General features: G+C 42.1%; 56 protein-coding genes (2 of these 56 cut by a window edge). 44 read left to right on the plus strand and 12 right to left on the minus strand.

Annotated features, from left to right (window positions below):
* On the plus strand, nt 1–408 hold the 3' end of the coding sequence (locus tag G596_RS0108680; protein WP_081646698.1) for a fibronectin type III domain-containing protein. It extends 1,827 nt beyond the left edge of the window; 408 of the gene's 2,235 nt are visible here — the last part of the coding sequence; the start codon falls outside the window, past its left edge; its stop codon occupies nt 406–408.
* 23 nt (nt 409–431) lie between these two features.
* Here G596_RS0108680 and G596_RS0108685 read toward each other — a convergent pair whose 3' ends face one another.
* Nucleotides 432–827 carry an RrF2 family transcriptional regulator gene (locus tag G596_RS0108685; RefSeq protein ID WP_022761451.1) on the minus strand — a complete coding sequence of 132 codons (396 nt, stop codon included), beginning with the start codon at nt 825–827 and terminating at the stop codon, nt 432–434.
* Nucleotides 828–985: 158 nt separating this feature from the next.
* Here G596_RS0108685 and G596_RS0108690 point away from each other — a divergent pair, with 158 nt between their 5' ends.
* From G596_RS0108690 to G596_RS0108720, 6 genes are all read left to right on the plus strand, one after another.
* A complete protein-coding gene (locus tag G596_RS0108690; protein ID WP_022761452.1) occupies nt 986–2,269 on the plus strand; it encodes an O-acetylhomoserine aminocarboxypropyltransferase/cysteine synthase family protein in 1,284 nt (427 codons plus the stop codon).
* A gap of 170 nt (nt 2,270–2,439) precedes the next feature.
* Nucleotides 2,440–3,363 carry a transporter substrate-binding domain-containing protein gene (locus G596_RS0108695; protein WP_022761453.1) on the plus strand — a complete coding sequence of 308 codons (924 nt, stop codon included), beginning with the start codon at nt 2,440–2,442 and terminating at the stop codon, nt 3,361–3,363.
* 1 nt (nt 3,364) lies between these two features.
* Nucleotides 3,365–4,024, plus strand: a complete 660-nt coding sequence (locus G596_RS0108700) for an amino acid ABC transporter permease (RefSeq protein WP_022761454.1) — start codon at nt 3,365–3,367, stop codon at nt 4,022–4,024.
* Nucleotides 4,005–4,679: an amino acid ABC transporter permease gene (locus G596_RS0108705; protein WP_022761455.1), complete on the plus strand. Its 675-nt coding sequence runs from the start codon at nt 4,005–4,007 to the stop codon at nt 4,677–4,679. Before G596_RS0108700 ends, G596_RS0108705 begins: the two co-directional genes overlap by 20 nt.
* Nucleotide 4,680: 1 nt before the next feature.
* Complete coding sequence (locus tag G596_RS0108710; RefSeq protein ID WP_026671259.1) at nt 4,681–5,424, plus strand: amino acid ABC transporter ATP-binding protein; 744 nt, start codon at nt 4,681–4,683, stop codon at nt 5,422–5,424.
* Between the two features lie 116 nt (nt 5,425–5,540).
* Nucleotides 5,541–6,542, plus strand: coding sequence for an asparaginase (locus G596_RS0108720; RefSeq protein WP_022761458.1), 1,002 nt, complete (start codon nt 5,541–5,543; stop codon nt 6,540–6,542).
* Nucleotides 6,543–6,550: 8 nt separating this feature from the next.
* Here the strand turns inward: G596_RS0108720 and G596_RS0108725 are convergent, their stop codons facing one another.
* Entirely contained in the window at nt 6,551–6,949 is a 399-nt protein-coding gene (locus G596_RS0108725; protein ID WP_022761459.1) for an RrF2 family transcriptional regulator, read from the minus strand.
* A 206-nt stretch (nt 6,950–7,155) separates the two neighbouring features.
* Here G596_RS0108725 and G596_RS21510 point away from each other — a divergent pair, with 206 nt between their 5' ends.
* From G596_RS21510 to G596_RS0108850, 24 genes are all read left to right on the plus strand, one after another.
* Nucleotides 7,156–7,995 (plus strand): PfkB family carbohydrate kinase, encoded by an 840-nt coding sequence (locus tag G596_RS21510; RefSeq protein ID WP_022761460.1) that lies wholly within the window; start codon nt 7,156–7,158, stop codon nt 7,993–7,995.
* Nucleotides 7,992–8,513: a TIGR04002 family protein gene (locus tag G596_RS0108735; protein WP_022761461.1), complete on the plus strand. Its 522-nt coding sequence runs from the start codon at nt 7,992–7,994 to the stop codon at nt 8,511–8,513. Before G596_RS21510 ends, G596_RS0108735 begins: the two co-directional genes overlap by 4 nt.
* A 23-nt stretch (nt 8,514–8,536) precedes the next feature.
* On the plus strand, nt 8,537–9,145 hold the full coding sequence (locus tag G596_RS0108740; RefSeq protein WP_022761462.1) for a TIGR04100 family radical SAM protein: 609 nt from the start codon (nt 8,537–8,539) through the stop codon (nt 9,143–9,145).
* Nucleotides 9,146–9,385: 240 nt separating this feature from the next.
* Entirely contained in the window at nt 9,386–10,435 is a 1,050-nt protein-coding gene (locus tag G596_RS0108750; protein WP_022761464.1) for a methionine ABC transporter ATP-binding protein, read from the plus strand.
* A complete protein-coding gene (locus G596_RS0108755) occupies nt 10,436–11,107 on the plus strand; it encodes a methionine ABC transporter permease (RefSeq protein WP_022761465.1) in 672 nt (223 codons plus the stop codon).
* Nucleotides 11,108–11,169: 62 nt separating this feature from the next.
* Nucleotides 11,170–12,024 (plus strand): MetQ/NlpA family ABC transporter substrate-binding protein, encoded by an 855-nt coding sequence (locus G596_RS0108760; protein WP_022761466.1) that lies wholly within the window; start codon nt 11,170–11,172, stop codon nt 12,022–12,024.
* Entirely contained in the window at nt 11,993–13,396 is a 1,404-nt protein-coding gene (locus G596_RS0108765; RefSeq protein WP_242829177.1) for an amidohydrolase, read from the plus strand. The genes G596_RS0108760 and G596_RS0108765 overlap by 32 nt, the downstream gene beginning before the upstream one ends.
* Nucleotides 13,397–13,543: 147 nt before the next feature.
* Nucleotides 13,544–14,479, plus strand: coding sequence for a cysteine synthase A (gene cysK, locus G596_RS0108770; protein ID WP_022761468.1), 936 nt, complete (start codon nt 13,544–13,546; stop codon nt 14,477–14,479).
* 264 nt (nt 14,480–14,743) lie between these two features.
* Complete coding sequence (locus tag G596_RS0108775) at nt 14,744–15,934, plus strand: MalY/PatB family protein (RefSeq protein WP_022761469.1); 1,191 nt, start codon at nt 14,744–14,746, stop codon at nt 15,932–15,934.
* 5 nt (nt 15,935–15,939) lie between these two features.
* The gene (locus tag G596_RS24395; protein WP_081646699.1) at nt 15,940–16,173 is read left to right on the plus strand and encodes a YezD family protein; all 234 of its coding nucleotides are present in this window, start codon (nt 15,940–15,942) and stop codon (nt 16,171–16,173) included.
* A gap of 20 nt (nt 16,174–16,193) precedes the next feature.
* Nucleotides 16,194–17,387 carry a trans-sulfuration enzyme family protein gene (locus G596_RS0108785; RefSeq protein ID WP_022761471.1) on the plus strand — a complete coding sequence of 398 codons (1,194 nt, stop codon included), beginning with the start codon at nt 16,194–16,196 and terminating at the stop codon, nt 17,385–17,387.
* A 76-nt stretch (nt 17,388–17,463) separates the two neighbouring features.
* On the plus strand, nt 17,464–20,718 hold the full coding sequence (carB, locus tag G596_RS0108790) for a carbamoyl-phosphate synthase large subunit (RefSeq protein ID WP_022761472.1): 3,255 nt from the start codon (nt 17,464–17,466) through the stop codon (nt 20,716–20,718).
* Nucleotides 20,719–21,007: 289 nt separating this feature from the next.
* Nucleotides 21,008–21,553 (plus strand): hypothetical protein, encoded by a 546-nt coding sequence (locus tag G596_RS21515; protein WP_196805209.1) that lies wholly within the window; start codon nt 21,008–21,010, stop codon nt 21,551–21,553.
* A 33-nt stretch (nt 21,554–21,586) separates the two neighbouring features.
* Entirely contained in the window at nt 21,587–22,495 is a 909-nt protein-coding gene (locus G596_RS0108800; RefSeq protein ID WP_022761474.1) for a radical SAM protein, read from the plus strand.
* A gap of 10 nt (nt 22,496–22,505) precedes the next feature.
* Nucleotides 22,506–22,868: a NifB/NifX family molybdenum-iron cluster-binding protein gene (locus tag G596_RS0108805; protein WP_022761475.1), complete on the plus strand. Its 363-nt coding sequence runs from the start codon at nt 22,506–22,508 to the stop codon at nt 22,866–22,868.
* A gap of 22 nt (nt 22,869–22,890) precedes the next feature.
* Complete coding sequence (gene nifH / locus G596_RS0108810) at nt 22,891–23,733, plus strand: nitrogenase iron protein (RefSeq protein WP_022761476.1); 843 nt, start codon at nt 22,891–22,893, stop codon at nt 23,731–23,733.
* Nucleotides 23,734–23,780: 47 nt separating this feature from the next.
* Nucleotides 23,781–24,737 carry a transporter substrate-binding domain-containing protein gene (locus tag G596_RS0108815; RefSeq protein WP_022761477.1) on the plus strand — a complete coding sequence of 319 codons (957 nt, stop codon included), beginning with the start codon at nt 23,781–23,783 and terminating at the stop codon, nt 24,735–24,737.
* A gap of 24 nt (nt 24,738–24,761) precedes the next feature.
* Complete coding sequence (locus G596_RS0108820; RefSeq protein WP_022761478.1) at nt 24,762–26,231, plus strand: nitrogenase component 1; 1,470 nt, start codon at nt 24,762–24,764, stop codon at nt 26,229–26,231.
* Between the two features lie 2 nt (nt 26,232–26,233).
* Complete coding sequence (locus G596_RS21520; protein ID WP_022761479.1) at nt 26,234–27,586, plus strand: nitrogenase component 1; 1,353 nt, start codon at nt 26,234–26,236, stop codon at nt 27,584–27,586.
* A gap of 4 nt (nt 27,587–27,590) precedes the next feature.
* Nucleotides 27,591–28,286 carry an amino acid ABC transporter permease gene (locus tag G596_RS0108830; protein WP_022761480.1) on the plus strand — a complete coding sequence of 232 codons (696 nt, stop codon included), beginning with the start codon at nt 27,591–27,593 and terminating at the stop codon, nt 28,284–28,286.
* 3 nt (nt 28,287–28,289) lie between these two features.
* Complete coding sequence (locus G596_RS0108835; RefSeq protein ID WP_022761481.1) at nt 28,290–28,991, plus strand: amino acid ABC transporter permease; 702 nt, start codon at nt 28,290–28,292, stop codon at nt 28,989–28,991.
* A 37-nt stretch (nt 28,992–29,028) separates the two neighbouring features.
* Nucleotides 29,029–29,781 carry an amino acid ABC transporter ATP-binding protein gene (locus G596_RS0108840; RefSeq protein ID WP_022761482.1) on the plus strand — a complete coding sequence of 251 codons (753 nt, stop codon included), beginning with the start codon at nt 29,029–29,031 and terminating at the stop codon, nt 29,779–29,781.
* Between the two features lie 106 nt (nt 29,782–29,887).
* Nucleotides 29,888–30,283 (plus strand): NifB/NifX family molybdenum-iron cluster-binding protein, encoded by a 396-nt coding sequence (locus G596_RS0108845; RefSeq protein ID WP_022761483.1) that lies wholly within the window; start codon nt 29,888–29,890, stop codon nt 30,281–30,283.
* Between the two features lie 193 nt (nt 30,284–30,476).
* Nucleotides 30,477–31,100 (plus strand): GDSL-type esterase/lipase family protein, encoded by a 624-nt coding sequence (locus G596_RS0108850; RefSeq protein WP_022761484.1) that lies wholly within the window; start codon nt 30,477–30,479, stop codon nt 31,098–31,100.
* A gap of 18 nt (nt 31,101–31,118) precedes the next feature.
* Here G596_RS0108850 and G596_RS21525 read toward each other — a convergent pair whose 3' ends face one another.
* Genes G596_RS21525 through G596_RS0108875 form a run of 5 tightly spaced genes read right to left on the minus strand, consistent with a single transcriptional unit; the run spans nt 31,119 to nt 36,249 of the window.
* Nucleotides 31,119–31,907, minus strand: a complete 789-nt coding sequence (locus G596_RS21525; protein ID WP_022761485.1) for an ATP-binding cassette domain-containing protein — start codon at nt 31,905–31,907, stop codon at nt 31,119–31,121.
* Nucleotides 31,908–31,914: 7 nt separating this feature from the next.
* Nucleotides 31,915–32,904 (minus strand): ABC transporter ATP-binding protein, encoded by a 990-nt coding sequence (locus tag G596_RS0108860; RefSeq protein WP_022761486.1) that lies wholly within the window; start codon nt 32,902–32,904, stop codon nt 31,915–31,917.
* On the minus strand, nt 32,897–33,724 hold the full coding sequence (locus G596_RS21530) for an ABC transporter permease (protein ID WP_022761487.1): 828 nt from the start codon (nt 33,722–33,724) through the stop codon (nt 32,897–32,899). Before G596_RS21530 ends, G596_RS0108860 begins: the two co-directional genes overlap by 8 nt.
* Nucleotides 33,721–34,638 carry an ABC transporter permease gene (locus tag G596_RS0108870; RefSeq protein ID WP_022761488.1) on the minus strand — a complete coding sequence of 306 codons (918 nt, stop codon included), beginning with the start codon at nt 34,636–34,638 and terminating at the stop codon, nt 33,721–33,723. Before G596_RS0108870 ends, G596_RS21530 begins: the two co-directional genes overlap by 4 nt.
* 15 nt (nt 34,639–34,653) lie before the next feature.
* Nucleotides 34,654–36,249: an ABC transporter substrate-binding protein gene (locus G596_RS0108875; protein WP_022761489.1), complete on the minus strand. Its 1,596-nt coding sequence runs from the start codon at nt 36,247–36,249 to the stop codon at nt 34,654–34,656.
* A 198-nt stretch (nt 36,250–36,447) separates the two neighbouring features.
* Here G596_RS0108875 and G596_RS0108880 point away from each other — a divergent pair, with 198 nt between their 5' ends.
* From G596_RS0108880 to G596_RS0108905, 6 genes are all read left to right on the plus strand, one after another.
* Nucleotides 36,448–38,214, plus strand: coding sequence for a hypothetical protein (locus G596_RS0108880; RefSeq protein WP_022761490.1), 1,767 nt, complete (start codon nt 36,448–36,450; stop codon nt 38,212–38,214).
* A 32-nt stretch (nt 38,215–38,246) separates the two neighbouring features.
* Nucleotides 38,247–39,596, plus strand: a complete 1,350-nt coding sequence (locus tag G596_RS0108885) for a hypothetical protein (protein ID WP_022761491.1) — start codon at nt 38,247–38,249, stop codon at nt 39,594–39,596.
* Nucleotides 39,589–40,806: a hypothetical protein gene (locus G596_RS0108890; protein ID WP_022761492.1), complete on the plus strand. Its 1,218-nt coding sequence runs from the start codon at nt 39,589–39,591 to the stop codon at nt 40,804–40,806. Before G596_RS0108885 ends, G596_RS0108890 begins: the two co-directional genes overlap by 8 nt.
* A gap of 37 nt (nt 40,807–40,843) precedes the next feature.
* Nucleotides 40,844–41,842 (plus strand): hypothetical protein, encoded by a 999-nt coding sequence (locus G596_RS0108895; protein ID WP_155829220.1) that lies wholly within the window; start codon nt 40,844–40,846, stop codon nt 41,840–41,842.
* A 23-nt stretch (nt 41,843–41,865) separates the two neighbouring features.
* Nucleotides 41,866–43,359, plus strand: a complete 1,494-nt coding sequence (locus G596_RS0108900; RefSeq protein ID WP_022761494.1) for a bifunctional metallophosphatase/5'-nucleotidase — start codon at nt 41,866–41,868, stop codon at nt 43,357–43,359.
* A 120-nt stretch (nt 43,360–43,479) separates the two neighbouring features.
* Nucleotides 43,480–44,973: a bifunctional metallophosphatase/5'-nucleotidase gene (locus G596_RS0108905; RefSeq protein WP_022761495.1), complete on the plus strand. Its 1,494-nt coding sequence runs from the start codon at nt 43,480–43,482 to the stop codon at nt 44,971–44,973.
* Nucleotides 44,974–45,177: 204 nt separating this feature from the next.
* On the opposite strand, the gene amrS is transcribed toward G596_RS0108905, so the two are convergent.
* Complete coding sequence (amrS, locus tag G596_RS0108910) at nt 45,178–46,017, minus strand: AmmeMemoRadiSam system radical SAM enzyme (RefSeq protein ID WP_155829224.1); 840 nt, start codon at nt 46,015–46,017, stop codon at nt 45,178–45,180.
* A gap of 4 nt (nt 46,018–46,021) precedes the next feature.
* The gene (locus tag G596_RS0108915; protein WP_022761497.1) at nt 46,022–46,921 is read right to left on the minus strand and encodes a LysR family transcriptional regulator; all 900 of its coding nucleotides are present in this window, start codon (nt 46,919–46,921) and stop codon (nt 46,022–46,024) included.
* A 150-nt stretch (nt 46,922–47,071) separates the two neighbouring features.
* On the opposite strand from G596_RS0108915, the gene G596_RS0108920 reads away from it, so the two are divergent.
* The 6 genes from G596_RS0108920 to G596_RS0108945 all read left to right on the plus strand — a co-directional run bounded on the left by G596_RS0108920 (nt 47,072) and on the right by G596_RS0108945 (nt 54,678).
* Entirely contained in the window at nt 47,072–48,745 is a 1,674-nt protein-coding gene (locus G596_RS0108920) for a potassium channel family protein (protein ID WP_022761498.1), read from the plus strand.
* A 131-nt stretch (nt 48,746–48,876) separates the two neighbouring features.
* The gene (locus tag G596_RS0108925) at nt 48,877–50,838 is read left to right on the plus strand and encodes a leucine-rich repeat protein (RefSeq protein ID WP_026671264.1); all 1,962 of its coding nucleotides are present in this window, start codon (nt 48,877–48,879) and stop codon (nt 50,836–50,838) included.
* A 202-nt stretch (nt 50,839–51,040) separates the two neighbouring features.
* Nucleotides 51,041–51,598, plus strand: coding sequence for a CAP domain-containing protein (locus tag G596_RS0108930; RefSeq protein ID WP_022761500.1), 558 nt, complete (start codon nt 51,041–51,043; stop codon nt 51,596–51,598).
* A gap of 221 nt (nt 51,599–51,819) precedes the next feature.
* Nucleotides 51,820–52,995 (plus strand): ABC transporter substrate-binding protein, encoded by a 1,176-nt coding sequence (locus G596_RS0108935; RefSeq protein WP_022761501.1) that lies wholly within the window; start codon nt 51,820–51,822, stop codon nt 52,993–52,995.
* Between the two features lie 23 nt (nt 52,996–53,018).
* Entirely contained in the window at nt 53,019–53,903 is an 885-nt protein-coding gene (locus tag G596_RS0108940) for an ABC transporter permease (protein ID WP_022761502.1), read from the plus strand.
* A gap of 1 nt (nt 53,904) precedes the next feature.
* Nucleotides 53,905–54,678, plus strand: coding sequence for an ABC transporter ATP-binding protein (locus G596_RS0108945; RefSeq protein ID WP_022761503.1), 774 nt, complete (start codon nt 53,905–53,907; stop codon nt 54,676–54,678).
* A gap of 25 nt (nt 54,679–54,703) precedes the next feature.
* Here the strand turns inward: G596_RS0108945 and G596_RS0108950 are convergent, their stop codons facing one another.
* From G596_RS0108950 to G596_RS0108960, 3 genes are all read right to left on the minus strand, one after another.
* The gene (locus G596_RS0108950; RefSeq protein WP_022761504.1) at nt 54,704–55,141 is read right to left on the minus strand and encodes an aspartate carbamoyltransferase regulatory subunit; all 438 of its coding nucleotides are present in this window, start codon (nt 55,139–55,141) and stop codon (nt 54,704–54,706) included.
* Between the two features lie 17 nt (nt 55,142–55,158).
* Nucleotides 55,159–56,115 (minus strand): aspartate carbamoyltransferase, encoded by a 957-nt coding sequence (gene pyrB / locus G596_RS0108955; RefSeq protein WP_026497733.1) that lies wholly within the window; start codon nt 56,113–56,115, stop codon nt 55,159–55,161.
* An 86-nt stretch (nt 56,116–56,201) separates the two neighbouring features.
* Entirely contained in the window at nt 56,202–57,230 is a 1,029-nt protein-coding gene (locus tag G596_RS0108960; RefSeq protein WP_022761506.1) for a DUF5050 domain-containing protein, read from the minus strand.
* A gap of 146 nt (nt 57,231–57,376) precedes the next feature.
* Here G596_RS0108960 and G596_RS0108965 point away from each other — a divergent pair, with 146 nt between their 5' ends.
* A protein-coding gene (locus tag G596_RS0108965; protein ID WP_022761507.1) for a DUF815 domain-containing protein crosses the window boundary here: on the plus strand, nt 57,377–57,671 show its 5' portion. The gene runs 1,325 nt beyond the window's last position; only the first 295 of its 1,620 coding nucleotides appear in the window; it begins with the start codon at nt 57,377–57,379; its stop codon lies off the right edge, out of view.

Genomic DNA, 57,671 nt, shown 5'->3' on the forward strand with positions numbered 1-57,671 from the left:
AGTACACCTGATCAGAATCAGCAGACTACGCCTTCTCCGGCAGTTGACCAGGTACAGAGTGAAAATACAACACCACCGGTAGTACTGGAAAAAACAGATACCGTTGATAAAAAGCTGAAAAAGACATCCCTTTCAAAGCTGAAAGCCGGAAAGAAATCCATCACGATTACCTGGAAAAAGAACGATGAAAAAGGCATAAAAGGCTACGAAATTCAGTACAGTACAGATGGGAAATTTAAGAAGGATACCAAGACAGTAACTATCAATAAAAATAAGACTACTTCGAAAACAATCAAAAAGCTTGAGCCTAAGAAAAAATACTATGTAAGAATCCGATCATTTAAGAAGTCCGATGGTGAAAAGATATACTCAAGATGGAGTAGTAAAAAGAGCATTAAGGTTAAATAAATAGCAAAAAACTAAGCGGCCTGTCACAGCAGGTCGCTTAGTTTTTTTGCATAAAAGAAATTCTTCTCCATCTTATAAAAGTCAGACCACATGGAAAGGGTTTTACACTTTTCTTTTCTGGGGCATTCCTCGGCGTTGTCCTCTAAACAGACAACAGGAGAAAAGGTTCCTTCCATAAGTTCAATGATTTCTCCTATAGAGTATTCATCAGGCTCTCTAAGTAATTTGTATCCACCATGCTTTCCGCTGGCGCCTTTAATTAGACCACCCTTTACCATTTCTTTTGCAATTATTTCAAGATACTTCTTGGAAATATCCTGTCTTTCGGCTATGTCTTTAAGAGGGATATAATCTGAACTGTTCTGCTGTGCCAGATCTATCATGACTCTAAGAGCATAGCGGCCTTTAGTTGAAAACATAAATCTCCTCCTTATAGCAGGCGAAAGCAAAACCTTATCATAAAACATATTGACACAGTAGGTAAATAGATTGTATCATCAATTTCAACAAAAGCAAACAAAAAAGCGAAAACAAAAAGCAAACCAAAATAAAAATGAAAATCAGGAGGAGAAACGGTATGAGCAATTACAGATTTGAAACACTTCAGTTACATGTAGGTCAGGAGCAGCCGGATCCGGCAACAGATTCAAGAGCGGTTCCGATTTATCAGACCACATCTTATGTCTTCAGAAATTCACAGCACGCAGCTGACAGATTCGGTCTTGCTGATGCAGGTAATATCTACGGAAGACTTACAAATTCCACTCAGGATGTTTTCGAAAAGAGAATAGCAGCACTTGAAGGCGGAAGCGCAGCACTTGCAGTTGCATCCGGTGCAGCAGCTATAACTTATACAATCGAGGCACTTGCAGCAAACGGCGGACACATCGTTGCACAGAAGACCATCTACGGCGGAAGCTACAATCTTCTGGCACACACACTTCCTCAGTACGGTATAACAACTACTTTCGTAGATGCTCATAATCTTAGCGAGGTTGAGGGAGCTATTCAGGATAACACAAGAGCGATCTACTTAGAGACACTTGGTAATCCCAATAGTGATATCCCGGACATCGATGCAATCGCAGAAATCGCTCATAAGCACGGACTTCCGCTGGTAATCGACAACACCTTCGGAACACCTTATCTCATCAGACCCATCGAGCACGGCGCTGACATTGTTGTTCATTCAGCAACAAAGTTCATCGGCGGACACGGAACAACACTTGGTGGAATCATTGTTGAGTCAGGAAAATTTGATTGGAAGAAGAGCGGCAACTATCCTCAGATCGCGGCACCCAATCCCAGCTATCACGGAGTATCATTCTATGATGCTGTAGGACCTGCTGCATTCGTTACTTATATAAGAGCAATCCTTCTTAGAGATACGGGAGCAACAATTTCACCCTTCAATGCATTCCTTCTTCTTCAGGGAACAGAGACACTTTCCCTTCGTCTTGACAGACATGCAGAGAATACAAAGAAGGTAGTTGAGTTCCTGGCGGGGCACCCTCAGGTTGAGAAGGTTAACCATCCTTCACTTGCAGACCATCCGGATCATGCACTTTATGAGAAGTACTTCTCTAATGGCGGAGCTTCAATCTTCACATTTGAAATCAAGGGCGGAAAAGAGGCTGCATGGAAATTTATTGATAATCTTGAGATCTTTTCACTTCTTGCAAATGTTGCAGATGTAAAGAGCCTTGTTATTCATACTGCAAGCACAACACATTCTCAGCTTACAGATGAGGAACTTGCCGACCAGGGAATCACACAGAGCACCATCAGACTTTCAATCGGTACAGAGCACATAGATGATATTATCGCGGACCTTGAGAAGGGCTTTGCTGCAGCAAAATAAAGCAGACCCCTCATCCGCCCCTTCGGGGCACCTTCCCCCCAAGGGGAAGGCGATAAAATCTAAGTCTTTCCCCCAAGGGGAAGGCTATAAAATCTAAGTCTTCCCCCTCCGGGGGAAGGTGGCGCGAAGCGCCGGATGAGGGGAAAAACATAAAAAGGAGAATAATTATTATGAAAAAGAACTATCTGACAAAAATCGGAACATTACTCACAGCTACAGCACTTTTAGGAGCAACTCTTGCAGGCTGCGGTGCATCTAAAACAGAAACAGCAGACCTGAATTCCACAGGAGCAGACATTGAGGAAGGTACAGAGAAGTCTGATGCCGCCGAAGCTGATACTGTATACAGAACCCTTGAGGAGATCAAGGAGAGCGGAACCATCAACATCGGTGTATTTTCAGATAAGAGTCCTTTCGGATACGTTGATGAAAACGGAGAGTATGCAGGATACGATGTATATTTTGCAGAGAAGATCGGTGAAGATCTCGGTGTAAAAATCAATTATGTTTCAACTGAAGCTGCAAACAGAATAGAGTATCTTCAGACCGGTAAGGTTGATATCATTCTTGCTAACTTCACTGTAACTGAGGAGCGAGCACAGGAGGTTGACTTCGCACTTCCTTATATGAATGTTGCTCTTGGTGTTGTATCACCTTCAGACAGCGTTGTTGAGAGCCTTGATGCGGTAGGTGCTGATGACCAGATCATTGTAATTTCAGGTACAACAGCTGAGACCTATCTTGAGAAGAACTATCCTGACATTAAGCTTCAGAAGTATGATGCATACGCAGAGGCTAAGACAGCCTTTGAAAACGGCAACGGTGTTGCATGGGCTAACGATAACACAGAGGTCATTGCATTTTCTCTTGAGAACGAGGGCTACACTGTAGGCATTCCTTCACTTGGTGATGCAGACACAATTGCACCTGCTGTAACAAAGGGCAATGATACACTTCTTACATGGCTCAACGAGGAAATCGAGACCATAGGAGAGGACAACTTCTTCCATAAGGATTATGAGGAAACACTTCTTGATACTTATGGTGCAGATTATGAAAACACTTTTGTAGTAGAGGGTGGTAAGGTTCAGTAATATGGATTTGAATGTGCTTAAATCATATATACCTCTATATAACGAAGCACTTCTCCTGACTGTTAAAATAGGTTTGCTTGGCATCCTGACAGCCTTTGTAATAGGGCTGTCGGGAGCAGCCGCAATCTATTTCAGGATTCCCGTCATAAGGAAAATATTATCAATCTACATAGAACTATTCAGAAACACTCCGCTACTGGTTCAGCTTTTCTTTATCTATTTTGCACTTCCGAAGCTGGGAATCAGGATATCAGCGGAGCTTTGTGGCGTTATGGGACTTGGACTTATTGGCGGAGCTTATATGATAGAGACAATGCGAAGCGGTCTTGAGTCTATAGCAAAGGTTCAGAGTGAGAGTGCACTTTCCCTAGGGATGACAGAGGGGCAGGTTTTCCTGAACATAATTCTTCCGCAGGCTTTTTCGGTGAGTATGCCGGGAATAATGGCTAATGTGATCTTCCTCCTAAAGGAGACATCAGTCTTTTCAACCATAAGTCTTATGGATTTAATGTTCACTGCAAAGGATCTGATAGGAATGTATGCAAAGACAATTGAATGTCTGTTTTTGCTTGTTATCTATTATCTGGTGATGCTTCTTCCCGTATCAATCCTTGGATCAATCATAGAGAGGAGAGTGCGCTATGCAGAGTTTGGGGATTGATGTGCTTTTTAAAGGCACCAATATGATAAGACTCTTAAAAGGACTCTGGGTATCGGTAGAGATAAGCCTGATATCGGTTGCGATAAGTATTGTACTCGGCCTTATCGCAGGTGTGCTTATGACCTCTAAGAGCAAATTGATACGTTTTATTTTCAGGGTATATCTTGAGATAGTCAGAATAATGCCGCAGATGGTATTACTGTTCATCGTCTATTTCGGAACAACCAGAGTGTTTGGCATGAATATCTCCGCAGAGCTTTCAGCCATAATAGTTTTTGTATTCTGGGGAACCGCGGAGATGGGAGATCTGGTAAGAGGATCCATTCAAAGTATCCCGAAAATCCAATATGATTCCGCGTATGCTTTGGGAATGGATAAATTCCAGGTGCATTTTCTGATTATATTTCCGCAGACTATTAGAAGGCTTCTGCCACTTTCAATAAATCTGGTTACGAGAATGGTTAAGACAACATCCCTCGTAATGATGATTGGAATTGTTGAAGTGTTAAAGGTTGCCCAGCAAATTATTGAGGCAAATAGAAAAGCATCGCCGAATGCAGCATTCGGAGTGTTTGCGGTTGTATTCTTCTTATATTTTATTGTCTGCTGGCCAATAAGCAGATTAGCGGTAAAACTTGAGAAAAGGTGGGCGTAAGATGAGCGAGCTCGTTAAAGTAAAAAATTTACATAAGGAATTCGGAGGAAACGTAGTCCTAAAGGATATCAATCTTTCCGTAAAAAAGGGAGAGGTAGTTGTTATAATAGGTCCCTCCGGTTGTGGAAAAAGTACTTTTCTTCGCTGCCTTAACGGACTTGAAGAAATCCAGGGAGGAGTCGTGACGGTTGACGGACTTCCGGTGGAGCCGAACAAAAAAGACATAGTGAACATCAGACAGAAGATAGGTATGGTGTTCCAATCCTACGATCTTTTCCCACACAAGACAGTACTTGAAAATACGATTCTTGCACCTATAAAGGTACAGAAGAGAATTAAGGATGATGTTATAAGAGAGGCACTGGAACTCCTTGATAAGGTCGGGCTTGCAGATAAAAAGGATTATTATCCAAGGCAGCTCTCAGGCGGACAAAAGCAGAGAGTCGCAATTGTAAGAGCACTACTTATGCATCCGGATGTCCTGCTGTTTGATGAGGTGACTGCAGCTCTTGATCCCGAGATGGTTCATGAGGTACTCCAGACAATGCTCGAGCTTGCCAAATCAGGCTCTACCATGATAATTGTCACTCACGAGATGGCCTTTGCAAAAGCGGTGGCTGATAGAATTGTTTTCTTTGACCGGGGAGAGATCGTAGAAGAGACAGGAGATGTAAAACAGTTCTTTGAGGAACCGGAGACAGAGAGGGCAAAGAAATTCCTAAAGACATTTAAATATGAGGAATAATGGTTAGGAAGGAGACAGGAATATGTCTCCTTTTTTCTTGTATAACTCACAATAAGATAATTATGGTACGATATATATGTCTCCATGAATTTTTATTCAAAGAAGAGGTGATCTGAGTGAGCAGAAAAATACTTATTATCAACACAGGCGGAACGCTTTCGGCGGTGATGAAAGGTAATGGTCTCATTCCGGGACTGTCCATTTATGATATGCAAAAAGAACTCCGTATGGTGTCCGGAGATACGGATATCGAGATAGAGGATTTTTGCTCGCTGGACAGTGCCAATATTTTTCCTGAGGACTGGGGACTGCTTGCAGAGCGAATAAGTGAATGTAGAAATCAGTATGACGGGATAGTGGTTATACATGGCACCGATACGCTGGCTTATACATCATCAATGCTTTCATTTATGCTTAGAAATATCGGAATCCCGGTTGTTATAACCGGCTCACAGTTATCCATTACAAATCCTGTTGCGGATGCCATGGAGAACTGCAGATGTGCCATACATATGGCGGCAAGTCAGATACCGGGAGTGTTTGTTGCTTTTAATCGTAAGGTCATGCTTGGCTGCAGGACATCCAAGGTACGCTCACTTAGTTTTGATGCCTTTGAGAGTATTAACTATCCCAATATTGCGACTATCAGTTCCCTGGGTATGAAAATCGATACGGCAGCTGTTCCTGAAAGAACAGGTATTTTCAAGCTCGCAAATTCTTATTCTGACAAAGTCTGTATGATAAAAATGTTTCCGGGGATACATACCGGATTTGTTGAAGCGGTAGCGGATCAGGGCTATAAAGGGCTTTATATAGAGGCATACGGAATCGGTGGTATGCCGTTTTTGAAGCATGATTTTATCGGAACGCTTGATAAGCTAATAAAGGGCGGAATGACCGTGGTTGTCGGGACACAGTGCAGATATGAGGGGACTAAGATGGATGTCTATGAAACCGGCAAGAGAGCCCTCGAAATAGGAGCCCTTGAGGCATGTGACATGACCGGTGAAGCAGCACTTACAAAGCTCATGTGGATCCTTGGAATGACAGAGGACCTGTCAGAGATACGGGACTACTATTCGATAAATGTGGCAGGAGAGATAACGCCCCACAAATAATGTGGAGATTATCTTATTAGGTCAGTCAGCTTTTTGCTATAGAAAAAGTCATGACTGATTTTGGCATATTCTTCCCACATGGGAAGAGTTTTGCAGTCACTTTTACGCGGGCAATTATCTGCATCGGGAAGGAGACAGGCTACAGGTGATATAGGCCCTTCCATGGTTTCAAGTATTTCTCCGACAGTATATTCTTCAGGTAATTTGGTCAGTCTGTACCCGCCATGCTTGCCGCTTGATCCGGAGAGCAGCTTTGAACTGACCAGTTCTTTTGCAATTATTTCAAGATATTTTTTTGATACTCCGATTCTTTCAGCAATATCTTTAAGCGGAATAGGATCATCCGATTTCTGCTGTGCAAGATCTATCATAATTCTGAGAGCATATCTTCCCTTTGTTGAAAACACAATAAAAACCTCCAATAATCGTATTACCTATTATTTTAAAGGGTAAATCAACAATTAACAATGTGCATTTCGCACAGAATCACTTTCGGATTCATTTTTTGATAATCTGGTCATATAAAAAGTATTTAAATTGACTATATTTATATAATCAGAAATGGTGTATATTGGCACATAAATAATTCAAAAAACGGAGACTTGTAGAAAACATGAAGGTTGCAGCTATTAATGATTTATCCGGCTTTGGCAAATGCTCGCTAATTGCAGATATATCAGTGCTGTCTGCGATGGGTATTGAAGTTAATCCTGTGCCTACAGCGCTGTTTACTGCTCAAACCGGTTTCCCGTCATTTTACATGCATGATACAAAGGATATGGTCAGATATTGTACTACCGAGTGGAAAAAGCTTGAGGCAGAGTTTGACGGCATACTGACAGGTTACATCCCCTACGAAAGAGAAGCGGATTATGTTCTGGAATTTGTGAATACTTTCAATAAAAAGGACACGGTACTTCTTGTAGATCCTGTAATGGGAGACGGAGGAGAGTGCTATTCAAACTATTCGGACGGATTGCTTTCCAGGATTAAAAAGATGGCTGAGATAGCAGACATCATCACTCCTAATCTTACGGAGCTCTGCATTCTTGCAGGCGTCAAGGCGGATCAGGTTGTCAGGGACACAGCTAAGGGCAATCACCTTAAGAAGATAGAGAATATTGCAAATAAAGTTAGAACCGGTGACAAGCAGAGCGTGGTGGTTACCGGGATTTTTACGGACAATGATAAGCTTTGTAACTTAGTTGTTCATGAAGGTGGAACTGAGGTTATAGAGTGCAAATATAATGGACGAAGTTATTCCGGTACGGGAGATCTTTTTGCAGCATCGCTTCTGGGAAATGTTCTTAAAGGAAAAGACATAGCGAGTGCAGTTTCGGATACTACAGAATTTATTGGAAAAGCAATATTGGCTACCACCGAAGAGGACGGAAATTATGGGGCTGATTTTGAAAAAATATTGGCAGGTGGTTTAGGAGGAGTCACATTATGAAAAGAGAAAACGTAAACTCAAAGACAAGGCTCATGGCCTTTACCGGTGTTATGGCCGCGCTTACCACAATTTTTACGGCATACATTTTTCATATACCGGTTGGTGTAAACGGCGGTTATGTTCATTTTGGCGATACGGTTATTTATCTTGCGGCAGCGATGTTACCTGCGCCTTATGCAATGGCCGTAGGTGCACTTGGAGGAGGTCTCGCAGATCTTCTTACAGCGCCCATGTGGACTATAGCTACAGTAATCATTAAGATGCTCATCGTTATTCCTTTTACAAGTCGCAGTTCATCATTACTTAATAAACGGAATATTGTAGCGCCGATTATTTCATTTTTTATTTCTGCAACAGGCTATTATATAGCAGAGATGCTTATTTTTGGAGCAAAGGTGGCTCTTATACCTGCCTTTGCAGGAAGCTTTGTTCAGTCATGCGGTAGTGCACTGTTTTTCTATATAGCAGCTGCAGCGTTTGACGGGGTTGGAGTAAAGAAGACTATTTTTGAATTTTAAATACGACAAGAGGAGTGAAAAAAGTGGCGGACATTTTATATACTTACAAGAACAGCGTGTATGCAAACATTACAAATAAATGTAATTGCAGATGCACCTTTTGCATACGTTTCCAGAAGGATGGGATAGGAAGCTCAGATACCTTATGGCATCAGCAGAATCCCACAAAGGAGGAGGTTCTCGACGCAATAAGGAATTTTGATTTTACAGGTTTTGATGAACTGGTATTTTGCGGGTACGGAGAACCAACCTGCGCACTGGATATCCTTCTTGCAGCGGCCAAGACAGCCAGGGAAGAGAAGGGACTGAAAACACGTCTTAATACAAACGGACTTGGAAACGAAGAAAACGGAAGGAATATAATTCCTGAGCTTTCCGAGGTTATCGACAGCGTATCTATAAGTCTTAATGCACCGGACAGTGCAAAGTATCAGGAAGTTACAAGACCGCAGTTTGATGACGGCTTTGAAAAGATGATAGATTTTGCAACAAAATGCAGGGACGAAATAAAGGATGTCAAATGGTCTATTGTCGATGTTCTTCCTGAGGAAGATATAGAGAAATGTAAGGAACTGTCTGAGAAGACCGGAGTTCAGCTACGAATTAGACATTTCAGCAAGAATTCACAGTAAAATATATAGTCAGATAAGTGATAAAGAGATTTCTTCATCAGTTATTCTTAGGGCAAAAGCCTGAAGGATACTGGGCGGAGAAGTCTCTTTTTTGTTTTGTGCGCATGGGTAAAAGAAAAACTTATATTCACCTATAAGATTAGTATGCTTTACGCTTCGATGGTCTGGCTGCATAATCTCCTTAACAACAAACGAACAGAAAAACAACAGAAGATAAGCAGTATCGGGAAGGAGGAGATTATGATCAAATTTGAAAACGTTGGAAAAGTATTTACTCAAAAGAAAAATAAAGTAAATGCTCTTCAGGATATAAATCTTGAAATAGAGACCGGCGATATATTCGGACTCATTGGATTTTCGGGAGCAGGAAAAAGTACACTTCTAAGAACAATAAATGCTCTTGAAAAACCGACATCCGGAAAAATAACAGTAGACGGCGATGACATCTATAGTTTAAGTCCTAAGGAACTAAGAGCAAAAAGAAAAACTATAGGGATGATTTTTCAACAGTTCAATATTCTTGAGACCAAAACAGTTTGGGAAAACATCGCACTTCCATTAAAACTCAATCACACACCGAAAAAGGAAATCGAAGAGAGAGTTGATCAGATGCTTAAGTTCGTAGAACTGGAAGATAAGAGGGATGAATATCCCGGAAAACTTTCCGGAGGACAAAAGCAGAGAATAGGAATTGCAAGAGCACTTGCAACAAGGCCAAGCATTCTTCTAAGCGATGAAGCCACAAGTGCACTTGATCCCAAAACAACAGATTCGATCCTGGCTCTTCTAAAGAAGATAAACAGAGAACTGGGTGTCACAATCGTAATTGTTACTCATGAAATGAATGTTATTTCCAGCATATGCAATCATGTGGCGGTTATGGAAGCGGGAAGAATTGTTGAACAGGGGAATGTAATAGATATTTTCAGTGAACCCAAGGCAGATATTACAAAGAACTTTGTAAAGACAGTGATCCAGGATGAGGTTCCGGAAAAGCTTCTTCAAAGTATTTATGAGGATACAAGAAATTATAAGCTCCTAAGACTTAAGTTCCAAAGCTCAGACAGTACAGAGTCAGTACTCGCACAGGTAAATAAAAAGTTTGATATCGAAACCAATATTCTATTTGCAAATATTAGCGAGATACAGGAACAGATATTAGGAATACATATAGTTCAGATTATCGGTTCGGACATTGAAATCAAAAAAGCCGAGCAATATTTCACCCTACATGGTGTAGGTTACAAAGAACTTGAAGAATACAAAGAAGAACTGAAGGAGGTGGTATAAATGGCACAAATAGAAAACTTTCTCGGAATACCGATGGAGAAAATATTCACTTCAATTGAAGAAACTCTCTATATGGTAAGCATATCACTCATAATCGGAGCTGTTTTAGCCTTCATCATCGGAATAGCACTAGTATTTACAAAGAAGGGCGGGCTGTATGAAAACAAGGTGATATACACAGTCATAAACGTGATCATCAATGTAATTCGAAGCACACCTTTCGTGGTACTCCTGATTGCAGTGATGCCGCTCACAAAAGCGATAATCGGAACAAGAATCGGACCAACTGCAGCAATAGTACCGCTTACGATTTATATTGTTCCGTTCCTGGCAAGGCTGATAGAAAATTCGCTTCTTGATACGGGAAAAGGAATTTACGAAGCGGCAAAATCGATGGGAGCTACACCGTTTCAGTTAATTTTTTACTTCATACTTCCTGAGGCAAAAGGTTCCCTCATTCTCAGTATTACAACAGGAATCGTCGGACTGATAGGATCCAGTGCTATGGCAGGATATATCGGAGGAGGCGGAATAGGAAGTCTCGTACTTAATTATGGATACAACAGATTCAATTTTGAGCTGATGTACACCCTCGTAGTATTTTTGATAATCGTAACCCAGTTTATACAGAGCCTTGGAAGCAATCTTTCAGTCAAGGCAAGAACAAATTAACAGTTGAAGCTAAGCATAAAAAAGTGTGCTTGCAATATAAATGAAAAACGGAGGAGAAAAACATGAAAAAATTAACAGTGGTAAAGAAGATTACAGCAACAGCAGTTTTAGCAGGATTACTTGCAGGTTCACTTACAGGATGCGGAACAAATGCGAAAGCAAGCGCAGCGCAGTCGGATAAAAAAGAAATTACCTATGCAAAGGGTGTAGGCCCTTATACAGAGCTTTTTGAAGAGGCGATAATTCCTATTCTGGAGAAGAAGGGGTATACCTTCAAAGTATCAGAGCTTGATCTTAATCAGGCAGACGCAGCAATCACCGCAGGTGACGTAGACGTATCAGTAGAACAGCACTCGGCATTTTTAAAAGCATACAATGAACAGTCAGGAGGAAATCTCGTAGCATTGTCAAAGATTCCAACCGTACCGGCATCTGTTTTCTCAGAAAAACATGCATCGGTCGATGAGATCGGCGAGGGTCAGGTAATCGCAATTCCACAGGATGCGGGAAACCAGGCAAGAGCATTCGTAATGCTTCAGGATCTCGGTTGGATAACACTTAAAGAAGGAACTGATTTTGCAACAGCTTCCGCAGAGGATGTTGAGGAGAACAAGTACAATCTTGAGTTCTATGAACTTCAGACAACCTACATCGCAACAAGCCTTTCGGATTTTGACTTTGGTGTTATTACAGGAAGTATTGTTTACAATGCAGGAATTGATCCTTCCACAGCACTTTTTAATGAGAATCTTTCAGAGGATTTCTGGCTCCAGGTTGTAGTAAATGCTGATAATGCAGATGCACAGTGGGCAAAAGATATTGTGGATGCATATCAGTCAGAAGAGTTCCTTACATGGATTGGTGAGAACAACGGACCTAAGTACAATGAGCTTTGGTCAATCCCTTCCTACAACTAAGATGGCGAAAATTTCAGACAGAATGGAGAGACTGGATAATATGGATGCTATAGAGAAAAAAATAATAGACATAATCGATTCGCACAGAGATGAAATAATCGAATTTGCAAGAGATATTTATGATCATGCGGAGCTTGGATACAAGGAGTTCAGGACAGCAGAAAAGTTTGCGGATTTTACAAAAAAACTTGGACTGGAGGTTACTGAGGGGCATGCAGTAACAGGTGTGAAGGCATATCTTAATCAGGACAAAAAGGACAATGTAAGCCTTGCTCTTATCGGAGAACTTGATGCTCTTAGAATTACAAATCATCCTCATTTTAACAAGGAGAGTCAGGGAGCACATTGCTGCGGACATCATGCTCAGCTTACAGGAATCCTGGGAGCGGCAATTGCTCTTTCCGACAAAGAGATAGCACAGTCGCTCGACGGACAGGTTGTATTCTTTGCGGTACCTGCGGAGGAATATGGGGAGGTAGAATTCAAGAACAAATTGAAGGATGAAGGAAAGATCAAATATGGCGGAGGAAAATGTGAACTTATTAGGATTGGTGCATTTGATGATGTCGATCTTTCGATAGCTCATCACAGCTCAAACGGAGATAAGATCAGCTTTAGCAGCAGAACCAATAATGGCTTTGTAAGTAAGGTAATAAAGGTGCATGGAAAAGCTTCTCATGCTGCCGCTGCTCCCGAGCTTGGAGTGAATGCTCTTAACGCTGCTTCACTCGGACTTGCTGCACTTGGTTATCACAGAGAGACCTTCAAGGATACAGATCATGTAAGGATACATCCGATTATGACAAAGGGTGGAGATCTCGTAAATGTAATCCCCGATGAGGTTGTTATAGAGACTCTTGTCAGAGCAGGAAACAACGAAGCCATAATTGATGCATCAAACAAAACTGACAGAGCGTTTTTTGCAGGCGGAGCGGCGCTTGGAGCAACTGTTGAGATTGAGACGATGCCGGGATACCTGCCGACGCTGCCGGTGGTTCCGGAGGAAGATCTTGTTGAGGCAGCAAAAATAGCAGCCGGCGATAAGTATAACGTGGAAGTGGCAGATGATAAAGGAGAGTTCAGCGGTGGCTCCACGGACGTTGGAGATCTTCAGCATATCCAACCGGTTTATACATTTAATACAGGTGGTATAGAAGGAAAATTCCATGGCGCTGACTTTGAAGTAGTGGACGAAGAACTGGCGTATATCGAGACAGCAAAAGTGTTTGCTCTGGGGGCATACAGGTTCCTTAGAGACAATGCCAAAACCGCGAAGAAGATAGTTGATGAATATGAGCCTAAGCTAACCAAAGAGAAATACGTAGAGCTTTTGGATTCCTTTATAAAAACTGAGATTAAGGAGTATAACTGATAGTTATCGAAGCAATAAGTAAAGTTTATTTCTACCGATAATTATTACTTCATTTTACAAAGATGAGTGCCGTGTTATTATCCTTATATCAACAAACGACACATAAAAACGAAAGAAAAAATATATTAAAAACGGAGGAGAAATATCATGGCATACATTAACCAGAGCGCACTTGATCTTATTGGGGGAACACCAATCTTACAGCTTAACGGCTACAGCAAAAAGGCAGGAGTTACAGATGCAACACTTCTTGCAAAACTTGAATATCTCAATCCTGCAGGATCCGTAAAGGACAGAGTAGCACTTAGTATGATAGAGGATGCTGAAAAGAGCGGAAAGCTTAAACCCGGAGCAACAATCATCGAGCCTACATCAGGTAACACAGGAATCGGTCTTGCAGCAGTTGCAGCAGCAAAGGGCTACAGAGCAATACTTACACTTCCTGATACCATGAGTGTTGAGAGAAGAAATCTTCTTAAGGCATACGGCGCAGAGATCGTTCTTACAGAGGGCGCCAAGGGAATGAAGGGAGCAATTGCCAAGGCAGAAGAACTTGAGAAAGAAATTGACGGAGCAATAATCCTCGGTCAGTTCGTAAATCCGGCCAACCCCGCTATCCATAAGGCTACCACAGGTCCTGAAATCTGGAAGCAGACAGACGGCAAGGTTGATATCTTTGTTGCAGGTGTAGGTACAGGCGGAACCATCACAGGTGTTGGTGAATACCTCAAGGAACAGAATCCTGATGTTAAGGTTGTTGCAGTTGAGCCCGCTACAAGTCCTGTTCTTACTAAGGGCGAAGCAGGACCTCACAAGATTCAGGGAATCGGAGCAGGCTTCGTTCCGGAAACCCTTAACACAAAGGTTTACGATGAAGTTCTTGCTATCGAGAATGAAGATGCTTTCGCAGAGGGTAAAAGATTTGCGGTTTCAGAGGGAATTCTTGTAGGTATCTCATCAGGTGCAGCACTTAAGGCAGCAACAATTCTTGCAGCAAGACCTGAGAACAAGGGTAAGAACATAGTAGTTCTTCTTCCCGATTCAGGTGACAGATACCTTTCAACACCGCTTTTTGCAGATTGATAAAAACAGAGTAGAGACAATTTATACATACCCAGCCAATATGTAGATAAGAATAGTACGTGTGAAAATCATTTGTTCACAGTACGCAAATTATGATATTCCGGTTCCAAATCTCCTTCCGGAAAAAAGAATTGCTCCGAAGCTCATCCGCTTCCGGAGCACTTTCTATATTCAATATATGTATATTAAACATAAAAGTTTATTATTCAAAAGCCTTCCCCCTTTTAGGGGGAAGGTGGCACGAAGTGCCGGATGAGGGTAAATATGACAACATACAACTTTGACAAAATAGTAGACCGCAAAAACACTTCCTCTCTCAAATACGATTTCGGTCCCGAAAGAAAAAAGAGAGACGATCTGCTTCCACTATGGGTTGCAGACATGGATTTTAAGCTTCCGGATGAAGTGATTGAGGACATAGAAGAAAGAGTAAGGCATGGTATTTTTGGCTATACAGATCCCAAAGATGATTACAAAACTGCAATAAGAAACTGGTATCTTAAGAGGCATGGTTTTGAAATAAAGGACAACTGGAATGTTATAACTCCCGGAGTCGTATATGCCATTGCAACAGCAATCAGAGCACTTACGGATAAAGGCGATGCCATCCTGATACAGCAGCCTGTCTATTATCCCTTTGCTGAGACGGTTAAACAAAACGGCAGAAAATTGGTAAACAACCAGCTTGTTTATAAGAATGGACACTACGAAATTGATTTTGATGATTTTGAAAAGAAGATAATTTCAGAGAATGTTAAGCTGTTTCTTTTTTGCAGTCCGCATAATCCGGTGGGCAGAGTATGGACCAAAGAAGAACTGACAAGAATTGCAGATATCTGTAAAAAACATGATGTATATGTTTTTGCAGATGAAATTCATTCTGATTTTGTTTACAAAGGATATAAGCATACGCCTTATATTTCACTCGGAGAGGAGTATACCGGGAAGCTTATTGTAGGAACTTCTCCTAGTAAGACCTTCAACATTGCAGGTCTTCAGATTGCCAATATTATTATCCCGAATGAGGAAACAAGAAGAGCATTTATATTTGAGAACGAGGCAGCAGGCTATAGTCAGTGCAATGCGGTTGGACTGACAGCAACCATTTCAGTATATACCAAGGGCGAGAAATGGCTTGATGAGTTAATTGAATATCTCGAGGGGAATGTTTCTTATGTCAGGGACTTTTTGAAAGAAAAGCTTCCTCAAATACATCTTATAGAACCTGAGGGGACGTATCTCATATGGCTCGATTTCAGCGAATTTACTGATAATCATAAGGAACTTGAAAAACTGATAGTTGATGAAGCACATCTGTGGCTTGATCCCGGAATCATTTTCGGAAGAGAGACAGCGCTATTTGAAAGAATAAATATTGCCTGTCCCAGGAAGATACTTGAGCAGGCGATGAATCAATTATATGAAGCAATCAGAAATCATGATAGCAGTCTATAAGCTTTATGAAATTGTGCAGGATATTATGGCAAGGTAATATCTTCTTAAATAAAAAATGTCTTGGAAAGACAGGTGAGGAGAGAATTATGGCAAAGGCGGATGTGGAAAAAGATTTGTTGGAAGACGTATGGAAAAGGATAAGGAATCAGGTTGAAAACCTGAAGTACGGAACTGTAACTATAACTGTACATGATGGCAAGATCACGCAGATAGAAACCAGTTCGAAAGAAAGATTCTGATTTTGAAGGGAGTGATTAGTATGGATTGCAGTGGGTGCAACAAGTGTACAGATGTAAATTGCAGCATAGAGACAAAGTGTCAGCAACTGGACAGAAATCTTTTGGATAAGTGGGGAGCTATCAGCTATCCAATATATCAGACAGCTACTTTTGCACACCCGGGACTTGGGGATACAACGGGCTATGATTATACCAGAATGCAGAATCCGACAAGAAAGCAATTGGAATCTATAGTTGCCTACCTTGAAAACGGGAAGGATGCTATTGCATTTGCCAGCGGAATGGCAGCAATAGCAACTGTAATGGAGCTTTTTAGCCCGGGAGATCACTTCATTATTGATGAGGATCTTTATGGTGGGAGCATCAGACTTTTTAATGAGATAAGTAAAAAGAACGGTCTTGAGTATACAGCGGTTAGTCTTAGCAGCGAGGATATAACACCTTATATAAAGGAAAATACGAAGGCTGTTTATCTTGAGACACCAACAAATCCTATGATGAATGTAACTGATATAGAAGAGCTCTCTAAAATAACTAAAGAAAAGGGACTATTACTTATAGTAGACAACACTTTTTTGTCACCTTATTTTCAGAATCCTCTTAACCTCGGAGCTGATATTGTTCTTCATTCCGGAACGAAGTTCCTTGGAGGACATCATGACACTATAGGAGGGTTCGTGGTTGTTAAGGATGAAGAGTTGGATGAGAGATTAAGATTTATCTACAAGACAACAGGTGCAGGACTTTCACCCTTTGATAGCTGGCTCATTCTTCGTGGAATCAGAACTCTTGCGGTAAGACTCGACAGAGCACAGGAAAATGCGCTGGCGCTTGCAAAATATCTAAAGACTAACAAGCACGTGACAAAGGTAATCTATCCGGGACTCACTGAACACCCGGGGTATGAGATTATGAAAAAGCAGGCCAGAGGTTTTGGTGCTATGTTGACATTTGAGGTGGACTCTGCTGAGTTTGCGCATTCGATTTTAAATAATGTACAGCTTATTTATTTTGCTGAGAGCCTTGGTGGGACAGAGACACTTATTACCTATCCGGTTACTCAGACACATGCGGATGTACCAAGGGATCTTCTTGAAAAGAATGGGATCAATGACAGAGTATTAAGGCTTTCTGTAGGAATTGAAGGCATTGCAGATCTAATCTGTGAGTTTAATCGAGTGTTTGCGATTGCAGAAAAAGAGAACCAAAAATAATTAAATTTACTACTTGTTTTATTCTTCCATGGATAATAAAATTTTTAGAGAAAAATTTTAGGAATGGGAGAGGAACATGGCACAGAGAACAGATATCCACAAGGTACTAATAATCGGCTCAGGCCCTATTGTCATCGGACAGGCTTGCGAATTTGACTATTCGGGAACTCAGGCCTGCAAGGCGCTTAGGAGTCTTGGCTACGAAATCGTCCTGGTTAATTCCAATCCGGCTACTATCATGACAGATCCGGAGATGGCTGACAGGACTTATATTGAACCCCTTAATGTAGAGCGCGTTGCCGCTGTAATTGAAAAAGAAAGACCGGATGCCCTTTTGCCCAATTTGGGAGGACAATCTGGTCTTAATTTGTGTTCGGAACTTTATAAGGCGGGTGTCCTGGAAAAATATAACGTCAAGGTTATAGGTGTTCAGGTAGATGCCATTGAGCGAGGCGAGGACAGAACAGAGTTCAAGAAGACCATGGATATGCTCGGCATCGAGATGGCCAGATCCAAGGCCTGCTACAGCATCGAAGAGGCGCTGGCTGAAGCTGATGAGCTTGGATATCCTGTTGTTTTAAGGCCTGCTTACACTATGGGCGGAGCAGGCGGCGGCCTTGTTTACAATAAAGAAGAGCTTCAGACAGTCTGTGCCAGAGGTCTTGCTGCATCAATCATTCATCAGGTTCTTGTTGAGGAGTCAATCCTTGGCTGGGAAGAGCTTGAGCTTGAGGTTGTAAGAGATAAGGACAACAACATGATCACCGTATGCTTTATTGAAAACGTTGATCCTGTCGGTGTCCATACGGGAGATTCCTTCTGTACTGCGCCTATGCTCACTATAGATGAAAAGCTTCAGGAGGAGCTGCAGCGCCAGGCCTATAAGATTGTAGAGCACATCGGAGTTATCGGTGGTACGAACGTACAGTTCGCTCACGATCCGAAGACCGGAAGAATTGTTGTAATTGAGATCAACCCCAGAACTTCAAGATCTTCTGCACTTGCAAGTAAGGCGACCGGTTTCCCGATTGCCCTTGTATCAGCAAAGCTTGCAACCGGTTTAACACTTGCTGAGCTCCCTGATTCCAAGTTCGGAACTCTCGATAAGTATGTGCCGAACGGTGACTACGTTGTTGTTAAGTTCGCGCGCTGGGCGTTTGAGAAATTCCATGGAGTAGAGGATAAGCTCGGAACACAGATGAGAGCTGTGGGCGAAGTAATGTCCATCGGTAAGAACTTCAAGGAAGCTTTCCAGAAGGCGATAAGATCCCTTGAAAAGGGCAGATACGGCCTTGGAAATGTGAAAAAGTATGAGGATATGGATAAGGAAGAGCTGTTGCATCTTCTTAAGGATGCTTCTTCTGAGAGATATTTCCTTATATACGAAGCCTTCAAGAAGGGCGTGACAGTAGATGAGATATTTGACATCACAAAGGTTAAGCACTATTTCCTTACTGAGATAAAAGAGCTTGTTGATGAAGAGAGCGCTATTGTATCCGAATTTGCAGGAAAAGTTCCTACTAAGGAAGTCCTTGTCAAAGCTAAAGAAGACGGATTTGCAGACCGCTACCTTGCAGGACTTCTTGATGTTTCTGAAGATGATATCAGAAAAAAGAGAGAGGAGTTCGGATTCCTTGAGAGCTGGGATGGCGTACATGTATACGGAACCGAAGGCGCTGCTTATTACTACTCAACTTATAAGACTGATGCGCAGCTGGAGAATCCCAAGGATATGTCATCCACCAATAAGAAGATTATGATCCTCGGTGGTGGCCCCAACAGAATCGGACAGGGTATCGAGTTTGACTACTGCTGTGTACATGCAGCACTTGCTCTTAAGAAACTCGGATTTGAGACAATCATTGTAAACTGCAATCCCGAGACGGTATCAACAGATTACGATACTTCAGACACACTTTACTTCGAGCCTCTTACACTTGAGGATGTTCTTCAGATTTATAAAAAGGAAAAGCCGGTTGGAGTCATCGCACAGTTCGGAGGCCAGACACCTCTTAACCTCGCAGCTAAGCTTAAGGAAGAGGGCGTAAATATCCTTGGAACAACTCCCGAAGTAATAGATCTTGCAGAGGATAGAGATCAGTTCCGCATGATGATGGAGAAGCTTGAGATTCCTATGGCTGAGTCAGGAATGGCATCAAATGTAGAGGAAGCAAAAGCTATAGCCGCAAGAATAGGCTATCCTGTAATGGTTCGTCCTTCTTTCGTACTTGGCGGAAGAGGAATGGAGATTGTTCGCGACGAAGAGAGCATGGAAGGTTACATGAGAGCAGCTGTCGGCGTCACACCTGACAGACCGATTCTTATAGACAGATTCCTTCATAATGCACTGGAGTGTGAAGCTGATGCGATAAGTGACGGAGAGAGAGCGTTTGTTCCCGCAGTTATGGAGCACATAGAGCTTGCAGGTATTCACTCAGGAGACTCTGCCTGCATCGTTCCTTCAAAGCATATTTCTGAAAAGCATCTTAAGACAATCGAGGAGTACACCAGAAAGATTGCTGTAGAGATGAACGTCGTTGGTCTTATGAATATGCAGTATGCGATTGAGGACGACACTGTTTATGTACTTGAAGCAAATCCTCGTGCATCCCGTACTGTGCCGCTGGTATCCAAGGTCTGTGGTATCAGAATGGTTCCCGTTGCTACAGATATTATTACTTCTCAGCTCACAGGAAGACCTTCGCCGGTGCAGGGACTTATAGAAGCAAAGAAGAATACAGAACCCGAATATTATGGCGTAAAAGAGGCTGTATTCCCCTTCAATATGTTCCCGGAGGTTGATCCGGTACTTGGACCTGAAATGCGTTCAACAGGTGAGGTACTTGGACTTGCAAAAACTCCCGGAGAAGCCTTCTTTAAGGCAGAAGAGGCAGCCGGTGCGGTTCTTCCTCTCGAGGGTGCGGTTCTCATATCACTGAATGAGGAGGACAAGCCCGAAGCAGCAGAAATCGCCAAAGGCTTTGCTGATGATGGCTTCAGGATTTATGCAACAGGCAAGACCTATGAGACCATCGTAGAAGCAGGCATAGATGCCACAAGAATTATGAAAAACTACGAGGGCGGCAGACCCAACGTAGAGGACATAATTAAAAATGGCGAGGTTCAGCTTGTAATTAACACACCTATCGGAAAGGGTGCAAAATACGATGACGCATATCTTCGCCGCGCAGCCATAAAGGCACGTCTTCCCTACATCACCACAGTTGCTGCAGCCAAAGCCGCAGTACAGGGAATAAAGGAAGTTAAGAAGGGCGGATGCGGAAACATCAAGTCCCTTCAGGAGTACCATAATACGGACAGTAATAAATGATTAAAAATGCAGGGTAAAAGATTTTATTATACCCAGCCATAAGTAATACTTGATTTTCCCCGGTCGGTTACTATGTTAGAATTCATCTAACCTTAAAGATAACCGACCGGACAACCGGAGGTTTACAATCACTTCATTTCATTTGTGAAGCGTGTTGTAAACCTCCTTTTTTATTTCATGGGTCATGTCCTGTGAAATAAAAATGAATCCGCAGGTTTATGGAAGGAAAGGAAAAATGACAATCTCGGCAAGTTTTTTTAAAGGTTATGAAAATACAAATGATCCGAAAATGGATTTTAGAAGACGAGAAAGAGAAAAGGTGCGCTTCTATAAATCAGGGAAAATCAGGGCGGTGTATTTAAACGGACAGACTGATATAGAAACTGATTACGGGATGATACCTGCAGAGCTCATAACCTTTTACGAGAATGGAAGCATAAAAAGAATTTTTCCCAGGTATGGAAGAATAGGAGCCTATTGGTCGGAGAAAAACGAAGCCGAGATTACCGCGTATTTAGACTTGAAGGTGGGGAAAACGATCTACAGATCAAGACCACAGTGTCTGTACTTTTTCCCTGATGGAAAGCTTAAAAGTATAACCATTTACAACAGCGACACACTGATAATCAGAACAAAGTACGGAGACATCAAAACAAACATAGGAATTTCCTTTTACAGATCGGGAAAGATTAGAAGCATCGAACCGGCATTTAAGACAGAGATTGAATATAAAGGGAAAAAGATTAGACCTTTCAATTTTTTTGCAGACGGAATGCACGCCGATGACAATTCGCTGGTCTTTGATGAGGAGGGATACATCCTAAGCTACATCTGACAACCGGAGTTTAGACAGACAGGAGTAACACAAATGAACAATAGCACTAATACATTACTTGAACTAAATGATCCGCTGGAGCACATTTCAAACCAGCATCCCTGCTTTGGAAAGGGGCCCAATCTTAATAAAGGAAGAATTCATCTTCCGGTAAGTCCTTCCTGCAACATACAGTGTGCTTTCTGCAACAGGACAAGAAATAAGGATGAGAAAAGACCGGGAGTTACTTCAGAAATACTTACGCCCAATGAGGCGGCGGAAATACTTGATAAAGCCTTGGAGCTTTGCCCACAGATAACAGTGGCAGGTATCGCAGGACCGGGAGATACACTCGCATCCGATTATGCGATAGAGACTTTTAAGCTTATAAAGGAAAAGCATCCGGAACTTATAAACTGCCTTAGCACAAACGGATTACTTCTTGAAGAAAGGGCACAGGAACTCATAGATGCAGGAGTAAAAACAGTAACAGTAACCGTCAATGCAGTTGATCCCAAGGTACTGAAACATATATGCCTCTGGATTGTAAAAGACGGAGTTACCTATGTCGGGGAAGAGGGTGCAAGAATTCTCATAGATGCACAGCTTCGAGGAATCAAGAAGATAAAGAAGCTTGGAGCTATGGTAAAGGTCAATACAGTTCTTTGCCCGGGAATAAATGATGAACATGTCGAAGAAGTCGCCAAAACCGTGGCAGGACTCGGTGCAGACTTTATGAATATCATACCGCTTATTCCGACGCATAAGCTCTCACATTTAAAAGAACCAGATTGCATGATGCTTCATGAGGCAAGAACAAAAGCTGAAAAATATATAAGAGTTTTCAGGCATTGCCAGAGATGTAGGGCGGACGCAGCAGGTATTCCCGGAAAGCTCGAAATATCGGATCAGTTGTATGACATAAAGAAACTTAATGCGAAAAATACATTTTCACACGGATAAGGAGGCTGGCATGAAATATCAGGTGGCGTTGGCGTCCTATAGCGGAGAGAATATAGATCTTCATTTCGGAAGATGCGTAAAGTTTCTTATCGCAGAAATAACAGATAACACTAATTGGGAATATGTGGATGAAATAGATACCGGGCTTGCTTGTAACGGAGGATGTGACCATGAAAACATCGAGGCGGTTGCAGAGAAAATTAGTCATTGCAAATATGCACTTTCAGCGAGGATAGGCCCCGGTGCAGCAAGGATTCTTTTGAGCAAAGGCATAAAAGCTCTTGAGATAGAAAATGAAATAGATCAGGCCATAGAAAAGCTGATGATTTATGACAGAGCTCACAGTGATAAAGCTCTGGTAAAACACACATAAGAATGGAGGAGAGTTTGAAAAAATGGCAGAGTTAAGACAAATCGCAATTTACGGAAAGGGTGGAATCGGAAAGTCCACTACAACACAGAACCTGACAGCAGGACTTGTTGAAAAGGGACAGAAGGTCATGGTAGTAGGCTGTGATCCTAAGGCAGACTCGACACGACTTCTGCTTGGCGGACTTGCACAGAGAACAGTTTTGGACACCCTTAGAGAAGAGGGAGACGATGTTGATATCGACAGCATCTTAAAGGAAGGCTTTGGAGGAACAAGATGTGTTGAGTCAGGCGGACCTGAGCCCGGTGTTGGATGTGCAGGACGCGGAATCATTACTTCAATAGGTCTTCTTGAACAGCTTGGAGCGTATACAGAGGATCTTGATTATGTATTTTATGACGTACTCGGCGATGTAGTTTGTGGTGGTTTTGCAATGCCTATCCGTGAAGGAAAAGCTCAGGAAATCTATATTGTAGCAAGTGGTGAGATGATGGCTCTCTATGCAGCCAACAACATCTCCAAAGGTATCGCAAGATATGCTAAGACAGGCGGTGTAAGACTTGGCGGTATCATCTGCAACAGCAGAAATGTTGACAGAGAGCTGGATCTGCTTCGCGCGTTTTCTAAGGAGCTTGGTACCAAGCTTATCTACTTTGTTCCCCGTGACAACGTAGTACAGCATGCAGAGATTAACAAGAAGACAGTCATAGAGTATAAGCCGGAATCAAATCAGGCTCAGGAATACAGGAATCTTGCGGAGGCGGTAATGAACAATAAAGACCTTGTAATTCCCACACCCATGACACAGGAAAAGCTTGAGGAAATCCTTTCGGAGTTCGGTCTTATGGCTGATGATTATCAGATTTAAGTGAGGCAATAAAAACCTATATATTACAAACAATCAGGAGGAAGATTATGAAAAAGAGAAAAGTTTTGGCAGTATTAACAGCAGCAGTATTGGCGCTTCAACTTGCAGCATGCGGTAGCGCAAAGGCCAGTGAAAGTGCAGCGGGAAGTGACAGCGCAAAAGCAGAGGATGCAAAGACAGAGGACGCAAAGACAGAAGAGGCAGGCTCATCTGAAGGCGGTTCTTCAAACCACATTGTAATCGGCTGCAATATTTCAGTATCAGGTGTTAACGATTATCTTGATGAAGATGATAACCTCACAGGCGCTACAGTTGAGCTTATGAGAGCAATCGATGACAAGCTCGAGGATTATGAGTTTGAGTATGTACCCACATCCTTCGATGATGTATTTGTGGGAATCGAGGCTGGAACCTACCAGGGCGGCGAAGCTAACTGCTTCTTAACAAAAGAGAGAATTGAAAAGTATGCAATTCCAAGTGAAAACATTGGTGCAAGCTACATAGGTCTCCTTGTAAAGAAGGAACTGGGCGATCTTACAAGCTTTGAGGATGTTGCCAACAGACAGAAGAGCGAAGGACTTACCTTCTATTCAATGCAGGCAGGTAACGGACTTACATATCCTGTAGAGGTTTACAACGAGGAGCATCCTGACAATCAGATCGAGTTTGAGTACACATCAGAGAATACCAACAGCGAAGTAAATAACTGGATCATCAATGGCAGATATGATGTAGGTCTTGCACTTTATTCAAACTGGCTTACTAACTATGTTGCTGAGGATGGAGCTTATCACGATGCAGTCGATGATCTTGTTTGGATCCCGATTCAGATAGTTGGTGTTTATAATCTTTTCAACAAGGACAAGGTTGACCAGAAGTTCCTTGATGCTTATGACGCAGCACTTAAGGAGCTCAAAGAGGAAGGCAAGGCACAGGAAATCAGCAAACAGTTCTATGGATATGATCCATTTGAAGAGGATATAAAGGACTTAACAGACAATTAAAAAGGGGTTAGAGGTTAATAACTTATGGCTATCAATTTATCAACCGGAGCACCGGTTATACGTGAGCGCAGACTGAATGCGATACTCAGCTATAACGGAACTGCTTCAGATTTAAATGAAAAATCAAAAAATGCAGAATTAAAATGCTCCGGCAGACGCTATGGTCAGTGTAGTGACTGTCAGGAGGGATGTGCACAGTCAATGGCTTCCTTCGTAAAGGGCGGAGCAGTTGTGGCACATGCTCCAATTGGATGCTTTGCGGCAGGCGACAGTGTCAGAGATAATGCAGGACGCGCCGTTACTGCAGCAAGGAAAAGGGGCGAGTTTTCAAATACCGCTATCTGCACCAATATTCAGGAAAAGGATACCGTATACGGCGGAATGGAAAAACTGAGGAAGGCACTAAGAGAAGCCTACAAGAGACAGAATCCGTCAGTAATTTTCATAACGACCTCCTGTGCATCAGGAATCATCGGTGATGATGTGGAGTCAGTTGCTGAAGAGATGGAAGATGAGCTTGGTGTTCCGATAGTTCCCATCGCCTGCGAGGGCTTTAAGTCAAAGGTCTGGTCCACAGGGTTTGACGCAACCTTCCATGGTATTTTGAAGAAAATTGTGAGAGAGCCCAAAGAGCGCAAGAAGGATGTTGTAAATATCTTTAACTTTGAAGGAACAGATACTTTTACACCTCTCCTTGCAAAGCTGGGACTTAAGACCAACTATGTTGTGCCTCTTGCAACCTATGAGGAACTGGCTAGTCTCTCAGAAGCTACCTGCTCAGCGCAGATCTGTGAGACTCTTGCAACCTATATCGCTCATGGTCTTGAGGAAAAATTCGGGGTGCCTGAGGTAAAAGCACCTGCTCCCTACGGCATTAACTGGACAGATGGATGGCTTCACGAAATTGCGAGACTCACAGATAAGACAGATGTTGTTGAGGATGTGATTGCAACAGAGCATGCAAGAATTGCAGAGGAGCTGGAAGAACTTAAGAAGAAATTTGAAGGAAAAACGGTTTACATTCTTGCAGGCGATGCCTACACCTACAATCTCTCAAATCTTGTAAAGGATTTAGGACTTAAGATCGCAGGTGTTACAGCACTTCACCACGATCAGAAGGCAGATTCCGGAGAAATAAACATCTTAGAGAAACTCGTTGAATCAGCCGGAGACATCCAGAACTTTAACGTATGTAACAAGCAGCCCTACGAGGTGGTGAAAATCTTAAAGAAGGTTAAACCCGATTATCTTATCGTTAGACATCAGGGACTTACAGTACTCGGTTATAAATTGGGAATACCTACAATATTTGAAGGAGATGCAAACTATTCAATCGGATATGACGGAGTTATACGTCTGGGTAACAGATTATGGGAAGCTTATCTGACCAGAAAGTTCAATGAAAACGTTGCCGCACATTCGGAATTTCCTTACACAGACTGGTGGATGAATGAAGTTGATGATCCCTTCTATTTTGAAAAAGGAGGAAAGTAGTCATGAGTTCAATCATAGAAAAGCCAAGATTCTCCTGTGCTCTTGCAGCGCAGCAGACAGTACTGGCAATTCCCGGAGCAGCACCGATAATACATGCAGGACCGGGTTGCGCATCCAAAGCATCAGGTTTTGCGGGAGTTCAGGCAGGACAGCAGGGTGAAGGCTATGCCGGAAGAACCCATGTATCCTGTACAAATGCAGGCGAAAAGGAAGTTGTATTCGGCGGCGAAAAAAATCTTGAAGAACTTGTTGAAGGTGCACTTAAGGTAGTAAAGGCAGACCTTTTCGTAATTCTTTCAGGATGTACCGCGGGAATCATTGGTGATGACAGTGCAGGTGTTGCCGGAAGATTTTTAAGAAACGGCGATCCGGTTGTGGGTGTAGATACCGCCGGCTTTAGAGGGAATAATTACTTCGGACACGAGGTGGTGGTTAAGGCAATCGTTGATCAGTTCGTTGGAAAAGTTGAGCCTTCTGTAGAAAAGGGACTTGTTAATGTCTTTGCTTCGGTACCTTTTCAAGATGCTTACTGGAGAGGCGATCTTGATAATTTAAAGAACATCCTGGAGAAGCTTGGACTTAAGGTGAACGTGTTATTCGGACCTGCATCGGGTGGGGTAGACGAATGGAAGACTATTCCGAACGCGCAGTTTAACCTGCTTGTTGGTCCCTGGGTAGGTCTTTCGATTGTAAAGCATCTTGAGAAAAAGTATGGCACGCCATTTTTACATTATCAGACACTTCCTGTGGGAGCTCAGGAAACAAGTAAGTTCCTAAGAGCAGTTGGAAAGTTCGCAGGCCTTTCGGAAGACGCTGTGGAGCAGGTTGTAAATAAAGAAGAGAAGAGATTCTACGACTACTTTATTTCCTTTACGGACTTCGTTGCAGAGCAGAGAAATATCCTTCCCTATCAGCTTTACGTAGTAGGAGACAGCTTATATTCATCAGGAGTTACATCTTATCTGACTAACGAACTGGGATTTTTGCCGCAGGGAATCTATATCATTGACGATCCGTCCCAGGAACGCGAAGAGAAGATTAAGGCAGCATTTGATGAGAGTACTGAGAATGTAAGTGAAATCATTAAGTTCGAGGCCGATGGAGGACTTATCACCAGAGACATTGAAGAGAAGATAGGAAGCAGCAAAAAAGCTATTATTTTCGGAAGCTACTGGGAGAACAATATTGCCAAGAAAACAAATAATTATTTTGTTAACCTTAGTCTCCCGATTGCAACAGAGATAATCACATCATCAAGCTATGTCGGCTACGATGGAGGATTAAGGCTTATCGAAAAGATTTACAGCCTTGCCTTTAACAGAGGAAACTTATCATCAAGAACACACGTGGAGTAAATCTATGCGATTTAAATTAAGCACATTTTTTGAATATTTTGTAAAGCTTTTGCCTTATCTTAAAGTGACCTTTACTTATGCAGGGCTTTCGCTGCTTTTCGGAATATTCTTCGGATTTCTGTTTGCCTTTTTCAAGCTGGGAAAGAGCCGCATATTAAGGGGCATAGCCAATGTATATACGGCGGTTTTCCGCTCGATACCACCGGTTGTACTTTTATTCCTGGTATATTACGGGATACCAATGGTGGCTGAGGCGGTGACGGGCAATAACATGGGAAGAAAAGATCCGATTCTTTTCGTTATCATAACAGTGACACTGCTTGCTACCGCATCCCTTACGGAAATCATGAGAAGTGCATACAAATCGGTTGATAAGGGACAGTATGAGGCCGGAGTAAGCATAGGACTTACAGATATTCAGACCTTTTGCAGGATAATCTTTCCGCAGGCACTTCTGTATGCGCTTCCGAGCCTTGGAAATCTGGTGATCTATCTCATTAAGGAAGGTAGCCTTGGCTTTACGATCGGTCTGGTAGATATTTTCGGAAAAGCAAACACGCTGAATCAGAATACCTACAGTAATCACATTCTGGAGATATACATAGCATTGGCTGCCATGTACTGGGTGGTTGCAATTGCATCCGAAAAGCTTCTTAAATTTGCGGAGCAAAGAGTAAAACGAGAACTGGGGAGAACATAATACATGTCACTTAATACCGAATTTATTTACAATACTTTTTTTCTGGTGCTAAAGGGCGTTCCTGTTACATTTAAAATAGTCGGAGTCGTACTTCTGATATCACTCCTCTTTGGATTTTTGTTTGCTGTCATCAGAACTAACAGCAACGGAATCATATCGAAAATTCTGGGAGTATATGTTTCCTTTGCAAGAGGCACGCCGGTTATGGTGCAGATTTACCTGATCTATACAGCTCTGCCGACGGTGTTGGCACCGTATTTTAAGGAAAAAGGAATTGGTTTTGATGTCTACTCAATCAAGGGGATGACCTATGCATATTTCATTTTTTCCTTCGGAATGATTCCCGTTATGAGCGAGATGTTTCGCGGAGCGCTTGGGGCAATTGATAAGGGACAGCTCGAAGCAGCAAAGGCTATAGGCCTTAGCGTGCTTCAGGGCTACAGAAGAATCATTCTTCCACAGGCAATTGTTAATTCTCTTCCTGTTCTGTGCACCAATATCACCGGACTTGTAAAACTTAGTTCTCTGGCATTCGCGGTTTCGGTTTTTGAAATTATGGGAATTGCGAAAACGGAAGGAGCGAAGTTTACCTGCTATGTTGAGGCTTATCTGATCATTGCTGTTTTATATGTTGCGATTAATCTGGGAATAGAGGTGATCTTTAAGGTTATCGAGAGGAGAATCAGGCTATACCATCCGCTGTAGAAATCGTCCTATACAAAATTTTGAAGAGGTGGAATAAATGCTTAAACTAGAGAATGTACACAAAGCCTTTGGGAAAAATCAAATTCTGAAGGGTGTCGATATTGAAGTAAATAAAGGGGATGTCATAGTAATTCTTGGCCCCAGCGGGTCGGGAAAAACCACCTTGCTGCGAAGTATAAATTTCCTGGAGAAGGCGGACAAGGGAAAGCTTACGCTTGATAATAAGACTATGGATATGCATCACTCATCCAGAAAAGATATATCCTATGTGAGAAAAAATACAGCTTTCGTTTTCCAGAACTATTGTCTTTTTAATAATAAGACGGTTTTGCAGAATGTAACGGAAGGTCTTATAGTTGCCAGAAAGGTTCCGAAGAAGGAGGCTGTGGACATTGCCATAAGTGCACTTAAGAAGGTCGGACTTGAGGATAAGCTTGATCTTTATCCGGCACAGCTCTCAGGAGGAATGCAGCAGCGTGTAGGTATAGCTAGGGCCGTTGCAGTTAATCCCAAGGTTATTCTGTTTGATGAGCCGACTTCAGCCCTTGATCCAGAGCTCGTGGGAGAGGTGCTCTCTATAATTAAAAAGCTCGCAAAGGAAGGAACTACCATGATAGTAGTGACACATGAGATGAGCTTTGCAGAGGACGTGGCAAATAAGGTAATTTTCATGTCTGACGGAGTAGTTGTTGAACAGGGTTCACCCAAGGATATCTTCTACAAGCCCAAGGAGGAGAGAACCAAGCAGTTCCTGAAACGAATCCTCCCTGAGTCTGATTACGTGATATAAAAATACGATAAAGATTTTGAATAATAGATGAAGGTGGCTGATAATATAATTCTGCCTTCTCCCTCTGGGAGAAGGTGCCCCGAAGGGGCGGATGAGGGGATTAATCATGGTATACAAAATTGCAGTAGCATCGTCCGACGGCATTTATTCCGACCTGGAATTCGGCACCGCGGATCAGTTTTATATATATGATGTTGACGACTGTGCAAAAATTACATTCAGTGAAATAAGAGAATGGAAAAAAGAAAATACCAATGGGGAATTAAGAGAACCCTTGTCTTCGGAAGGATATGACTCTTCTGGTAACTGTGAACATCCCGGAAACAGATGCGGCAAAGGTTCTGAAGAAAAGGTGAAGCTATTGGAGGATTGCCGATGCATCATATGCACCCATATCGGTCCTAAGATGAGTAAACAATTTACTGTTCGGGGAATTTCTATTTTCGATATAGAGGGTGAATTAGAACCGATAATAAAACGTATAGCTGAATATTATAAGTGATGAAAACTGTAGCAGATTGTAACGACACGATCGCTGCAGTTTTTCTTTTGCAGGGTAGATTGTGGTATAGGATATTTTTATATCCAACTAAAAGTTTTGGATATTTTACATCAAGACCCGGGACAATCATAATAAATTTATGAAATGTAATTAGTCAGTACTCGGCATTTTTTAAAATTATGAGGTGTGAATTATGGCAAACATTCTTGCTTTTGGAGATTCAAATACATGGGGACTTATTCCGGGAACAAAGGAGAGATATCCCTGGGGAAAAAGGTGGACAAGTATAGTTCAGGACAAACTAGATGACGGAAGAATTATTGAGGATGGTCTTTGCGGAAGGACAACCGTTTTTGACGATCAGCTTCGCCCTTTCAGAAAAGGTGCTGAGATTCTTCCTCTCAGTATAGAGAGTAATTACCCGTTGGATGCTGCGATCATCATGCTGGGTACAAATGATTGCAAAACAATTTTTCATGCAAATTCACATATTATAGGAAAGGGACTTGAACTTTGCCTTGATGAGCTTGAAAAATATATAGCACCTGAGAAAATACTGGTGGTCTCTCCGATAAAGCTCGGTGAGGAGGTTTACCTTCCCGGGAAGGATCCTGAATTTGATAAGGCCTCCGTTGCTGTCAGCAAAAATCTTAGACAGGAGTATGAGAAAATTGCAAAAAGGCGCGGCAATCAATTCCTTGCAGCTTCCGATTTTGCAGCGCCCAGCGCTGTAGATGACGAGCACATGGATGAGAAGGGGCATGAAAAATTATCCGCAGCTATTATTGAAAAACTCGAAGAAATGCAGATAGCATAACAAAAATGATATAAACGGTTATTCTGCATATTCTATTGTAGGTATGGCTGCAAGCAGGAATCTGGTGTACTCATGCGCAGGGCTCTTATAAATGCTCTGCGCATCTGCGATTTCACAGATTTTTCCATCCTTCATCACACATACCCTGTCGGATATGAAGTTGACAACAGACAGATCATGACTGATAAAAAGACAGGAAAGCCCCAGCTCTCTTTTGAGTCTTTTTAATAGATTCAGAATCTGAGCCTGCACGGAAACGTCGAGGGCGGACACTGATTCATCGCATATAAGGAGATCGGGACTAATAGCTATAGCACGTGCAATACCAATACGCTGTTTCTGACCTCCGGAGAATTCGTGAGGGTATTTGTTTGCGGCACTTTCTTTTAGCTCCACCATGTCAAGGAGTTCCAGAACGCGTTCATCAATTTCCTTATTATCTTTACATACATTCCAGATTCTTAGAGGCTCTGCTATGATGTCTCTTACCTTCATACGGGGATCCAGAGAAGAAGCGGGATCCTGAAAAACCATCTGAATTCTCTTGCGGTAAGGCCTGAATGCATTTTCTGAAAGATCACTTACATTTACCCCATCAAAAATAATCTCGCCTGAATCTGGTCTTATTAGGCGCATGAATAGCCTTGCAAGCGTGCTTTTTCCGCAGCCGGATTCCCCGACCAGTGAAAGGGTTTCTCCCTTAAACATGTCAAGATTAAGATCATTAACAACTATGCGCCTCTTTTTTCCGTCTATAGGAAAGCTTTTGGTAAGGCTTTTGGCAGATAAAACAACCTGTTCATTCATTACTTATTTACTCCCCCTTAATTGCAGTATGACAGCTGACAAAATGTCCTTCCGAAATCTTTGTTTCACTTGGACGTTCAAAAAAGCATTTGCGCTCGTCATCGCTGCACCTTAGGCAAAAATCACATCCGACGGTTTCCTTACCAAATTCAGGGATGTTTCCGGGAATCGTTGTAAGATAATCGGGATTGGAATTTATTCTTGGAATAGAAGAGAGCAGTCCTCTTGTGTATGGATGCATCGGATTTTTAAAAAGCTGAGTTACCTGTGCTCTTTCGAGGATTCTTCCCATATACATTACGTACACTTTATCGCATAACGAGGACACCACACCCATATTGTGTGTGATAACAAGAGCACTCATATTACGTGCGGTGCACATTTCTTTTATGAGCTTCAGAATCTGAGCCTGTATTGTGACATCAAGGGCAGTAGTCGGTTCATCTGCTATAAGAAGATTTGGCTCGCAAATCATAGCCATGGCTATCATGACTCTTTGCCGTAGTCCGCCTGAAAGCTGGTGAGGGTAAGCGGAATATCTGCTTTCAGGATCAGGAATTCCAACCTCTTCAAGTATTTTGACAACTTTGCCCCTGGCATCGGCACGGCTTTTTACCAGCTTATGGATTAGCAGAGCTTCCGCAACCTGATCGCCGATTCGCATCAGGGGATTAAGTGATGTCATGGGTTCCTGGAAAACCATTCCCATCTTTGGACCACACATCTTCCGCAGCTCTTTTTCATTTAACTTTGTAAGCTCGGTCTCAGTGCCATTGGAATCCTTCCAGAGAATACTTCCTGTTACATGAGCGCTATGCGGGAGAATACCCATAATTGACTTTGCGGTCATGCTTTTTCCGCAGCCGGATTCACCGACGAGCCCTACTATCTGACCTCTTGGAATATCTATATCTATTCCTTTTACAATAGGAATTTCTTTTTTATCTTTTCTTACGGAAACAGTAAGGTTTCGCATTTTTAATAAAATATCATCCATAACTGTTCCTCCTCGGATCAAGAATATCCCTTAGCGCATCCCCGAGAAAATTAAATGAAAGCACAAGCAGCATGACCATGCCCGAAGGAGCAAGTGAAAGCCAGGGCATCAGGAAAAGATACTGTCGTGAATAACCTGTCATGAGTCCCAGAGATACTAAAGGCGGCTGAATTCCGATTCCCAAAAAGCTCAGTGTGCTTTCCGCAAGAATCGAGGAGGGGATATTCAGAGTAAAAAGAACAATAAGTGTTGGGATTAGATTCGGGATTATGTGACCGAATATTATGCGAAGTCGTCCTGCACCGATTCCTACAGATGCTTCTATATATTCGTTTTCATAGATTTCCAGTGCAGCTGTTCTTACAACTCTTGTTATGCCGCCCCATTCGATGAGGACCAGCGCGATTACGACAGAGGAGAGGGAACCGCCAAAAGTATACAGGACAACCATTGAAAGAAGCATACCCGGAATTGAGAGCATAATATCTGCCGAACGCATGATGATAAAATCAGTGGCTCCTTTAAACGAAGCTGCGCATACTCCGGCTATGGTTCCAATAAGAACAGCCAGAGAGGTGGGGATGAGTGCTATGAAAAGAGAAATTCGTGTCCCATAGAATATCCTTGTAAAAACATCGCGGCCCAGCTCATCGGTCCCAAAGAGATGGCCATTCCCCGGTGGCATGAGTCTTCCCGCCAGATCCTGAGCTGTCTCATTGTAGTGAGAAAGGAGAGGTGCCAGCGTGGACAGAATCACCACAATCAGTATTATTGCGCCTGATACCAGCACAGTTTTGTTGTGAATAAGTGATTTTTTCATCCTAACCTCAATTTTGGATTAAGTATCGTACCTATGATATCAGCCAGAATACCTCCAACTGCGATAAGAAAAGCTGTGAATAGAACTGTGCCCTGTAATAGGGGCATATCTCTTGTCTGCAGAGCGGTAAGAGCAAGTTTTCCAAGACCGGATATGCTAAACACACTCTCGGTGATAACAGCACCTGATAACATCTCAGCGAGCTGTAGCGCCATCATTGTTATTACCGGAAGAATTGCATTTTTCAGAGCATGGAATACAACAGCTTTTTTGTATACAAGTCCTTTGGCTCTTGCGGTGTCGATGTAGGTCGCACCCAGCTGCTCCATAAGACTGGAACGCGTCAGTCTGGCAACGCTTCCCGCACTGTTCCAGCCAAGTGCAATAGCAGGCAGGATCAGGGAGACGAAGCTTCCGTCACATACAAGAGGAAGAAGCGATAAACGGAAATAGAACATATATTGTAAAAAAAGAGCCACCATGAATACAGGAACAGATATACCGAGGAGAGCGGTTCCGCGGAACAGGTAATCAAGGAACTTCTCGTTATACATAGCGGAGATAACGCCTGAGACAATTCCTATTGTCCATGCAAAGGCGATGGCCAAAAGCGTCAATCTGACAGTATAGGGAAAAGCCTGCAGGATAAGCGATAGCACAGGCTGCTGCATAGTATAGCTTCGCCCTAAATCACCTCTGAAGACTCCTAAAAGATAGGTTAGGAACTGTTCAGGGAGACTTTTATCAAGCCCCATGTTCTGTGTTAGCCTGTCAATATTGGCCTGGCTGACATGTTCATTTAATAAAACGGACACGGGATCGCCGGGTATGATTCTTAGCATAATGAATATCAGTGCGATTACACCAATAAGGACGATAACCACACCAAGTATTCTTCTGGGAAGTTCCTTCAAAACATAGTCTCCTTATTATTTCATAGTAACTTTATCAAAATAGATATCGTTCCATCCTGCCCAGTGGGGACTGAAACTCTCAATACGGTCACTTACTACAAAAAGATGTTTAAGAGAAAACAGCGGCACAAAGGCGGCATCATCCTGAGAGAGTTTTTTCTCAAGGGCTTCGTATTCCTTTAATCTTTCGTTCTCGTCAACGATGGTTTTTGCAGCAGCAACTCTCTCAATTACGGATTCATCACTGTAATTATTGGAGCGAAGTTTTGTATTGTCCTTACTTCCGAAGAAGGTATAGATGATATTGTCAGGATCATTGAAATCAAGAAGCCAAAGTGCAAAGTATGCTGACATTTCCCCGCTGTTTCTAAGATCAAGGTAGCTTGCATGGTCCATGGTATTTATATTGGCATGAATACCTATGCTGTTCAGGTTCTCAGCTATAGCCTGGATAGTATTCTTTACAGAGTCGTTCGCTGTGGAGTCCAGGTATAAATCCATATCAAAACCGTCTGCATAGCCTGCATCCGCAAGAAGCTTTTTAGCAGCCTCGGGATCATACTTAAGCCAGCCCTGATTATTGTCACTGTGACCTATACAGCCTGTTGTAAAAATACCATCCTCAAGCTTTCCATCTCCGTCGTATATGGTATTAAGAATAGATTCACGGTCAATGGCCTGGCAGATGGCTTTTCTTACCTGAACATTTCCTAACGGTTCAATGTTTTCGTTTAACATAAGGAAATTCTGGCCGATTCTGTCAGTTGAGACGATTTTATCCTTGTATGTATCTGTCTTATATGTTGATTTTACAATAGCGGAGTCAAGGTACATGCAATCAAGTACATCAAGATCTCCCTTCTGGAAAGCCAGGTTCATGACCTGAGGTTCCATTATCTTCATTTCAACACGCTTGGCTGAGGGCTCAGGTCCCCAGTATTTCGGATTGTATTCAAAGACCAAGCCGCTGCCTCGATTCCATTCTTTTATAATGTAGGGACCTGATCCTATAGTCTTTTCGGGAACCACACCAAAGTCCTCGCCTGCTTCGGCGACAAGCTTTTCGGAATATATAACTGTGGATGGTGTTGATAAAAGTGCGGTGAAACCAGCAAAAGGAGAGAGCAGTTTGATAGAGAAATTTTTCTCATCTTCTATAGTGATGCCCCTAAGAGAATGTTCCTTGCCATCAAGTAAATCCTGGGCGCCATCAATTATTATTGCGCAGTCTGTCTGGGCGCTGTCAGGAAGTGTGAGTATACGTTCAAAGGTAAACTTTACATCATGAGATGTCATCGGAGTACCATCTGAAAAGACAATGTCATCTTTTAATGTGAAATGGTAGGTCAGACCATCTTCCGAAATATCATACTTGTCTACAAGACTGTTCACTATTTCAGTGGAACCGTCATCATTCTTTTTCATGGCAAAAAGTGTATCAAAGACGTTCATGGGCACAATGTAGTCATTGGTTGTCTTATGAGCGTCCATTGTTACGATTTCAGCATTTAGTGCAAGGTGCAGAGTCTTATCAGCACTTTCTGATTTTCCGCAGCCGGATAGAACAAGAATCGCTATAAATAAAAATATCCACATATACTTTTTCTTCATTAAAAAGCCTCCTAAGGGTTATTGATATACTGATAATATTTTATCATCTTTGTGTGAGACACTTATAAATAGAAAATAATCATATTATTAATTCACTATAAATTTGGGGAGTAAAATTGGTGTTTTTATTACAATTTCATTTTGAAAAGATATATGACAAAATAGTAATGGTATGGTTGGAATTGATAAGGAGAGAACATGAAAAATCCCGGTATTGTTTTGTCCCTTATAGTTGTAACAACTGTGTTATCAATGAACGGATGCTCATCCGCAAGAAAATCTGATACTACTCAGGTTGACACACGGATAGACGCTCAGTCTGACGCTGAGCAGGAATCCGATGTGCGAACAACTGTGAAAGAGGAGGATTCTGCGCCTTCGAAGATGCCTGAGACAGAAAATAATCTCGATGAAGAACCCACAGAAGAAAATTTGGTCTATGGAAATGGCAGCTATTTTGTGAAGGTTGGAGACAAGGTCTATTTCCATGACTACAGCAGGGCAGCAGTGGGCGAATCAAGCCAGGGTGGACAATTCCTTTATCTTGGTTCCGGGATATGCGCATATGATGAATCCACCGGTGAAATAAATGAAATATCAGGTGAGCCATGCTCCGGAAAACTGTTTTTTATCGGCGATGGGTTTTACACAACATCCGAAGATGAAACAGGGCAGCTCTATATTGTCAGAGTATCTATGGATGGCGATGTTTTTAATGTTGGTCCCGGTAATGTAGAAGGAATCTCAGAAGACGGAACTCTTATAGCGCTTTGGAGTGATGATTCATCACTTAAGCATCTTGATGTTCTGGATGATTCGAGTGTGCAGTATTGCAGGATAGATAAGCCTGAGGATGGTACGCTATCATTCTGCGGTCTTACAGATAAAGAGATAATCTATGAGAAAACAGAGTCGGATGAAATAAAGCTCTGCAGTATGGATACAGACAATAAGGAAGTATCACTAGGTACATTGTCAGACCTTGGCATTTTTGGAAGTCTTGAATGTGATGATTTTCTTTATGACAAGGAAAGCGGAGATGTATTCTGCCTTTTTGCTCATTACGGAGGACCGGTTGATTCCATAGAGGATTATCTGGTTGTGAAGGCATCTCCAGGCAGAGAAGATAGTCTCGAACTAATATCGCATGGATATGACAATGAACTGATGCCAAATCTTAGCTATAATGATGAGCCTTCGCTTAGGTTAAACGGCGGAGAACTTTCATATGGATTTTTCGACAGCAATGAGCTATATCTTTCCCATTCTTATTTGGGTAGCCATATGCTTAGCCGCTTTGTATACGGGAATTTATTGTGGTCTGATGATAAAGGACAGGAGAGGACTATAATAAAGAATTTTATTCCTAATATGGATAAAGACCACCTTGTAATGCAGACAGGAGAAGTTCTTGGTGATGACGCGTATATTCTGGTGGCGGAAGTCCAAAGGGATTCAGACAATGATCAAAAACTTTCCCAGGCATTTAAATATGAAAACATATATGTGATGAAAGTCCCGATGAAGGAGAATTCAGGTGTAGAGGTGATTTCCGGCGGTGATTTTGAAAGCTCTATTACCTTTGATAAAAAGGGGTATGAGCCTTATATCGGAAACTGGCGCATGGATGATTTTATCATTGAAGATGGCTATGAGCCCGCTCACAGTCGCAATATGTGGGTTGGAATTACTGACGAGCAGGAGCTTAGCTTTATAGATAATGAGGAGTACAGCGGTTTTCCGTTTATTCTTTCAACATCAAAGATAGGCGATGAGTGCCTGATTGTCGGATACAATGAAGTTCTTGGGCTTACATGTACAGGAAGACTCTCTGAGGATGACGGCGAGCAAAAGCTTATCCTGGAGGTTCAGGAAAAAATGGAAAGCATAGATGATCCCGGACCTTCCTCATGGAAAGGCTCTTTTCACAGGGTATCTGATGAGGAATGGGCTACTGAATGGTGACTTAGTTTAACACAATATGGGGGTGGATAGTCATGAAGAAGCGTTATCTTTGTTTGTCATGTTTATTGATGCTATGCGTATTGACAGGATGCAGTAGGACTACAAATATATCCGGGACAGTTGAAAAAAGAAGTGTAACGGGGTCTGAGGACAAGGCTGAAAAAAGCAGCGTTGCTGGTTCTGACAAAGTGCTTAAAGAAGTTAGCATGATTGCCGGTGAGGATATTTCAGAAGATGAGATTAACAAGTTCTATTATACGATAGAGAACATCAATTACGATGCATATTATCTGAGGTATCTCTTCTATGTTGAGGACGGGAAGCACATGTTTTTCTTTGAGGAGAGGGAGCGAAAGGATGATTATGGTCCAACTACTGAAGAGGATACGATAGCAGAGGCGGAATTTGAACTTTCTGACGATGAATGGTCAGACTTTGTCGGGATAATAAAGGGCGGCCAGGTTAGAACAAGGGGTGATAATCCGGAGGATGGTGGCAGTGGTCCGTGGACATATTTGTACTGGTCCGGAGATGAAGATAAGTATCAGGAGTATTCCTTCAAATCCCAAAGCGCTCGGAAAGAATTTGAAGAATTATGTGAAGATCTGGCTGAAAAGGGGAGCCCTGAAAAAAAGAAGGAAAAAGAGCTGAAAGATTTTAACGCCGCAGCGCATGACGCATTCGAAGAGTTTGTGCAGAGTCAGTTCACGCAGATAAGCAGTATGAAGGAGAGCTTCATTACAGTGCGTGACGATGAGGGTATCTATTATACGGAATATCCACCTCAGCTGTTTGGAATCGTTAATCACTGTTTTGCAGATATAGACGGTGATGGACAAGATGAGATGATTATTTGCCAGCTCTCGGGTGATGATATTTACGAGAACCTGTGGGTTTCCACATACGAGTATAACGATGAAAACGGAGAGGTTGAAGATACGGCCTTTTATGAATATGGGGAAAACATCCTGGAGTCCGATGATGGTAATACGTTCGTGTTTATGTATGAATATAACGAAAAGCCTGTCATAGCCATTACTACCATGGAATCATATTATACGAGAGCGGATGGGGTGAATCTGGTTTTCAAGGCTCTTACGTATGATGGCGATGGCTTTGAAGAGCTTGGTTCTGACGAATACGCCGGCTCCGATATGGAAGATCCCGGATTTGCGGATACTTTGAAAGAATGCGGAGTGGACATCGAATGGATCGATTTTATCGTGGATGATTTTAAAAAGGTTCAGGAAAAATTATTATCTGTCTGTGACGGTAAACTGATCACAGAGATTATTACTAAGACTGATGACATGGAATACGATGAGGAAGGCTATATTCCGGAAACGATATATCGTCATGTGGAGGTCTGCGGATATGAATAAGAAGCTTTTAATCATTGCAATGTCAGTATTGGCTTTGGTTTCTTTCACGGCATGTAGGGGTAGTGGCGGACAGATAATGGATAGTAGTCAGGATAATAAATTCGAAGGAACCTGGTATTCGCAGGATGATAGTAATGCGGTTCTTACTATAAAAAACGACGGCATGACATTTAAGGAGGCAGATATTGATAGTTCTGCTTCATTTGAGCCGGAGGCAAAAGAAAACTATGTTTCGCTTTCTGTCACGAGTGAACTGTTTTATCTCTACGAGATAAATTATTATCCGGGTGAAGATAGGATTGAAGCATATACCCAGCCGGAACTTGATGGTGATGGCGGCTATAAGCGCATTGAATTCAGAAGAACCGCATATGGGCCCGGGGATAAGGCAATGCTTGAATATCTGTATGGCGCATGGGAAATCATGGATGATGGGGAACTGATACAGGAACCGGGAATCCGCAGGGATATTCTGTATTTTCCGCTTCCGCAATATAAGACGGTGCGTTTTGTCCGGGCAAACGGTGATAAAAAGACCTTCAACATCGAGCTTACGGATGTCTTTGATGATACTGTAAAAACAGGTACCTACGACAGGCTAACCTTGTCTGCAAAATTTTCATCCGGAGAATACACATGGGATGAAGTAAGACCGGGACAGTCATTTCAGATTCTGATCGCCAATAATCTCGGGATGGATTATCTGATGTTGAGGGAATTGGGAGATGAAAGGACAGGATTTGCAACAGACGGACTTCAGTATGAGAGGAGTATGAGCGGCATATGGTTTTTCAAGAGGCCTGATTCGGATACATATGACGGTGAGTATGATACTGAAGGTACTACACCATCTACCGTAGGGAATGAAGAACAGGTACGCCTTAAAGATACTTCTTTTTATGCGATCAAATGGCTGGAGTTTGGTAACAGTTGTACTTTACAGCGCGTTGAAGTTCAGGAGACCAAGGCTGCCCTTGGAAGCAGCTCAGAAGACGCGCTGGGGTATTACCTTCCTGATGATGAGTATGCATATTCTGCTGTGAACTATGAATACAGCGGAATGGAGAATATGGCGCACGGCGGATATTTTGATCCTGCGCTTGTGCAGGTTGTAACAGATGAGAGCGGACAGATCGTTGAGATGTCAAAATATGAATATGCATGGGACGGAATGTACTATGAACATTCGGAGAAAATTTTTCAAAAGTAATTATATTATATTGATTTCTTTTCTGAGTGTTTGTCTTATGGGATGTCCATCTCCCAAAGACGAATCGAAACAGGCTAAGAAGCATGTAAAAGAGGCTATTCCTATTGCTGAGGAAGCAGTAAAGAAGGTTTATCCTGATGCAATAATCAAGGGGAATACTTTTTATGGTATTAGTGGAACTCAGGTGGGGCCGGATCATCTTGTGACAGATTGGGTGATGGGGGAATATCTTGACGGCGGTAAAGAAGAAATCATGATCAATGTTCTGACAAAGGATATCTACGTTACTTCTGAATGGAACAAGATAAGCTCCTATGGTATGAAAGCAGCAAGAGATCTTTTTGGACTAGATAGTGCTAATACGGATGGCTATATCTACGGATACAAGGAAGAACCTTATTGTGCTGATGATCCTGATAAATACGGTAATCTTGAAATCTGGAATATGCTTCCGCTCGGAACTGTGGTTAGTGATGATTTTGCCCGGGATTTGCTGAATAACGAAGAATATAGCTTCTTATATGAGATTGTTGTTAACGAAGATGTGGATATGAAGATTTTTGAAGATACGGATTATACTTCATTGGGAAGTAATGTACATCTAAAAGTGGAACAGTATGATAATGAAAATAAGTCTATAGCGACTTTTGATTCACAAATTGATGGAACCGATGGCGGATCATTGGAAAGGTTTGTTTTTGAATTCGGTTCCAGCATGGATATTACCAGGCTTCGTGTAGAGGTGCAACTTCGTGACGGTGAGTACTGGTATTCGACAAATAATAACACATACACGAAGTTAAGCGAGTCACAGAGGCAAAAGTTTTTTAACATGATAGACAAGTATCAGCTTTATTCTTCTAAAGACAATAAAACTGGCGATGTTGAAATCGATGGTTTTAATTACTCACTGGAATATGAGCTTACGGACGGAACCAGGGTGTATGACAGTGGGCAGATTGTCAGTCTTCAGGGCGGCTATTATGTCATGGATGAATTCGACAGCCTTTTCAATATGGGATATCACATCAAGTGAGCGTTTTAATGTAGGGGGATAATATGAAGCATAACGAAAAAAAGCCAAAAAAGAACTTGAAAAAACTAACACTTCTTCACTCGAATGATATGCACGGCGACTTCCTTGCCGAGAAGGCTGACGATAAGCTGGTTGGAGGCGTGTCACTTCTTTCAGGCTATGTCAGTAAGGTCAGACATGAGGAAGAAAATGTTCTCTATGCAATTGCAGGAGATATGTTCAGAGGCTCTATTATTGATTCTGAGTTTCACGGAATTTCGACAATTCAAATTATGAACATGCTCTCTCCGGACATAGTGACAGTGGGCAACCATGAGGTGGACTATGGTGTTGCACATCTTTTGTTTTTGGAGAAATGTGCGGAATTTCCTATAATAAATGCGAATCTTTATATCAAGACAAACCACACGAGATTATTCGATCCATGTAAGGTTATTGAAGTTGGCGGAATGAAGATTCTTTTCATAGGGATAATAACGGAGATTGCCCTTCAGCAGTGCAAGATGGATAAGCTTATAGGAACCTTCATAACACTTGAGGATGCAGCGGCTGAAATCGGAAGGATATGTAACACCTATAATGCAATCGATGTAGACCTGACGGTTTTACTGACGCATATCGGATTTGAGGAAGACCAAAAGCTCGCGGAGCTCCTTGATCCTGCCTGGGGTGTAGATGTGATAATCGGAGGACATTCACATACATTTATGGAAGAACCCTTTGTAGTAAATGGAATACCGATTGTGCAGGCAGGGACAGGAACAGATGAGATAGGCCGCTTTGATATGGTGATAGATACAGATAAAAACAAAATAGACAGCTACACCTGGAAGCCTGTTCCAATCAACAATAAGACCTGCCCGAGAGATACTGCGATTGAGGACATGATCCTTAACTACAAGACTTCAACTGATGAAAAATACGGAAGAATACTTACCAAATTTGTTAGGAAGTTAACCCATCCGTCCAAGATAGAAGAGACAGAGCTAGGAAACCTTTTCGCAGATATGCTAAAGGACGCCCTTGGAGTTGATATTTTTCTTATGGCTTCCGGATCTGTAAGAAAAAAGGAGCTGGGTTCTGTTGTGACAAAAGGAGATTTTGACGGAGCTTTCCCTTATGATGATGCAGCCATTGTTACCTACTGGACAGGTGCTCAGCTAAAGCATGGAATAATGAGGATGCTGCGCGACGAAACTCTTGCTGGAGAGCACACCGAGTTTTATCAGTTGTCAAAAGGACTTGAGGTTGAATACGACCAGAAGACTCACTCATTTTTGAAATTTAACTATGAAGGAGAGCCTATTGATGAGAATAGAGTTTTCTCTGTAGGACTCCAGGAATATCATTTCAAAAATCTTGTGGATTCTTTTGATCTTAAACCTGAGGACTTAAAGAAAAATCACTCCTACCGCGCAGTCGCAACCTCCTGTGCCGAGGTACTCGAGGAAATGCTACAAAACGGCCAGCATCAGGATGCAGTAGTGGAAGGTAGGATAAAGATTAATTTGCAATAGAAATTGTTTCAATGCCTTCCCCCTGGGTGGGGCGCTCGACGTCCGGGGGACGTCGGTTCAGCGCGGACCGAAGCGGAGCGAAGACAGGTGGCGCGAAGCGCCGGATGAGGGGGATTACAAATGAAGAATTTAAAGAAACTTACACTTTTACACTCAAACGATATGCACGGCGACTTTCTTGCAGAGCAGGTAGACCAGCAGCTTGTCGGAGGCTTATCTCTTCTTTCGGGATATGTCAGTAAGATTCGGCATGAGGAGCAAAACGTCCTCTATGCCATTGCGGGTGACATGTTCAGAGGCTCAGTTATAGATTCTGAATTCCACGGCATATCCACAATTCAGATCATGAATATGCTCGCTCCGGACATTGTAACACTTGGCAATCACGAGGTGGACTACGGCGTATCACACCTTCTTTTCCTTGAAAAATGTGCTGAGTTTCCGATTATCAATGCCAATTTCCATATTAAGACGAATAATGCCAGGCTCTTCGAACCCTATAAAATTATAGAGATAGATGGGATGAAGATTCTTTTCATAGGAATCATAACAGAGGTTGCACTCATGCAGTGCAAGACGGACAAACTAATAGGAACTCTTGTGACTTTGCAGGATGCCGCTGATGAAATCGGAAGAATCTGTGATACCTATAATGCGCTTGATATAGACTTTACAGTTCTTCTTACACACATCGGCTTTGAGGAGGACCAAAAGCTTGCAGCAATGCTTGATCCGGCATGGGGAGTTGATGTGATAATAGGCGGTCATTCTCATACCTTCATAGAAGAGCCTGCCGTTGTAAATGGTATTCCGATTGTTCAGGCAGGTACCGGTACGGATCAGATCGGACGTTTTGACATCATGATCGATACGGATAATAACTGCATCGACAGCTATACCTGGAAACCGGTTCCGATTAATGAAAGTACCTGTCCCAAGGATCCCGGCATTGAGGAAATAATAAATAATTACAAGACGAGTACGGATGCAAAGTATGGAAGAATCATCACCAAGTTTGTAAGGCAGCTCACACATCCTTCACGTATAGAGGAGACTGAGCTTGGCAATCTTTATTCGGATGCTCTTTGTGAGGCTCTGGGACTTGATATTATGCTCCTCGGTTCAGGTTCCATCCGCACGGAGAAGCTTGGTCCTGTTGTTACAAAAAAAGACCTGGATGAGAATTTCCCTTATGATGATGGTGTATTTGTAACCTATTGGACTGGTGCACAGCTAAAGCATGGTCTTTTGCGCGTGCTTAGAGATGAGGCTCTTGCAGGAGAGCACACGGAGTTTTACCAGCTTTCTGAGGGACTTGAAATAGAGTATGACCAGAAGACACATTCATTCCTGAAGTTCAATTTTAAGGGTGAACCAATAGATGATAATCAGGTTTATTCTGTGGGACTACAGCAGTTCCACTACACGAATGTGAAGGACTCCTTTGATCTTGAAGTTGCCGATCTTGACAATAACAAGCAATCCAGACAGATCTGCACTTCCTGTGCCGGCGTAATTGAGGAAGTTCTGCAAAAAGGCCAGCATCAGGATGCAATTGGTAAGGGTAGACTTATTATTCATCTTGAGGATGGTACTACAACGGGGAAAAATTGATTTTTCTATAAAATCATACAAGATTATAAAATGTGTTCAAGTTCACAGAATTACCACATTTTGGTCACTTTTCCTTACGATTTGTACTGTAGTATAAACACTGTAAGGAACAGTAAATAAGTTCCACCCCCTCATAAGAACACTTTCTTCATAGAAAAAAGCCGGATTCTTCGTGACAAGAACCCGGCTTTCCCCTTTTTTATTTTAACAATTACCCGTATATACATATTTGAGCTGTTGCCCGGCAAGCTCGGCAAGATGATAGACTTTTGAAACCTCTGTAGCAGGCACATCTGTCATATTGAACCTCGGAAAATAACGACTTACATGAAGCGGAATATCATCGCGAATTCCCGCAATCCAGGAGGACAGCTCCAGAATTTCCTCATCGGTATCATTGTATCCCGGGACAATAAGCGTAGTCAGTTCCACATGTAACTCTTTAGCAGCAGCTGTAATGAAGTCCATGACCATCTTTCTGTCACCCTTAAGGACATCCTCATAATAGGAATCGGTAAATCCCTTGAGATCAATATTCATCGCATCTATATATGGAATAATTTCATCATGGATTTTTTCCGAAACGCAGCCGTTTGATACGAGCACAGTTTTAAGCCCCGCTTCATGAGCCAGTTTTGATGTATCTCTTACATATTCATAGCCTATAAGCGGTTCATTATATGTAAAAGCTATTCCAATATTTCCATCTTCCCTATACGAGGCAGCGATACCGACCAGTTCATCAGGTGCTATATATCTCGTCTGCGGAAGCGACAATATTGGATCAAATCCATAAGATATAGTGTGATTCTGGCAAAACGGACAGCGAAGATTACATCCGTAGCTTCCGACAGAAACCACCATTGATCCGGGATAAAACCTGGACAATGGTTTTTTCTCTATTGGGTCAAGTGCTATGGACGTGATAAGTCCGTAATTTGTGCATACAATCTCTCCGCCGCGGCAGGTCCTTGCCATGCACATTCCGGTCATACCCTCTTTTAAATTGCAGTGATGATGACAAACTTCACATACAGGCATAATTTTTTTAATCCAAGTATTCTTCAAGCTTTTCTACAAAAGTTTCTCCCATTTCGCTGAGTTCGACGCCCTTTCTTGTTATATACCCGAAGGTGAGCGTCTCGTCTTCCTTAAGCTTTACAGCTTTTAGATCCGATTCATTAAGACTGTCTCCGAGCATTGCAGCTCCGACAGCATAGCCGTTAAGGCCGAGCATTAGTTCAATTGAAGTTGCTCGTTCGTTGGTACTGATGATCTTTTTATAATCATAGGTAGCAAGGGCTTCCTCTCTATAATAGAAGGAAGTATTATCACCCTGGTCGAATACCATGCAGGGATAGTCGGAGAGTTCCTCAAGTGAGAGTTCCTCCTTATCTGCAAGGGGATGATCCTTTCTCAAATACACATATGTATTACGTGTGAAAAGTTCGTGGAATTCAAGCGATGCATCTGTGAAAATCTTTTTGAAGGTATTTTTATTGAAATCCGAAAGAGCGATAACACCTATTTCGCTTTTCATATTCTTGATATCTTCGATTACCTCACTTGTCTGAGTCTCCCTTATGGAAAATTGATATTCATCAAGATCATATTCCTTTACTGTCTCGATAAAAGCATTAACTGCAATGGTGTAATGCTGCATGGAAACTGAGAAAGTGGGTTTATCGGATTTTGAGTTCAAATATTTTTCTTCAACAATCTCGAACTGTTCAACCGCATGTCTTGCATAGGCAATGAAGGAAGCCCCGGCGGATGTGGTAACGACGCCGTTATGAACTCTCTCAAAAATCTGAATTCCAAGCTCCTTTTCAAGATCTCTTACCGCACTTGAAAGACCGGGTTGTGAGACATAGAGTCTGTCCGCCGCCTTTCTCATGGATGATTCTTCATCAATAGCAATAACGTATTTTAGCTGCAATATGGTCATGTGTATCACCTCTTTGGTTTATTTCTACACATTACTATATCACAGCTGATTTGAATCGCAGAAGCAAATTATTGCAATAATACACGCCACAGAGTAAAGTAAAATCAGAAACATTGATTCCGCTTTGATAGTATTTCATAGAGGATTACTATGAATAATAAAAAGTCATTCAAAGAAAGAATAAATGATCTAAAGCTTACACATGCAGTAAACAAAGGCTCCGGCGGTTCTGTTTTCAGGCGCATGTTTTTCATGATTCGCCGTTATATCAGAATTCTTCTGGGGTTTATTGCCGCTTACCTGGCACTGCTTTTTTTGCTGGTGGAAATCGAGAGAAGAGATCCCTCCGCCACGATTCATAACATTGGAGAGGCCTTTTGGTACTCCCTCGTTACCCTCACCACTATCGGATATGGTGATTTCTATCCTGTTACTCCCGCAGGCCGCCTGATAGCGTCCATATTCGTTATCTTAGGTATCGGTCTGCTCGGTTTCTTTGTGGGATTCATGATGGAATTTGTCTCCCGCATTAAGCCTATTATCCTTCTATCGATTCATACGGCCAAACCCTGGTATATTTTTACCGATAAATCCCAGTACTCAATGATTTTTGCTGAAAACATAAAATCCGTACGTCCTGACGCAGTTATCATCTATTCAGGTTGTCAGGATGACGGAAAAGGCTCAAAGGCAATTTCCGTTCAATGGTCTGCCGCAGAACTCCTTGAACGTAGAGGTTCTCTTTATGATGCTCATATTATGTGCTTAAAGGATAACGAGATGGAAAATTTCCTGGACGCCATAACGCTGTCCGATACCGGTGCCCCTATCGTGTGTCTGGCCAATTTTACACCGGCCCATCATCCTATGAATATCAGTTTCTTCTCACTAACTGACTGTACGGCCAGATTATTCTGGCAGCAATACCCTGTAAAAAAGAAAAACGAAACCATTCTTCTTATCGGTTTTGGCGCTGCAGGTTCAGTTCTTCTTGATCGTGCGCTTGAATTAAATGTCTTATACGAGGACCAGAGCATACACTATCATGTATTCGGTAATTCAGATGAATACTGCAGAAACCGTAAAAAACTCAGTGATATAGTAAGTATTAACGAACAATCCGATGGAAGAGACAGCATCATTTTCCATGACAGCCACTGGAACGCGGACGAAAAGCTCCTGGCAAAAGCTGATCGCATCATTCTTTGCGACGACTCTGAAAAGGATAATATCGCTGTTCTTCAGACTCTTCAGAAATTTTTTGCCTTCAGTGGTGAAATATATATTTATAATAGTAACGTCAGAAGTATTGCTACTCCTTTTGGACAAACCAGAGATATCCTTACCCCCGCCTTTGTACTGCACAATACTCTGACTGATATGGCACTTTGCCGTCATGAAATGATGCGCTTCTATTTAGGCGGCGCTATCCCGTTATGGGAAGATTTAGACAGTCTTATTAAGGACATGAACTATATCACAACCGACCATATAAGTCTTAAGGTGCATATGATTCTTGGAGATGAGGCGCCCTGCCAACCCTTCGATGACATTCCTTCTGCAACGTTGCGGAAGGCTTCTGCGGCAAGAAATGATATGTCCGATGAACAGAAGGCTGTTTTGAACAAGCTTGAACATGAGCGCACCTGTCGTTTCTATTTATTGCATAACTATTCTTATGCAGAAAAAACAAATGATGACACCAGAGAAAACAACCTTCTTAAGCCCTTTGATAAATTAAATGATTTTGAAAAACAGATGGTAGAGATCAGCTGGACCCTCATCGACGAGTTGGCCTCACATAAAGCTGCAAAGGGGCACTGATCTGTCCTACCTGAAAATAATAATATATGAAACAAAAAGTTCAAAATAATGGTATAATATGACCTATAGTATATGTAAAAATATACTTTTTTCTTATGAGATTTAAGTTGAGTGCGGGGATTTAGTTTGTTATGAGTAGTTCAAAAACGAATAGTGTGAAAGCACTGGCCATTTCTGTGGCTCTTTTTGTGTTACCATTAATGGTGACGTCGATTTTCAAGGCGGATGTCAAAGCCGCTGCTACATATCCGACCGGGGATATGCATGAACCTCCGGCTATAACGGAGTTGATTCCTGATGACGACCCTTTGGAGAATTCTGCGCCTAAAGAAGACACTCTGGTAGGAAATACACTTATTCTTGGGGATGCTTTGAATGCTGCTCCAATTGAAACCGGTGAGCATTACAGGTATCTGTCGCCTGCAGAGAAAGCTATCTATTCAGCTTTATACAGATCTATTGTTTCTGACAATTTCATTCCTTATTCACAAAGAACAAATACTTATACATGGGATTGCCTTAATACCTATAAGACACTTGTTTATTCAGGCAGTTCAACCTTCCAGAATGCGTATGACCTTAGCACTAAAGAATACGAAAATGTGCTGAACAGGGCACAGGAGGCTCTCTATTTTGATCATCCGGAAAAAGTTGAATTCTATATGTGTCATACGTCCTATTATTGGTCAAAATATGAATCCGGTAATTTTAACAGTTATATTGTGATTACCGCAAATTATGACGAAACAGCTTTTGAAAATATCGATAGCCAGATTACAACTGCGCTTAATAAGTGGATCAGTGATCTGAAAAACCCTAGTAACAATTGTGTTAATCAGATGTGGGATGCACTTACTGAATTAAATGTTCATGATTATTATGTAGGAAATCTTCAATATGATCATGCCTGCGCTGCAGACAGGTCGACAGCAGGATATTATAACCTTTCACATACGGCATATGGAGCACTTGTTAACCATCTTGCAGTGTGCGATGGATATTCAGCCGGGTATGAACTGATTTTGAAAAGACTGGGCATTGAATCCATGATCATCGCCGGATATGCGGGAGGCGGTCATGCCTGGAACATAGTGAGACTTGACGGATCATGGTACGAGGTGGACACTACCTGGGCTATTTCAACTGAAGGTGAACTCAGACATGACTGGTTCAACAGGACGACGGCAGAGTATGAGAAGGGGGTGGGTGACAGTTCCAAGGCTCATCTAAGGAACAGCTCATCAGCTTTTGTCGGTTTCAGAATGCCCAAGGCTTACGGCACGCATTATACATATGATTACCTGTCACAGACTGATGTGAATTCATTAATACGAGATGAACAATATGTGGCGGTTACCGGTATCTCATTATCTCAGTCAGAGATGGAGATGCAGATAGGACAAAGCATCGTTGCCGATGTACAGATAATACCTGAAAATGCTACAGTGAAGGATTATGTAGTTAAATCAAGTAATTATGATTGCATAGAAGTGGATGAGCATATACTGCGAGCCATTGCCCCGGGTGAAGCGATTATTACGGTTACTTCCGCTGATGGAGGCCATACGGCTCAGTGTAAGATAACAGTTTCATTACCCGAGCCTGAAAAAGTGGATGCACCTGAAGAGGTAGCGGATAAACAGGTTGATACAGTTGCACCCATAGATACGGAAAAAGGAGTATTTGAGATAACTCCTGATAAAAATACTGAAGTGACTTTTAAAGCTGGCAATAATAAAAAAGCTTCGTCTATAACGATTCCTTCCACAGTGACAGATGAAAATGGCTGCATGTATACGGTAACAGAAATAGAAGATGGTGCATGCAAGGGGTATAAAAAGCTGAAAAAGGTTATCATCCCGGAAACGATTAGAACGATCGGAAAGGGGGCATTCAAAAACTGTTCGAATCTTTCAGTGATTAAGATAAAAGGAAATAATCTGTTAAAGGTGGGCAGTGGTGCTTTCAAGGGAATAAAAAAAGGCGCAAAGATAACAATTTATGTATCGACAAAGAAGAAATTTACCAGACTGGTTAAACTGATAAAAAAAGCCGGTGGATCAAAAGCGATTTTCAAGTTCAAAAAACAATGATCATATTATGCCGGGAAACTTTAGGCTTCAAAAAATTATCCCAATGCCCTAAAATAGCGAGTTTGAAAGAAAATAATAAAAACTTCAATCATAAATGTAATTTAATTTGATTTTACCATTGACAATTGTGATATACATGGTATTATTGTCTTGTAAGTAATTGATAAACATTTTTAGTTTTTGTTTATGGAAGGAATCAGTTATGAAGAAGTTCAGACGCGTAATAGCTACTATGGTTGCAGTTGTTATCTCACTCAACGTTATGGCATGTGGTGCAGAGAAGGTGGCAACAATTGATGACGTAGCAGCTCTCAGAGGGATCAACGAGGACACTGAGAATATTTATATCGACGATGAGGCTATCGCCCTTGCCGGCGAGGCACCTACAAGCGAAGGTGCTTTGGCAGCAGCTCAGGCAGCATTCGGTCTTGTAAATCAGAAGCGTACAGCTGCAGGACTTGGCGCTCTTTCATGGAGTGATGCACTTACTCAGGCAGCACTTGTAAGAGCACAGGAGATCGTTGGTACATTTTCACATAACAGACCTAACGGTGATGCGTGGTACACAGTAAACAGCAGCATCATGTACGGTGAGAATCTTGCAAAGCTTTACAACACAGGCGATTCGGTTGTAGCTGCATGGATGGCATCACCTACTCACGCAGCCAACATTATGGAGTCAGGTTTCAAGTCAGTCGGAATAGCTGTATACCAGGCAGACAACGGAAACTGGTACTGGGCTCAGGAATTTGGATACTAATCCAAAGCCAAGCAGATATGAACAAAATGCAGATATCGAGTTTACTCGGTTATCTGCATTTTTTTATATCTATTTGGCGCGGAGCACCAACGAGGAAATGCTTGCATTTTCGAGTCTGGGCTTTGGATTGCGCTTGTGGGTATTATGTTGTATGATAATAAAGTTACTTGCTGTGTTAGTTTACAGTAGTGAAGTGCCTAGGGCACTGATAGGAGGAGATTATGAAAAAGAAAATGCTGGCAGCTATTTTGGCTGCATCGATGATGGCGATGACTATCACAGGTTGCGGTGACAACCGCAAAACAGCGGATGACGCAGGTGAGGCTCAGAGTACAGAAGCTGCTTCCAGTGAAGAGGCAGAGAGTACTGAAGCTGAGGATGCTGCAGAAGAAGCTTCTGATGCAACTGACGAAGCAGAGGCAGAGACTTCAGAGGAAGCTGCTGAGACTGAGGATGAAGAAGCTACCGAGGAATCTAAAGATGAATATGTAATCGGTATTTCACAGTTCGCTGAGCACGGTTCACTTGACAACTGTCGCGAAGGATTCCTTCAGGGACTTGCAAATGAAGGAATTGTAGAAGGTGAGAATCTTACGGTTCATTTCCAGAACGCTCAGGCTGATACAGGTACTGCAAGCCAGATTTCCGATGCTTTTGTTGCAGACGGAGTTGATCTTATTTGCGGTATTGCCACACCCAGTGCAATGAGTGCATATAACTCCGCACTTGGAACAACTGTACCTGTTATCTATTCAGCTGTTTCAGATCCTGTTGCTGCAGAGCTTGCAAAAGAGGATGGGACACCTGTAGGAAATATTACAGGAACATCTGATGCACTTGCTGTTACAGAGCAGCTCGATATGATCAGAAAGATGCTTCCCGATGCTAAGAAGATCGGTATTCTTTATACAACAAGTGAGACTAACTCCGAGAGTACAATTGCTCAGTACAAGGAGCATGCAGAGGAGTATGGCTTTGAAATCGTAGACAGCGGTATCAATACTCTTGCTGATCTCGATATGGCAGCTGCAGATCTTGTAACCAAGGTTGACTGCATCAATAACCTTACTGATAACACAGTTGTTTCAGGTCTTCAGACAGTACTTAGCTATGCTAAGGAGCAGAAGATTCCTGTATTCGGTTCAGAGGTTGAGCAGGTTAAGGTTGGCTGCGTTGCAGCTATGGGCCTTGATTACGTTAAGCTTGGAATCCAGACAGGAGAGATGGCAGCTAAGGTTCTTAAGGGAGAGAGCGAGGCTTCCGAGATGCCTTTCGAAGTAATAAGTGAGCCCAGCCTTTATGTTAATACCAAGGCAGCTGAAGAGATCGGAATGACTCTTGATGACAGCTTTGTTTCAGGCGCAGCTGAGGTTTACGATAACATCGCTGCAAATTAATTTATAAGCGGATAGGAGTAACTATGGCACTTCTGATAAGTGTGCTGGAGCAAGGCTTGTGTTACGCAATCATGGCTCTGGGAATGTATATTACGTATAAAATATTGGATTTTCCTGACATGACAGTAGATGGCGGATTCCCTTTTGGAATCTGCCTTGCTGTTGTTATGATAAGAGCCGGGGTCCGGCCGATATTTACTTTACCGATATGTTTTGCGGCAGGCTGCCTTATAGGAGTCTGCACAGGCATAATCCATGTGGTGTTTAAGGTAAGGGATCTTCTTGCCGGAATTATTATGATGACCGGTTTGTATTCAGTGAATCTTAGAATTGCAGGAAAAGCAAACCTTCCCATGTATGATTACTACACAATTTTTGATAACAAGCTTATGAACTCTTTGTTTGGGATGATTCCCGGGATTGCGGGTTTTCAGTCGGTGATTATTCTTTTTGTCATCACAATAATAGTGAAATTTATCCTCGACTGGTATCTTAAAACAAGGTCAGGACTTATGCTTCAGGCTGTCGGAGATAACGATGTTCTTGTCACATCAATGGGTGTTGACAGGGGTAAGGTCAGAATCATCGGCCTTGCTATTGCCAATGGCCTTGTTGCTCTTTCGGGTTCCATCTATGCTCAGCAGCAGAGATACTTTGATGTATCCATGGGAACCGGTACAGCTGTAATAGGTCTTGCCAGTGTAATCATAGGAACAGCTCTTTTAAAGAAAGTGTCATTTTTCAAAATTACAACGAGTGTTGTTATCGGTGCCATAGTATATAAGGCCTGCGTAGCGATTGCCATTAAATGTGGTCTTCAATCGACAGACTTAAAGCTCATCACAGCTGTATTGTTCCTTGTGATTCTCATTATCACCAGAGACAAGAAGCGGAAAGTGGAGGCCTGATATGCTGGAACTGAAATCAATTTATAAAAATTACAATCCCGGCACTGTCAATGAGATGTGCCTCTTTGATGACTTCAATCTGATAGTTCCGGATGGACAGTTTGTTGCTGTTGTTGGAAGTAACGGCTCAGGCAAGACCTCAATGCTCAATATCATCTGTGGATCGATTCAGGCCGACAGAGGAGAAATTCTTGTCAATGGTGAAAATATCACCAATGAGCGTGACTATCAGAGACATAGAACAATAGGCAGAGTTTACCAGGATCCATCAAAGGGAACATGTCCGTCCATGAATATTCTGGAGAATATGTCCATCGCTGATAATAAGGGCAAGATTTTCGGACTTCAGGCAGGCGTTAATCATAAGCGAAAGGATTATTACAGAGATCTTCTGAAAAGCCTGGGACTTGGCCTTGAGGATAAACTGTATACAAAGGTTGGTTCTCTTTCAGGTGGTCAGCGCCAGGCTGTGGCGCTTCTTATGAGTACGATGACACCGCTTGAGTTTCTTATTTTGGACGAGCACACTGCTGCGCTCGATCCTAAAACGGCGGATATCATTATGGAACTTACGGATAAAATCGTCAGAGAGAAAAAGGTTACAACTATTATGGTTACCCATAACCTTCGATATGCTACGGAGTATTGTGACAGACTTCTGATGATGCATGAAGGATCAATAATTCTTGATAAATCAGGTGAAGACAAGAAAAAGATGAAGCCTGAAGAAATAATGCATTTGTTCAATGAAATCAGTGTTGAATGCGGTAACTGATATTTAAAAAAGGCGCTAAGAGCAATCAGCTCTTAGCGCTTTCTGTATATTTCTCATCGCAGTATTTACAGCGATATATTTCTTTTTCTTCATCAGCCAGGTAGAAGATATGCGGAAGCTCCTGCTCGATTGAAGAGATGCATCTGGGATTGTGACATTTTATAACATTCTTTATCTCGTGAGGAAGGAAAAGGGCTCTCTTTTCAACAATCTCACCTTCTTTAATTACATTTACGGTTATGTTATGGTCGATGAAAGCCAGAACCGCAAGGTCCAGAGTATCGATATCGCACTCAACCTTCAGAATATCCTTCTTGCCCATAACATTGCTTCTTGCATTTTTTATGATAGCAACGGTGCAGTCCAGCCTGTCGAGTCCCAGATGATGATAAATCTGCATGCTGCGTCCGGCTTTTATATGATCTAAAACGAAACCTTCTTCGATTTTTCCTACATTAAGCATATTGTATCCTTTCTAAATTACCATTCCCTTAACAATCCATGATTCATATGTGCATCGGTCTTATCAAGGAGAGTCAGTATCAAAGCCATTCTCACATACAATCCATATTGAACCTGCTTGAAATATGCAGCTCTCGGATCCTTGTCCACTTCAACTGAAATCTCGTTTACTCTGGGAAGCGGATGGAGGATATGCATATCCTTTTTTGCTAACTCCATTTTTTCCTCATTGAGTATGTAGAAATCGCGCAGGCGAATGTAGTCCTCTTCATTGAAGAAACGCTCTTTCTGCACTCTGGTCATGTATAACAGATCCAGTCTTGGCATTACGTCTTCAAGCTTTATTACTTCTTCATACGTTATGTTGTTTTCCTTTAACATTTCTGTGATGTAATCCGGAACACGAAGTTCGTTAGGAGAGATGAAAATAAAATGGATATCCTTGTAACGAACAAGTGCATTTATAAGAGAATGGACGGTTCTGCCGAATTTAAGATCGCCGCAGAGACCAATAGTGAAACCTGAAAGAGTTCCGTGTAAGGAACGAATTGTTAGCAGATCTGTAAGAGTTTGGGTAGGGTGGTGATGACCGCCGTCGCCGGCATTAATAACAGGAATAATGGAATTCGCCGCAGCTACCATCGGAGCACCCTCCTTGGGATGACGCATGGCACATATATCGGCAAAACTGGAAATAACACGGATAGTATCGGCGACACTTTCGCCTTTTGAAACGGATGAACTGGAGGCATCGGCAAAACCGATTATCTGACCGCCGAGTCTGAGCATTGCGGTCTCGAAACTGAGTCTTGTTCTGGTACTGGGTTCGTAGAAACAGGTTGCGAGGATATTACCGTCGCATTTGTGCGCATAGGCGCTCATGTTGCGCTCGATATCACCGGCTGTGTCAAATAATTCTTCAAGCTCTTCTACAGTGAAATCAAGCGGTCGCATCATGTGTCTTAGATTGTTCATCATAGATTCTGCACTCCCATATAAAACTGATTAGTTTTTTTCTTTAATCAATTATATATGTTTGTGCCAAGTTGTCTAGACCATTTTTACTTGTTCAGAGGAAGGAATGTGCTGACAACGTCGGAGCCGTCAACAGGAACGTGATACATTACATTCTCAACATCAAATGGCTTGAAATACAGATACTTCGAGGTGAGACTGAGAGCGTGGAAAATACCTTCAGCGATTACGGCATTGTTAGAGCCGTCAAGCTTCATGACTCTTAAAGTCTGATTGCCGGGTTCTGAAGTGGCGTAGAAGATATTGAATTCGTTCATGTTGTAAAAATCCACTCTGGAGTCGGTAAGTACACTGGTTTCGCCGCTGGAGAGATTTGTGCGGCAGAGCCTGTAATGATGAGCAGCATCGATGTAATAAACAAAACCGTTCTGAACAATGGGCTGCCAGATATTACCACTCAGAAGAATGCTGGAAGTATCCTCTGAAAGAGTGTCCATAACGTGAAGATCGTGATCAAGATCAACACCGCTGTAATAGATTTTTCCGTCGAGGGCGCATGAGGGGTCAAGCTTTTCAGCTGTAACAAGGCTCTGGTTTCGCTCATCAATTCTTATTTTGTTCAGTCCTGCCTTATTACCGTTGTCAACGTTATAGTAGAGATAACTACCTACAAGCTGAACGGAGGAGATATACTCTCTGTCAAGAACCTCCTGCTTTTCACCGTCAAGCTGACTTCGATATAAGCCATAGAAAACGGATACATTTCCAAGTCCTTTCAGCTTGCTGTTTGATACATTTTTCTTGGAGTAATCAAGGTAAAAGTAAATGTATTTTCCTGCACCTACGATATGACTTGTATTCATGGAAGTAAGCTGTTTGACATCTGTTTCATCCGGATTCATGGAGTAGAGACAGTCATTTCCGAGAGGGTTTGAAAAATAAACCTTTCCGTCCATTTCAAGGAAAAGTCCGCCATTATAAAGATTGCCGGGAGTATTGCCCACGACATTTTCATCATTCATAGGAACACGTTTGGAAATAAAGTAAATTAATAAGCCTACAGTAATGGCTGTGATAAAGATTGAAAAAAAAATAAGAAAGGTTCTGCTTTTCATAAAAGATCACCTCATAAGGGCTAAAACACGATGCAAATTTTATAAACTATATTTTATAAAGTATAACACGATTTTTAGCATGAATACCATTAACTTTCCCTTAAATTATGGTACAATTCTAATAACAAAATTAGGAGATTTTAGGTATGGATTTAAATGAACTTCGAAGTGATATAGACAAAATTGATTCAGAACTTATTGCTCTGTTTGAAAAGAGAATGACTGTCAGCGAGAAGATAGCTGATTACAAGATACAGGCTAAAAAAAGCATTTTTGATAAGGACAGGGAAAACCTGAAACTTGAGAAAGTAAAGTCACTTGCTACGAGCGACGAGAACAGGGAGCCTACAGGAGAGCTCTTTGAAAAGATCATGGAGATAAGCCGTAAGAGGCAGTATGAGAGGCTCTCAGCTAACGGCATGACAGATGAAAATGCAAAGA

Origin of the sequence: Butyrivibrio sp. AD3002 (assembly GCF_000420905.1) — a bacterium.
GTDB lineage: Bacteria > Bacillota > Clostridia > Lachnospirales > Lachnospiraceae > Butyrivibrio.

What these genes read in the sequence shown, in the direction of transcription:
- G596_RS0108920 (WP_022761498.1), top strand. Translation starts at nt 47,072, where the DNA reads ATGAATAATAAAAAGTCATTCAAAGAAAGAATAAATGATCTAAAGCTT.
- G596_RS21530 (WP_022761487.1), bottom strand. Translation starts at nt 33,724, where the DNA reads ATGAAAAAATCACTTATTCACAACAAAACTGTGCTGGTATCAGGCGCA.
- G596_RS0108925 (WP_026671264.1), top strand. Translation starts at nt 48,877, where the DNA reads ATGAGTAGTTCAAAAACGAATAGTGTGAAAGCACTGGCCATTTCTGTG.
- G596_RS0108935 (WP_022761501.1), top strand. Translation starts at nt 51,820, where the DNA reads ATGAAAAAGAAAATGCTGGCAGCTATTTTGGCTGCATCGATGATGGCG.
- G596_RS0108880 (WP_022761490.1), top strand. Translation starts at nt 36,448, where the DNA reads ATGAAAAATCCCGGTATTGTTTTGTCCCTTATAGTTGTAACAACTGTG.
- G596_RS0108940 (WP_022761502.1), top strand. Translation starts at nt 53,019, where the DNA reads ATGGCACTTCTGATAAGTGTGCTGGAGCAAGGCTTGTGTTACGCAATC.
- G596_RS0108750 (WP_022761464.1), top strand. Translation starts at nt 9,386, where the DNA reads ATGATCAAATTTGAAAACGTTGGAAAAGTATTTACTCAAAAGAAAAAT.
- G596_RS0108735 (WP_022761461.1), top strand. Translation starts at nt 7,992, where the DNA reads ATGAAAAGAGAAAACGTAAACTCAAAGACAAGGCTCATGGCCTTTACC.
- G596_RS0108765 (WP_242829177.1), top strand. Translation starts at nt 11,993, where the DNA reads ATGAGCTTTGGTCAATCCCTTCCTACAACTAAGATGGCGAAAATTTCA.
- G596_RS0108830 (WP_022761480.1), top strand. Translation starts at nt 27,591, where the DNA reads ATGCGATTTAAATTAAGCACATTTTTTGAATATTTTGTAAAGCTTTTG.
- G596_RS0108875 (WP_022761489.1), bottom strand. Translation starts at nt 36,249, where the DNA reads ATGAAGAAAAAGTATATGTGGATATTTTTATTTATAGCGATTCTTGTT.
- G596_RS0108840 (WP_022761482.1), top strand. Translation starts at nt 29,029, where the DNA reads ATGCTTAAACTAGAGAATGTACACAAAGCCTTTGGGAAAAATCAAATT.
- G596_RS0108895 (WP_155829220.1), top strand. Translation starts at nt 40,844, where the DNA reads ATGGGATGTCCATCTCCCAAAGACGAATCGAAACAGGCTAAGAAGCAT.
- G596_RS0108850 (WP_022761484.1), top strand. Translation starts at nt 30,477, where the DNA reads ATGGCAAACATTCTTGCTTTTGGAGATTCAAATACATGGGGACTTATT.
- G596_RS0108695 (WP_022761453.1), top strand. Translation starts at nt 2,440, where the DNA reads ATGAAAAAGAACTATCTGACAAAAATCGGAACATTACTCACAGCTACA.
- G596_RS21510 (WP_022761460.1), top strand. Translation starts at nt 7,156, where the DNA reads ATGAAGGTTGCAGCTATTAATGATTTATCCGGCTTTGGCAAATGCTCG.
- G596_RS0108760 (WP_022761466.1), top strand. Translation starts at nt 11,170, where the DNA reads ATGAAAAAATTAACAGTGGTAAAGAAGATTACAGCAACAGCAGTTTTA.
- G596_RS0108815 (WP_022761477.1), top strand. Translation starts at nt 23,781, where the DNA reads ATGAAAAAGAGAAAAGTTTTGGCAGTATTAACAGCAGCAGTATTGGCG.
- G596_RS0108705 (WP_022761455.1), top strand. Translation starts at nt 4,005, where the DNA reads ATGCAGAGTTTGGGGATTGATGTGCTTTTTAAAGGCACCAATATGATA.
- G596_RS0108860 (WP_022761486.1), bottom strand. Translation starts at nt 32,904, where the DNA reads ATGGATGATATTTTATTAAAAATGCGAAACCTTACTGTTTCCGTAAGA.
- G596_RS0108805 (WP_022761475.1), top strand. Translation starts at nt 22,506, where the DNA reads ATGAAATATCAGGTGGCGTTGGCGTCCTATAGCGGAGAGAATATAGAT.
- carB (WP_022761472.1), top strand. Translation starts at nt 17,464, where the DNA reads ATGGCACAGAGAACAGATATCCACAAGGTACTAATAATCGGCTCAGGC.
- G596_RS0108775 (WP_022761469.1), top strand. Translation starts at nt 14,744, where the DNA reads ATGACAACATACAACTTTGACAAAATAGTAGACCGCAAAAACACTTCC.
- G596_RS21515 (WP_196805209.1), top strand. Translation starts at nt 21,008, where the DNA reads ATGGATTTTAGAAGACGAGAAAGAGAAAAGGTGCGCTTCTATAAATCA.
- G596_RS21520 (WP_022761479.1), top strand. Translation starts at nt 26,234, where the DNA reads ATGAGTTCAATCATAGAAAAGCCAAGATTCTCCTGTGCTCTTGCAGCG.
- G596_RS0108845 (WP_022761483.1), top strand. Translation starts at nt 29,888, where the DNA reads ATGGTATACAAAATTGCAGTAGCATCGTCCGACGGCATTTATTCCGAC.
- G596_RS0108700 (WP_022761454.1), top strand. Translation starts at nt 3,365, where the DNA reads ATGGATTTGAATGTGCTTAAATCATATATACCTCTATATAACGAAGCA.
- G596_RS0108885 (WP_022761491.1), top strand. Translation starts at nt 38,247, where the DNA reads ATGAAGAAGCGTTATCTTTGTTTGTCATGTTTATTGATGCTATGCGTA.
- nifH (WP_022761476.1), top strand. Translation starts at nt 22,891, where the DNA reads ATGGCAGAGTTAAGACAAATCGCAATTTACGGAAAGGGTGGAATCGGA.
- G596_RS0108960 (WP_022761506.1), bottom strand. Translation starts at nt 57,230, where the DNA reads ATGAAAAGCAGAACCTTTCTTATTTTTTTTTCAATCTTTATCACAGCC.
- G596_RS21525 (WP_022761485.1), bottom strand. Translation starts at nt 31,907, where the DNA reads ATGAATGAACAGGTTGTTTTATCTGCCAAAAGCCTTACCAAAAGCTTT.
- G596_RS0108800 (WP_022761474.1), top strand. Translation starts at nt 21,587, where the DNA reads ATGAACAATAGCACTAATACATTACTTGAACTAAATGATCCGCTGGAG.
- G596_RS0108685 (WP_022761451.1), bottom strand. Translation starts at nt 827, where the DNA reads ATGTTTTCAACTAAAGGCCGCTATGCTCTTAGAGTCATGATAGATCTG.
- G596_RS0108890 (WP_022761492.1), top strand. Translation starts at nt 39,589, where the DNA reads ATGAATAAGAAGCTTTTAATCATTGCAATGTCAGTATTGGCTTTGGTT.
- G596_RS0108755 (WP_022761465.1), top strand. Translation starts at nt 10,436, where the DNA reads ATGGCACAAATAGAAAACTTTCTCGGAATACCGATGGAGAAAATATTC.
- G596_RS0108950 (WP_022761504.1), bottom strand. Translation starts at nt 55,141, where the DNA reads ATGCTTAATGTAGGAAAAATCGAAGAAGGTTTCGTTTTAGATCATATA.
- G596_RS0108710 (WP_026671259.1), top strand. Translation starts at nt 4,681, where the DNA reads ATGAGCGAGCTCGTTAAAGTAAAAAATTTACATAAGGAATTCGGAGGA.
- G596_RS0108900 (WP_022761494.1), top strand. Translation starts at nt 41,866, where the DNA reads ATGAAGCATAACGAAAAAAAGCCAAAAAAGAACTTGAAAAAACTAACA.
- G596_RS0108915 (WP_022761497.1), bottom strand. Translation starts at nt 46,921, where the DNA reads ATGACCATATTGCAGCTAAAATACGTTATTGCTATTGATGAAGAATCA.
- G596_RS0108835 (WP_022761481.1), top strand. Translation starts at nt 28,290, where the DNA reads ATGTCACTTAATACCGAATTTATTTACAATACTTTTTTTCTGGTGCTA.
- G596_RS0108785 (WP_022761471.1), top strand. Translation starts at nt 16,194, where the DNA reads ATGGATTGCAGTGGGTGCAACAAGTGTACAGATGTAAATTGCAGCATA.
- G596_RS0108690 (WP_022761452.1), top strand. Translation starts at nt 986, where the DNA reads ATGAGCAATTACAGATTTGAAACACTTCAGTTACATGTAGGTCAGGAG.
- G596_RS24395 (WP_081646699.1), top strand. Translation starts at nt 15,940, where the DNA reads ATGAAATTGTGCAGGATATTATGGCAAGGTAATATCTTCTTAAATAAA.
- G596_RS0108820 (WP_022761478.1), top strand. Translation starts at nt 24,762, where the DNA reads ATGGCTATCAATTTATCAACCGGAGCACCGGTTATACGTGAGCGCAGA.
- G596_RS0108945 (WP_022761503.1), top strand. Translation starts at nt 53,905, where the DNA reads ATGCTGGAACTGAAATCAATTTATAAAAATTACAATCCCGGCACTGTC.
- G596_RS0108930 (WP_022761500.1), top strand. Translation starts at nt 51,041, where the DNA reads ATGAAGAAGTTCAGACGCGTAATAGCTACTATGGTTGCAGTTGTTATC.
- pyrB (WP_026497733.1), bottom strand. Translation starts at nt 56,115, where the DNA reads ATGAACAATCTAAGACACATGATGCGACCGCTTGATTTCACTGTAGAA.
- G596_RS0108905 (WP_022761495.1), top strand. Translation starts at nt 43,480, where the DNA reads ATGAAGAATTTAAAGAAACTTACACTTTTACACTCAAACGATATGCAC.
- cysK (WP_022761468.1), top strand. Translation starts at nt 13,544, where the DNA reads ATGGCATACATTAACCAGAGCGCACTTGATCTTATTGGGGGAACACCA.